At 61.6% G+C, this 57,671-nt stretch carries 48 protein-coding genes (2 of these 48 running past the window's edge); 17 read left to right on the plus strand and 31 right to left on the minus strand.

Going from position 1 to position 57,671, the window contains the following annotated elements; genetic code table 11:
- The 22 genes from PSUM_RS05090 to PSUM_RS05200 all read right to left on the minus strand — a co-directional run.
- Positions 1-56, minus strand: partial view of a nuclear transport factor 2 family protein gene (locus PSUM_RS05090; protein ID WP_020799493.1) — the start only. It extends 406 nt beyond the left edge of the window; only the first 56 of its 462 coding nucleotides appear in the window; it begins with the start codon at positions 54-56; its stop codon lies beyond the left edge, outside the window.
- Positions 57-102: 46 nt separating this feature from the next.
- Entirely contained in the window at positions 103-498 is a 396-nt protein-coding gene (locus tag PSUM_RS05095; protein ID WP_083349128.1) for a c-type cytochrome, read from the minus strand.
- Between the two features lie 32 nt (positions 499-530).
- Positions 531-2,258 carry an FAD-dependent oxidoreductase gene (locus PSUM_RS05100; RefSeq protein WP_083349129.1) on the minus strand — a complete coding sequence of 576 codons (1,728 nt, stop codon included), beginning with the start codon at positions 2,256-2,258 and terminating at the stop codon, positions 531-533.
- Positions 2,259-2,307: 49 nt separating this feature from the next.
- Positions 2,308-3,219 (minus strand): transporter, encoded by a 912-nt coding sequence (locus PSUM_RS05105; protein ID WP_020799490.1) that lies wholly within the window; start codon positions 3,217-3,219, stop codon positions 2,308-2,310.
- A 332-nt stretch (positions 3,220-3,551) separates the two neighbouring features.
- A complete protein-coding gene (locus PSUM_RS05110) occupies positions 3,552-4,274 on the minus strand; it encodes an NAD(P)H-dependent oxidoreductase (protein WP_083349130.1) in 723 nt (240 codons plus the stop codon).
- Between the two features lie 9 nt (positions 4,275-4,283).
- A complete protein-coding gene (locus PSUM_RS05115; protein WP_083349131.1) occupies positions 4,284-5,930 on the minus strand; it encodes an ABC transporter ATP-binding protein in 1,647 nt (548 codons plus the stop codon).
- Between the two features lie 2 nt (positions 5,931-5,932).
- A complete protein-coding gene (locus PSUM_RS05120) occupies positions 5,933-6,760 on the minus strand; it encodes an ABC transporter permease (RefSeq protein ID WP_020801311.1) in 828 nt (275 codons plus the stop codon).
- 3 nt (positions 6,761-6,763) lie between these two features.
- Positions 6,764-7,723: an ABC transporter permease gene (locus tag PSUM_RS05125; RefSeq protein WP_020801312.1), complete on the minus strand. Its 960-nt coding sequence runs from the start codon at positions 7,721-7,723 to the stop codon at positions 6,764-6,766.
- Positions 7,724-7,883: 160 nt separating this feature from the next.
- Positions 7,884-9,485 carry an ABC transporter substrate-binding protein gene (locus PSUM_RS05130; RefSeq protein ID WP_083349132.1) on the minus strand — a complete coding sequence of 534 codons (1,602 nt, stop codon included), beginning with the start codon at positions 9,483-9,485 and terminating at the stop codon, positions 7,884-7,886.
- 97 nt (positions 9,486-9,582) lie between these two features.
- Positions 9,583-10,998 carry an aldehyde dehydrogenase family protein gene (locus tag PSUM_RS05135; protein ID WP_083349133.1) on the minus strand — a complete coding sequence of 472 codons (1,416 nt, stop codon included), beginning with the start codon at positions 10,996-10,998 and terminating at the stop codon, positions 9,583-9,585.
- The gene (locus PSUM_RS05140; RefSeq protein WP_083349134.1) at positions 10,991-12,181 is read right to left on the minus strand and encodes a pyridoxal phosphate-dependent aminotransferase; all 1,191 of its coding nucleotides are present in this window, start codon (positions 12,179-12,181) and stop codon (positions 10,991-10,993) included. Before PSUM_RS05140 ends, PSUM_RS05135 begins: the two co-directional genes overlap by 8 nt.
- Before the next feature lie 24 nt (positions 12,182-12,205).
- A complete protein-coding gene (locus PSUM_RS05145) occupies positions 12,206-13,813 on the minus strand; it encodes a 5-guanidino-2-oxopentanoate decarboxylase (protein ID WP_020801316.1) in 1,608 nt (535 codons plus the stop codon).
- A gap of 10 nt (positions 13,814-13,823) precedes the next feature.
- Positions 13,824-15,923: an acetate--CoA ligase family protein gene (locus PSUM_RS05150; protein ID WP_083349135.1), complete on the minus strand. Its 2,100-nt coding sequence runs from the start codon at positions 15,921-15,923 to the stop codon at positions 13,824-13,826.
- Positions 15,924-15,940: 17 nt separating this feature from the next.
- A complete protein-coding gene (locus PSUM_RS05155) occupies positions 15,941-17,101 on the minus strand; it encodes an acyl-CoA dehydrogenase family protein (protein ID WP_020801318.1) in 1,161 nt (386 codons plus the stop codon).
- 44 nt (positions 17,102-17,145) lie between these two features.
- Positions 17,146-17,937 (minus strand): enoyl-CoA hydratase/isomerase family protein, encoded by a 792-nt coding sequence (locus PSUM_RS05160; protein ID WP_033044763.1) that lies wholly within the window; start codon positions 17,935-17,937, stop codon positions 17,146-17,148.
- 436 nt (positions 17,938-18,373) lie between these two features.
- The gene (locus tag PSUM_RS05170) at positions 18,374-19,786 is read right to left on the minus strand and encodes an amino acid permease (protein ID WP_083349137.1); all 1,413 of its coding nucleotides are present in this window, start codon (positions 19,784-19,786) and stop codon (positions 18,374-18,376) included.
- A gap of 204 nt (positions 19,787-19,990) precedes the next feature.
- The gene (locus tag PSUM_RS05175) at positions 19,991-22,252 is read right to left on the minus strand and encodes an ATP-binding protein (RefSeq protein ID WP_083349138.1); all 2,262 of its coding nucleotides are present in this window, start codon (positions 22,250-22,252) and stop codon (positions 19,991-19,993) included.
- The gene (locus PSUM_RS05180) at positions 22,249-22,995 is read right to left on the minus strand and encodes a substrate-binding periplasmic protein (RefSeq protein WP_020800503.1); all 747 of its coding nucleotides are present in this window, start codon (positions 22,993-22,995) and stop codon (positions 22,249-22,251) included. Before PSUM_RS05180 ends, PSUM_RS05175 begins: the two co-directional genes overlap by 4 nt.
- A 32-nt stretch (positions 22,996-23,027) precedes the next feature.
- Complete coding sequence (locus PSUM_RS05185; protein ID WP_020800504.1) at positions 23,028-23,744, minus strand: response regulator; 717 nt, start codon at positions 23,742-23,744, stop codon at positions 23,028-23,030.
- A gap of 74 nt (positions 23,745-23,818) precedes the next feature.
- Positions 23,819-24,478 carry a TetR family transcriptional regulator C-terminal domain-containing protein gene (locus PSUM_RS05190; protein ID WP_020800505.1) on the minus strand — a complete coding sequence of 220 codons (660 nt, stop codon included), beginning with the start codon at positions 24,476-24,478 and terminating at the stop codon, positions 23,819-23,821.
- A gap of 216 nt (positions 24,479-24,694) precedes the next feature.
- On the minus strand, positions 24,695-25,486 hold the full coding sequence (locus PSUM_RS05195; RefSeq protein WP_020800507.1) for a class II aldolase/adducin family protein: 792 nt from the start codon (positions 25,484-25,486) through the stop codon (positions 24,695-24,697).
- A 77-nt stretch (positions 25,487-25,563) separates the two neighbouring features.
- Positions 25,564-26,613 carry an ABC transporter substrate-binding protein gene (locus PSUM_RS05200; protein ID WP_020800508.1) on the minus strand — a complete coding sequence of 350 codons (1,050 nt, stop codon included), beginning with the start codon at positions 26,611-26,613 and terminating at the stop codon, positions 25,564-25,566.
- Positions 26,614-26,927: 314 nt separating this feature from the next.
- Here PSUM_RS05200 and PSUM_RS05205 point away from each other — a divergent pair, with 314 nt between their 5' ends.
- Positions 26,928-28,889, plus strand: coding sequence for an oxidoreductase (locus PSUM_RS05205; protein WP_083349139.1), 1,962 nt, complete (start codon positions 26,928-26,930; stop codon positions 28,887-28,889).
- A 151-nt stretch (positions 28,890-29,040) separates the two neighbouring features.
- Positions 29,041-29,622, plus strand: a complete 582-nt coding sequence (locus PSUM_RS05210) for a cupin domain-containing protein (RefSeq protein ID WP_020800511.1) — start codon at positions 29,041-29,043, stop codon at positions 29,620-29,622.
- Here the strand turns inward: PSUM_RS05210 and PSUM_RS05215 are convergent.
- A complete protein-coding gene (locus PSUM_RS05215) occupies positions 29,619-30,551 on the minus strand; it encodes a helix-turn-helix domain-containing protein (protein WP_083349140.1) in 933 nt (310 codons plus the stop codon). The two genes, PSUM_RS05210 and PSUM_RS05215, sit on opposite strands and share 4 nt — an antisense overlap.
- Positions 30,552-30,713: 162 nt before the next feature.
- Between PSUM_RS05215 and PSUM_RS05220 the strand changes: the two genes are divergently transcribed.
- The 10 genes from PSUM_RS05220 to PSUM_RS05270 all read left to right on the plus strand — a co-directional run bounded on the left by PSUM_RS05220 (position 30,714) and on the right by PSUM_RS05270 (position 42,357).
- Entirely contained in the window at positions 30,714-32,072 is a 1,359-nt protein-coding gene (locus PSUM_RS05220) for a glutamine synthetase family protein (RefSeq protein WP_033045488.1), read from the plus strand.
- 137 nt (positions 32,073-32,209) lie between these two features.
- On the plus strand, positions 32,210-33,298 hold the full coding sequence (locus tag PSUM_RS05225) for a polyamine ABC transporter substrate-binding protein (protein WP_020800514.1): 1,089 nt from the start codon (positions 32,210-32,212) through the stop codon (positions 33,296-33,298).
- A complete protein-coding gene (locus tag PSUM_RS05230) occupies positions 33,295-34,596 on the plus strand; it encodes an NAD(P)/FAD-dependent oxidoreductase (RefSeq protein ID WP_083349141.1) in 1,302 nt (433 codons plus the stop codon). The genes PSUM_RS05225 and PSUM_RS05230 overlap by 4 nt, the downstream gene beginning before the upstream one ends.
- 269 nt (positions 34,597-34,865) lie before the next feature.
- Positions 34,866-35,462, plus strand: coding sequence for a paraquat-inducible protein A (locus PSUM_RS05240; protein WP_020800516.1), 597 nt, complete (start codon positions 34,866-34,868; stop codon positions 35,460-35,462).
- Entirely contained in the window at positions 35,459-36,115 is a 657-nt protein-coding gene (locus PSUM_RS05245) for a paraquat-inducible protein A (RefSeq protein ID WP_020800517.1), read from the plus strand. Before PSUM_RS05240 ends, PSUM_RS05245 begins: the two co-directional genes overlap by 4 nt.
- Entirely contained in the window at positions 36,096-37,772 is a 1,677-nt protein-coding gene (locus PSUM_RS05250; protein ID WP_020800518.1) for a PqiB family protein, read from the plus strand. The genes PSUM_RS05245 and PSUM_RS05250 overlap by 20 nt, the downstream gene beginning before the upstream one ends.
- A 17-nt stretch (positions 37,773-37,789) precedes the next feature.
- The gene (locus PSUM_RS05255) at positions 37,790-38,356 is read left to right on the plus strand and encodes a PqiC family protein (RefSeq protein WP_020800519.1); all 567 of its coding nucleotides are present in this window, start codon (positions 37,790-37,792) and stop codon (positions 38,354-38,356) included.
- 318 nt (positions 38,357-38,674) lie between these two features.
- Positions 38,675-39,688: an iron ABC transporter substrate-binding protein gene (locus PSUM_RS05260; RefSeq protein WP_033042286.1), complete on the plus strand. Its 1,014-nt coding sequence runs from the start codon at positions 38,675-38,677 to the stop codon at positions 39,686-39,688.
- Between the two features lie 3 nt (positions 39,689-39,691).
- Entirely contained in the window at positions 39,692-41,290 is a 1,599-nt protein-coding gene (locus PSUM_RS05265) for an ABC transporter permease (RefSeq protein ID WP_020800521.1), read from the plus strand.
- Positions 41,287-42,357, plus strand: coding sequence for an ABC transporter ATP-binding protein (locus PSUM_RS05270; RefSeq protein ID WP_020800522.1), 1,071 nt, complete (start codon positions 41,287-41,289; stop codon positions 42,355-42,357). Before PSUM_RS05265 ends, PSUM_RS05270 begins: the two co-directional genes overlap by 4 nt.
- Positions 42,358-42,367: 10 nt before the next feature.
- Here the strand turns inward: PSUM_RS05270 and PSUM_RS05275 are convergent, their stop codons facing one another.
- On the minus strand, positions 42,368-43,306 hold the full coding sequence (locus PSUM_RS05275) for a site-specific integrase (RefSeq protein WP_020800523.1): 939 nt from the start codon (positions 43,304-43,306) through the stop codon (positions 42,368-42,370).
- Between the two features lie 189 nt (positions 43,307-43,495).
- Here PSUM_RS05275 and PSUM_RS05280 point away from each other — a divergent pair, with 189 nt between their 5' ends.
- A complete protein-coding gene (locus PSUM_RS05280) occupies positions 43,496-44,875 on the plus strand; it encodes a UDP-glucose dehydrogenase family protein (RefSeq protein WP_083349142.1) in 1,380 nt (459 codons plus the stop codon).
- Between the two features lie 209 nt (positions 44,876-45,084).
- Here the strand turns inward: PSUM_RS05280 and PSUM_RS31705 are convergent, their stop codons facing one another.
- Positions 45,085-45,228 (minus strand): hypothetical protein, encoded by a 144-nt coding sequence (locus PSUM_RS31705; protein WP_155943756.1) that lies wholly within the window; start codon positions 45,226-45,228, stop codon positions 45,085-45,087.
- Between PSUM_RS31705 and PSUM_RS05285 the strand changes: the two genes are divergently transcribed.
- The 3 genes from PSUM_RS05285 (at position 45,227) to PSUM_RS05295 (ending at position 48,343) form a co-directional block, all read left to right on the plus strand.
- Complete coding sequence (locus PSUM_RS05285; protein WP_033042314.1) at positions 45,227-45,934, plus strand: HPP family protein; 708 nt, start codon at positions 45,227-45,229, stop codon at positions 45,932-45,934. The genes PSUM_RS31705 and PSUM_RS05285 overlap by 2 nt on opposite strands.
- Positions 45,935-46,081: 147 nt before the next feature.
- Positions 46,082-47,188 carry an enoyl-CoA hydratase/isomerase family protein gene (locus PSUM_RS05290; protein ID WP_033042293.1) on the plus strand — a complete coding sequence of 369 codons (1,107 nt, stop codon included), beginning with the start codon at positions 46,082-46,084 and terminating at the stop codon, positions 47,186-47,188.
- A gap of 3 nt (positions 47,189-47,191) precedes the next feature.
- Positions 47,192-48,343, plus strand: a complete 1,152-nt coding sequence (locus tag PSUM_RS05295; RefSeq protein ID WP_033042308.1) for an acyl-CoA dehydrogenase family protein — start codon at positions 47,192-47,194, stop codon at positions 48,341-48,343.
- A 105-nt stretch (positions 48,344-48,448) separates the two neighbouring features.
- On the opposite strand, the gene PSUM_RS05300 is transcribed toward PSUM_RS05295, so the two are convergent.
- From PSUM_RS05300 to PSUM_RS05325, 6 genes are all read right to left on the minus strand, one after another.
- Positions 48,449-49,222, minus strand: a complete 774-nt coding sequence (locus PSUM_RS05300; RefSeq protein ID WP_083349143.1) for an enoyl-CoA hydratase — start codon at positions 49,220-49,222, stop codon at positions 48,449-48,451.
- A gap of 140 nt (positions 49,223-49,362) precedes the next feature.
- Positions 49,363-50,490 (minus strand): acyl-CoA dehydrogenase, encoded by a 1,128-nt coding sequence (locus PSUM_RS05305; RefSeq protein ID WP_033044721.1) that lies wholly within the window; start codon positions 50,488-50,490, stop codon positions 49,363-49,365.
- Between the two features lie 133 nt (positions 50,491-50,623).
- On the minus strand, positions 50,624-51,817 hold the full coding sequence (locus tag PSUM_RS05310; RefSeq protein WP_083349144.1) for an acetyl-CoA C-acyltransferase: 1,194 nt from the start codon (positions 51,815-51,817) through the stop codon (positions 50,624-50,626).
- A gap of 12 nt (positions 51,818-51,829) precedes the next feature.
- On the minus strand, positions 51,830-52,591 hold the full coding sequence (locus tag PSUM_RS05315; RefSeq protein WP_020800546.1) for an SDR family NAD(P)-dependent oxidoreductase: 762 nt from the start codon (positions 52,589-52,591) through the stop codon (positions 51,830-51,832).
- A 16-nt stretch (positions 52,592-52,607) separates the two neighbouring features.
- A complete protein-coding gene (locus PSUM_RS05320) occupies positions 52,608-54,272 on the minus strand; it encodes an AMP-binding protein (RefSeq protein WP_083349145.1) in 1,665 nt (554 codons plus the stop codon).
- Between the two features lie 246 nt (positions 54,273-54,518).
- Complete coding sequence (locus tag PSUM_RS05325) at positions 54,519-55,535, minus strand: AraC family transcriptional regulator (RefSeq protein ID WP_083349146.1); 1,017 nt, start codon at positions 55,533-55,535, stop codon at positions 54,519-54,521.
- Between the two features lie 1,602 nt (positions 55,536-57,137).
- Between PSUM_RS05325 and PSUM_RS05340 the strand changes: the two genes are divergently transcribed.
- Positions 57,138-57,671: the 5' portion of an SDR family oxidoreductase gene (locus tag PSUM_RS05340; protein WP_033044554.1), read on the plus strand. The gene runs 324 nt beyond the window's last position; only the first 534 of its 858 coding nucleotides appear in the window; it begins with the start codon at positions 57,138-57,140; the stop codon falls past the right edge of the window.

Below are 57,671 nucleotides of genomic sequence, written 5' to 3' on the forward strand. Positions count from 1 at the left end.
TATTCCAGGGCGACCGATTTGCGTTGCTCGTCGGTCATTGTAAGGGTGCTGATCATGGCTGTCTCCGTCGTTTCGATATTGGAGTGATAAGGCTGTTGGCCGTCAGTGCAGCGACTTGATGTAGCTGATGATCTTCTGCCGCTTGGCCGGGTCGTCCTGCGAATAGACCATGGCGCTGCCCGGCGCCACGCTCTGGGCATCGGTGAGCCAGGCGTCGAGCATCGGCTCGTCCCAGACCTTGCCGGCCATGGCTTTGGTGAAGCCGTCGCTGTAGGTGAAGTTGGTTTCGCTGGCCGCCTTGCGACCCAGCAGCCCGAACAGGTTCGGGCCCTGCCCCGGCGGGCCGCCCTTGTCGAAGGTGTGGCAGACCGCGCAGTGGTTGGTCGCCAGTTTCTGCGCCAGCGCCAGGTCATCGGCCAAAGCGCTGCCGGTCAAAGCAAAACTGGCCGCCATCGCCAACAGCGCCGGGGCTCGCAGGAAAAATTTCAAGTGCGTCATATCGTTGATCTCATGCAGTCACGGGGCTTGATTCAGCTTCGGCTCGGTTCTTTGTGCGCCTGGTTCGCCGCGCGATAGGCAAAGGCGATGATCGGGCCAAGCGTCGAACCACCGGCCCAGTAGGCACGACCGGAGGCCGACGCAACGCAGTTGCCGACGCCGTACAGGCCCGGGATCGGTGCATTGGCGTTGTTCAATACCTGGCCGACGGAGTTGGTTTTCGGACCACCCTTGGTGTCGAGGTTGCCGCCGGTGATCAACGCCGCGTAGTACGGCCCTTTCGCGGCCAACGGGTACATGGTCAGGTTGCCGGTGCGGTCGGACTTGACCGGGCCGGTAAACACGCCCTGGATCACCAGCTCGCCGCGATGGAAGTCCAGATCCTTGCCCGTCTTGGCCAACTCGTTGAAGCGCTTGAGGGTGGCTTTCAGGTTGAGAGTGAAATCGGCGCTGAGCTTCATCCCGCCGATATCGGCGGCGTGTTTATCCAGGCGCTCGGCGATGTTCTTCGCCAGCTCTTCCAGGGTTTCGCCCTTGACCACATGGCGGTCGTTGCCGCCCTTGGGCACGATCGGAGAGCCGTATTCGTCGCTGCTGCAGTAGTCCTGGGCGCGCTGGTCCCAGATCGAGAACATCACCAGGTTCGGGTATTCGGCCTTATCGCCGTCCCACTGGAAGAAGGTCGGGACCAGTTCGTTGTAGACGGTCTTTTCGTTGACGACGCGCTTGCCGTACTTGTTCACCATCAGCATCGAATCGCCGTTCATGGTGAAAATGCCGGACATCGAGCCGTCCTTGGCCAGGGCTTTTTCCAACAGGATCGGGCACGACCAGGCGTAGTTCATGTTGCGCAACTGCACCCCCAGCTCGCTGGAAATCCGGATGAAATCGCCTTCGTTGGTCAGGGCGGCGCAGCCGCCGTAGACGGGGGCGTTGAGGAAGTTGCGGCGCAGTTCCGGATCGTGGGTAAAACCACCCGTAGCGAAGATCACCGCTTTGCGCGCCTTGACCCGTTGCCGCGCACCCTCTTCGGTCTCGACTTCGACGCCGATCGCTTCGCCCGCGCCGTTGAGGATCACTTTCACCACGCGCTCGCCGGTACGAATCTGCACGCCGTCACGCTTGGCGGCGGCGGTCAGCGTACGAATCGCCACGCGACCGCCGTCGGACATGCTGGGCCGGGCTTCCTTGGGCACCAGTACGCGGCCTTTCTTGGCCTTGTCTTCGGACAGCTCTGCGAAATAGTCCGGTACGTCCGGGCAATGGCGATAAGGCAGTGCGTCGCGTTCGGCCAGCAGTTCGGCAGCGGGCGAGGCGCTCTCGTAGATCGCCTCGCACATCTCGTATTCCCAATCCGACAGGCCAAGTTTGGGCAACGAGGCGTCGTAGGATTGCGGACGTGTCAACCGGGCGACATAGCGCATGTAATCGGCTTTTTCATCGACGATGCCGGCGTCGCGCATCGGCTTGTTGTTCGGCACCCAGTACCAAAACGCCGCTTTCGCCGCGGTGCCCCCAGGGCTGCCGGCTTTTTCCAGGATAACCACGTCATTGCCCAGCCAGCGGGAAAACAACGCGGTAGGCAAACCGCTGCCACCACCGCCGACCACGACAATGTCGTGCTCTCGATCAAAGGGCAGCTCGTCGCTGGCCATCGCCCGTGCGGCCACCCCCGACAAGGCGGCGACAGCCGTACCAGCGGCGCCGGCCTTGATGAAGCTGCGGCGTGACAGGGCAAGTTTCTGGTTTTCTTCGTTCACTTTTTATTCTCCGGAATGAGTAGCGGCGACGCAGGCAGGCGTCGGTGATTCACCAGTAATGCCAGAGCTGCACAAACAGGCCGTCGGTGACGGTGGTGTTGCGCCCTTCCACGCCTTTGGAATAGTGGATGGACACCTGGTCCCACATTTTCTGGGCGAAGACCTTTTGCACGCCGGGCTTGAGCTGGAACAGCACGCCGGCGCCGAGCGCGGTTTCGTTGGATTCAGAGAATTCGATGGCGTTGTTGTTGCGATCATCGGAGCCGAAGGTTTTCTGGTAGTCGGCACTGAGGAAGGGCGTGACCTGGTAGGTCGGGCGGTCCACGATGTTGTAGCCCAGGCGCAGGTTGGCGTGGCCGGTATCGCCAGGTTCGGTGTGGTGCGGACCATCGCCGCGAAGGATCGCGCCGACCAGCAAATCGATGTTCACTTTGCCCAGCCATTCGTTGTAGAACAGCGACGGCCACAACGCGTAGGTGTCGCTGCTGACCGAGTCCGCACCGGTCGGCAGTTGCACATAGGCTTGCGCACCGATAGTGCGCAGCGGCGTCGGGTTGTACCAGACCAGGCCGCCGACCAACGGATCGCCGAGCCCGCTGACCCGCGTGCCGTTGCCGCGCACGGCAATCTCCGGGAGGGTGATACTGGCGATGAAGCCGGTATTGGGCAGGCCGTCCATCTTCCAGTAGTGCAACAACGACGTCAGGCCAACGTAGGTCTCGGTGTTGCTGCCGGCGACCTTGTTGCCGTGATCGTCAAAGCGTTTGCGGTCGTCGTTGTATTCAAATTCCTGACCCACCGAGTTGTAGGGCTCGGTGAAGTCCGAACTGAACTGAAAGCTTTGGGGCCGGTTGCTGGCATAGGGGATGCCGGATGCTTGCGCCATCGCGGGAAACAATAGGCCAGCCCCCAGAACGGGAGCGAACAGGGTCGCAGCGCAACCCCATGCACGAATACTCATACCTGCCTTCCTTATTTTTATTAGGCGCCAAACCCCCGAAGGGGCGTAAGGCCGAAAGCAAGGTGTGACGTCTTGACGAGCCCTGGCTGGAGCTCCACCGGATCGTTGACCAATCCCGGTGTTCGGCGAGATGGAGGCTACAAGCCGGCCACTGCACCAACAATTCCATTCTCGGCGACATCAGTGTTTGCGTATTCAGAACAATGGGGCGGAGGATCTGAGTAGGAGATCATTAACACCGTGGGAGCGAGCCTGCTCGCGAAAGCGTCGGGTCAGTCAACTTGATATTGAAGCTGATGGCCTCTTCGCGAGCAGGCTCGCTCCCACAGGGGTCAAGCATTCACAGCGTCGGATCGATGCAGTGGATAGAGCTGTTCGTCGAACTGCGACAGCTTGGGGAACACCAAGGGTTGATCATCACTCAGGTGTTGCAGGCGCTGATCGTAATCCAGCAAAAACGCCTGTCGCGCCTCATCGCTGATGTACGGCACATGCCAGGCCACGAACGGCTCCAGCACATCAAACCCAACATACGCCAACGTGCCGCGCAGGATCGGCCGCAGCATGTCCTGCAACGGCCCGTGGATCGCCTCCTCACCGAACATGTGTTCACGCCCCCCCAAAGTCACGGTAACCAACGCCTTTTTCCCGGCAAGCCCGCCCTGATCGTAGAAGCGCTTGCCGCCGTAGCAGATGCCCGAGACCAGCACCCGGTCGATCCAGCCCTTGAGCATGGCCGGGGTGGAGAACCAGAAGATCGGGAAATTGAGGATCAGCAGGTCGGCCCATAGCAATTTATCCAGTTCAGCCTGGATGTCCGCTGCCAGTGACTGGCTTTTCACACCGAGGCGTTGTTCCAGCGCATACACCAGGTACTCGGGATTTTCCCGCTTTGAGAAGTCATCGGCGCTGGCCACCGGGTTCCAGTTCATCTTATACAGGTCGCTGACCTGCACTTCATGGCCCTGGGCTTCAAGGGTCGCGACGGCCTGGTCGCGCAGGGCGGCGGTGAAGGATTGCGGCTCGGGGTGAGCATGGACGATCAGTACTTTCATGGGGATTCCTTAGACTTTTTCCAGCGTAGGGTTTGAATTCGCGGTAGCGCGACTGGCCAGCAAGCGGTCGAGCCAGTCGGGGTCCATTTGGGGTTCGGAGGAAAACAGCAGCCCGGTATAGTCTTGATGCGGCGGGGTGAAAATAGCACTGCGCGAGCCATGATCCACCACCCTGCCCCGTTGCATCACCAGCACTTCGTCGGCAATCGCGCGCACGGTGGCAACGTCATGGGTAATGAACAGGTAGGCGACGCCGAGCTGTTGCTGAATGCGGTTGAGCAACTTGAGCACACCTTCGGCCACCAGTTGGTCGAGGGCCGAGGTGACTTCGTCGCAGATGATCAGTTGCGGGTCGGCGGCCAGGGCTCGGGCGATGCAGATCCGCTGTTTCTGTCCACCAGATAATTCCCGGGGCTGACGCTCCATGAACGTTGCCGGGTCCAGTTCGATCATCTCCAGCAGCTCGGCCACTCGCGCGCGCATGGCCTTGCCCTTGAGCCCCAGATAGAACGTCAGTGGCCGGCCGATGATGTCGACGATGCGCTGGCGCGGGTTCAGCGCCGTATCCGGGATTTGATAAATCATCTGCACACGGCGCAGTTGCTCCTTGCTGCGCTGGCGGAAGTCCGCTGGCAGCGGATCGCCGTCATACAGCACTTGACCATGGGTCGGTGGCAACAAGCCGGTGATCAACCGCGCCGTGGAGCTTTTGCCGCTGCCCGATTCGCCGATGACCGCCAGGGTCTGGCCGCGATACAGCTTCAAGGAAACGTCATGCAGCACCGGTTGCCGCCCGTAGCTGGCGCAGCTGTTGCGCAGTTCCAGCAGCGGCTTTTCCTGTTGCGGGCAGGCTTTGGCTTCGGTGCGGAAACTGCGCACCGCCCACAGTGACTTGGTGTATTCCTCCTGCGGGTCACCGAGCATCTTGCGGGTCTCGGCCTCCTCCACCAGCTTGCCGTGGCGCAGCACCATGATGCGGTCGGCCATCTGCGCCACCACCGCGAGGTCGTGGCTGATGTAGATCGCCGCGCTGCCGTAGGTCTTCACCGCATCGCGAATCGCCGCCAGCACCTCGATCTGGGTGGTGACGTCCAGGGCGGTGGTCGGTTCGTCAAAGATGATCAAGTCCGGATGGCAGGCCATCGCCATGGCGGTCATGACCCGTTGCAGCTGGCCGCCGGAGACCTGGTGCGGGTAACGCTGGCCGATCTGTTCGGGGTTGGGCAAGCGCAGCACGCGATACAATTCCACCGCCTCGCGCATCGCCTGTTCACGGCTGATGCCACCGTTCTTCACCGCCGTTTCCACGTGCTGATCGATCAAGCGATGGGCGGGGTTGAACGAGGCTGCCGCACTTTGCGCGACGTAGGCGATGCGCAGGCCGCGCAATTTGCGCAAGGCTTCGGGTTTGGCCTTGAGCAGGTCGATGCCATCGAAATGCACCGTGCCGCCGGTAATTTTGCAGCCGTCACGGGTATAGCCCATGGCAGATAAGCCGAGGGTCGATTTGCCCGCCCCGGACTCACCGATCAGCCCCAGCACCTCACCGCGTTGCAGGGTCAGGTCGATGCCCTTGATCAGCGGATGCCAGGCATCCTCGTAGTGACCTTCGATGTGCAGGTTGCGGATTTCCAGCAACGGTTTGGATGTCGTCATGTTCAGCACTCCTTGAGGCCGCTGGACTTGTGCAGCATCCAGTCGACGACGAAGTTGACGCTGACCGTGATCAAGGCCACGGCCAGGGCGGGCAGTAAAGGACTGATGTCGCCAAAGGTGATCAGCACCGCGTTGTCGCGCACCATGCTGCCCCAGTCCGCGGTGGGCGGCTGGATGCCCAGGCCGAGGAATGACAACGCACTGATGAACAGGAACACGAAGCAGAACCGCAGGCCGAATTCGGCAATAAGCGGCGCCGCTGCATTGGGCAGTACCTCGCGGGTGACCAGCCAGCACAGGCCTTCACCGCGCAGGCGCGCGGCCTCGACGAAGTCCTGCACCACCACGTTCATCGCTACGGCGCGGGACAGGCGAAACACCCGGGTTGCATCCAGCAGCGCGATCACCAGCACCAGTGAGGTGGCCGTGGTGCCGACCACACTGAGAATCAGCAAGGCAAAGATCAATTGCGGAATGGCCATCAGGATGTCGACGACCCGCGACAGGCCCTGATCGACCCAACCGCCCTTGATCGCCGCGATCAGGCCGCAGGTGCCACCGAGCAGGAACGCCAGCACCGTGGTCAGGAACGCGATGCCCAGTGTGTTGCGCGCACCAAAGACCAGGCGGCTGAACATGTCGCGCCCCAGGTTATCGGTGCCCAACAGGAACTGCCCGCCCCACGGCGCGAAGCCCTCGCCCACCACCTGGGTTTCGCCAAACGGCGCCAGCACCGGGGCGAACAGCGCCACCAGGATATACACGACGATCACCAGTAATCCGAACTTCGCACTCAGCGGCGCCCGGAGCAATTCTTTAAGCAGGCTCATGGTCTACCCCTTTGGATGCATCAGGCGTGGGTTGCTGGCAATCGACAGCACGTCGGCACTGGTATTGAGCAGGATGTAGGTGGCGGCAAAGATCAGGCTGCAAGCCTGGACCACCGGGATATCGCGCTTGGCCACCGAGTCCACCAGCAACTGGCCGAGGCCCGGATAGACGAACACCACCTCGACCACCACCACGCCAACCACCAGGTACGCCAGGTTCAGCGCCACCACGTTGACGATCGGCGCCAGCGCGTTGGGCAAGGCATGACGGAAGATGATGCGCGACTGGCTGATGCCCTTGAGCCGGGCCATTTCGATGTAGGGGCTGGCCAGCAGGTTGATCAAGGAGGCGCGGGTCATGCGCATCATCTGCGCGATCACCACCAGGCTCAGGGTCGCCACCGGCAGCACCGAGCGCTCCAGTACCTCACCCAGACTGGCGTTTGGCGAGAGGTTGGAAATGCTCGGGAACCAATTGAGCTTCACCGCGAACACCAGGATCAGGATGTAGGCAACGAAGAACTCGGGGAACGACACCGCGCTCAGGGCCGAGGTGTTCAGCAGGCGGTCGAACCAGCTGTTGCGGTACAACGCCGCGAGCATGCCCAGCAACAATGCCAAAGGCACCGACACCAACGCGGCCAACAGCGCCAGGCTGAAGGTGTTGCCCAGGCGACTGCCGACCAGTTCGGCGATAGGCCGCTGGTTGGCCAGCGATACGCCGAGATCACCGTGCAGCAGTTGCCAGATCCACTGCCCGAAACGGGTCAGGGGTGGCAGGTCCAGGCCCAGTTGCGCGCGATAAGCCGCCACGGTTTCCGGGGTGGCGGACTGGCCGAGCATAGCCTGGGCGATATCGCCCGGGAGCAGGCCGACGGCGAGGAAGATGATGACGGATACCGCCAATAGCGAAAGCAGGCCTAAAGCCAGACGCTGCCCCAATAACTTGAAAATACTCTTCATCGTGCAGTCCTAGAAATGGGCACCTTTTTATGATCGTTCCCACACTGTGCGTGGGAACGATCACCGATTCACCGTGCGATTCCTTACGAAGATCACAATTTCCCCTGTAGAAGCGAGCATGCTCGCTCCTACAGGGGTTTTTCATTGGTTTGGCGAGCGCTTATGCCTGCCACCAGCGTTCGATCACGCGCAAGCCGTCGAGCTCTCCGTATGGCGCGGTCTGCCCGCCGTGGGCCACACGGTTGGAACGCGCCGCCACGGAGCTGGCGAACAGCGGCACGATCGCCCCGCCGTCGTCCCGGCACAGCGCCTGCATTTCGTTGTACATCTCACGGCGCAACGGCTCGTTCATCTCGCCCCGGGCCGCGTTAAGCAACTGGTTGAAACGCGGGTTGTCCCAATGGGTTTCGTTCCACGCCGCGCCCTTGGCGTAGCCAATGCTGAACATGCGGTCGGCCGTCAGGCTGCTGTACCAGAACGAGGTGGTGAAGGGTTGCTTCATCCAGACGTTGGAGAAGAAACCGTCGGCGGGCTCGCGCACCACGTCGATGTCGATCCCGGCCGCACGGGCTTGCTCCTTGAACAGCACCGAGGCATCGACGGCGCCGGTGTAGGCCGCGTCGGAGGCCTGCAGGCGCACCTTGAGCGAATCCAGACCGGCCTTTTTCAGGTGGAAACGCGACTTGTCCGGGTCATAGGTGCGCTGTTCCAGCGCGGTGTTGATGAAGCGGCTACCGGGCTGGATCGGATGATCGTTGCCCACCAGGCCATAGCCGTACAGCACTGAAGCCAGCAGGGTTTCGCGGTTGATTGCGTGCTTCATCGCCAGGCGCACGTCGTTGTTCTGGAACACCTGGCTGTCGGTGAGCATCGGGAAGGTGTAGTGCTGGGCACCCTTGGTCTCTTCGATGACCAGGTTCGGGTTGCGCTTGAGCAACGCTACGGTCTTGAGGTCGACCTTGTTGATCACGTCCACTTGCCCGGTGACCAGCGCGTTGACCCGCGCTGCGCCGTCGGCGATGGCGATCAACTCGGCACTGGCGAAATGCGCACGCCCGGCTTTCCAGTAATCGGGGTTGCGTTCCAGGGTCATGCGCACGCCCGGTTCGAAGTCCTTGAGGCGATAGCCACCGGTGCCGGCGCCAGCCTGCCAGTCCGCCACGCCGTCCTTGCTCGGCAGGATCGCCAGGTGATAATCGGCGACCACATAAGAGAAATCGGCGTTGCCCGAGTGCAGTTCGAACACCACGCTGTCGCTGCCATTGGCGCTGACCTTGGCCACATCGCCCAGCACGGTCTTGGCCGCCGAGGTGGATTTTTCGCCCAGGTGATGCTGGATCGACGCGACCACGTCATCGGCGGTCAGGCTCTTGCCGTTGTGGAAGGTCACGCCCTGGCGCAGCTTGAAGGTCCAGACACGCGCATCGGGGGTCGAGGTCCAGCTCTCGGCCAGTTCCGGAATCGCGGTGCCGTCGACGGCGATTTCAGTCAGGGTGTTATAGACCGCCGAGAAACCGACGAAGGTAAAGGTGTCCGCCCAGGACCCCGGGTCTTTGGAGTCGGTGGTACTGCCGCCGGCAAGGCCCAGGCGCAATATGCCGCCCGGCTTCGGCGTGGCTTCTGCAGCGAAGGCGCCTGACGGCAAGCCCATGGAGAACGCCCCGGCCACCGCCACGGCGGCGGCGCTGTACTTCAGGAAGTCCCTGCGCGGGAAACTGAATTCATTGTTCGCTTGAGTAATCTTGTTTTTGTTATCGCTCATTGCATTGCCCCTGATAAAAGCTAATGAAATACCCGTGCAAAACCACGCAAGACACCGGGCCTGGGCCCGGTGCATACAGTCTTTGAATCGTTGACGGTCACACCTGGATCGCCTTCACTTCGACGAATTCGCCCAGCCCCTCTTCCCCCCATTCACGCCCGTTACCGGATTGTTTGTAGCCGCCGAACGGCGCCTGATAGTTGAATGCCGCGCCATTGAGGAAGCATTGCCCTGCGCGCAACTGTCTGCCCAGTTGCAAGGCACGCTCGGCACTGCCGGCCCAGACTCCGCTGGACAGGCCAAACGGCGAGTCGTTGGCGATCTGGATCGCCTGCGCCTCATCCTCATAAGGGATCAGGCACAACACCGGGCCGAAGATTTCTTCCTGGGCGATGCGCATGCGGTTGTTAACGTCGGCGAAAAGCGTCGGGCTGACGTAGTAGCCACGCTCGAATTCCGGCGCCGCGTCGCCACCGCACAACAGGCGTGCACCCTCTTCCTGGCCGATCCTGATGTAGTCGAGCACGGTGCGACGTTGCCCGGCGGAGCACATCGGGCCAAGGAAGCTCTGCGGATCCAGCGGATCGCCCATCTTCAGGCTCAGGGTTTCCTCCAGCGCAATTTCCAGCGCCTCGGCATAACGACTGGCCGGCAACAGCATGCGGGTCAACGCGGTGCAGGTTTGGCCGGAATTAATCATCACGTCCTGGACGCCGTAGCGCACCGCCGCCTCCAGATCGGCATCCTCGGCAATCAGCAACGCCGACTTGCCGCCCAGCTCCAGGCACACGCGCTTCACCGAAGGCGCGGCGGCCTGAGAGACGCGAACGCCGGCGCCGGTGGAACCGGTGAACGACACCATGTCCACGTCCGGGTGTTTGGCCAAGGCTTCGCCGACCTTGGAGCCCGGTCCGCTGACCAGGTTGAACACCCCCGCCGGCAGGCCGATGTCCTCGATCATCTGGGCCAGCAAGAACGCGTGCAACGGGGTTTCCTGGCTTGGCTTGACCACCACCGTGCAACCCGCCGCGAGAGCCGGGGCGAGTTTGCCGATCAACTGGTGCAGCGGGTAGTTCCAGGGGTTGATGAACGCACAGACGCCCACCGCCTCGCGGTACACCCGCGAGTTGCCGACCTCGCGCACTTCGTCCATCAGGCCTGCGAGTTCTACGTATTGTTCAAGGCCAATGATCGGCCCGTCCACTTGCACCGAACGGCACCATTGCACCGGCATCCCCAGTTCAGTGGTGATCACCGAGGCCATTTCATCGGCGCGGGTCTTCAGTTGTTCCGCCAACGCACGGATGTAACCGGCACGCACGCTCGACGGAGTGCGCGACCATGGACCAAAGGCCCTGCGTGCAGCAGCCACGGCGTTGTCCACATCGCGTTCATCGCCCAACGGCACGCTGCCCGCCACTTCTTCGGTGGCCGGGTTGATCACTTGCGCGATGCCCTGGCCCGACGGGACTTGCCAGCGTCCATCGATAAACAGCGACTTGTGATTAAGCATGTAGCTGAGCCTCCATCAGTTCCTGGGCGCAACGGGCGATGCGCTGGCAGGCATCGCGCAAGGGTTCAGGGCCAACCACCAGGCCGAGGCGAATATGCCCGGCCGCGCTCGGGCCGAACGCTTCACCGGCGAGTACTGAAACCCCGTGGCGATCGAGCAGGCGATCAGCGAACGCCTGGGCGCTGAGCCCGGTTTCACGGATATCGAGCATCACGAACATCCCGCCATCGGGCTTCAGGGCACGCACGCCCGGGCAATCGGCCAGGTGCTCGCACACCAGGTCGCGACGCTGGCGATAGGCTTCGCGCATGGCGTCCAGTTCCGGCAGATCACTTTCCAATGCCACGACCGCCGCATCCTGAACGAAATCCGGCGAACCGTAGAGCATGCACAGCGCGAGGTTTTCCAGGTGCGCAGCCAGGGACGGCGGCGCCACCACCCAACCCACTCGCCAGCCGGTCATGGCGTGGGATTTCGACAGGCTGTTAAGGGTCGCGGTGCGCTCGGCCATGCCCGGCAGGCTCGCCGGGCTGACGTGTTCGCTGTCGAACAGCAGTTCGCTGTAGACCTCATCGGAAATCAGCCACAGGTCGTGGGCGATGCACAATTCGGCCAACGCTTGCCAGGTGCTGCGCGGCAGGCTTGCACCGGACGGGTTGTGCGGACTGTTCAGCGCCAGGGCACGGGTACGCGGGGTGATGCGCGCGGCGACGTCTTCGGGCAACACGCGAAAGCCGTTCTCCGAACGCACCGGCACCGGCACGACCTTGGCGCCGCAAGCGCCGAACACAGCTTCATAAGTGACGTACATCGGCTCGGCGACGATCACTTCATCGCCCGGATTGAGCACGCACTGGGCCACGCTGAACAGCGCGCACTGGGCGCCGGCCAGCACGGTGACTTCGTCCGCTGTCACCCGCTGCCCGCTGCGTTGATGGTGGCGCTTGGCGATGGCCTCCCGCAAGGCGCGCTTGCCGCGAACCTCGGCATAGTGGGTGTTACCGGCCAACAGACTGTCGATGGCGCCCTGCACGATGGGTTGCGGCGTGTCGAAATCCGGGTCGCCCACGGACAACAGCAGGATGTCCTTGCCCTGCTCCAGCATGGCCAGTGCACGGTAATGAATATCCCAGGCGGCAGCGCCGTCACCGGCGATACGTTGAGTCAGATCGGAAAAGCGCATGGCTTCATCCCCTTGAAATACAAATCAGTGTGCGCAGGCATGCTTGAGTTCGATCAGGGTCACGCCGTTGCGCTTGAAGCCGTGGCGCAGGTCCGTTTGCAACTCGGCCAGGCTTTGCGGTTGGTTCACCGTGCAACCGAACGCGCGCCCGAGGGCCGCGAAGTCGGGGTTGCGCGGCAGCACGCCGATGGGCTCGATATCCAGGCCAAGCATGTCGTCACGAATCTGCCCCAGCGCATCGTTGTTCCACAGCAACACCACCAGCGGGCTGTCCAGTTCCTCGACAGCGGTTGCCAGTTCCTGCGCGGTGTAGAGGAAACCGCCATCGCCGACCAGCACCAGGCCCGGGCGTTGCGGCGCACCGAACTTGGCGCCAATCCCGGCCGGCAGGCCGTAACCCAAGGTGCCGTAGCCGGTCGGGTGTAACCAGCTGCGGGTCGCGGCACTGTCGAACGCGTAGTTGCCGGTGTAGGCCAGTTGAGTCATGTCAGTACTGATGAAGGCGTTTTGCGGCAGCTCTGCGGCAATGCGCTCAAGAATCGACTGATGAATCGATTGCAACGGGCCATGGCTGGCCTTGACCGCTTCACGCAGTGCGCTGACCGAGGCAATCGCAGCGCTTGCATCACGTACCTCGGATGGCAGTCGCTCGAGCAGGCCACAGAGGGTTTGTTGCGCATCGCCATGCAAGGCCACGGCGCAAGGGTAGAAGTCGTTGAACTTGCGCGGGTCGATGTCCACTCGCAGCAGCTCAGCGTTGAGCGGCAGGCGCTCACGCCAGAAGTCGGTGTCGGCCATTTCGGTGCCGACCGCCAGCACCACGTCGGCCTCGGCGATCAGGTTCCAGCCCGGTTCCACACACAGTGAGGAACCGGCGTTGAGCGGCGCATCCGGTGGCAACAAGCCCTTGCCCGCGACACTGGTGAACAGCGGCGCAGCCAGTCGGGTGCTGATTTCCTGCAGCTGCGAGGCGGCATCAAGTGCACCGCCACCGGCGATGATCATGGGTCGTTTCGCACCGTTGAGCTTGGCCACGGCCTGATCGAGTGCAGTGGCGGATGCCGGACCACGCCCCGGACGGCGTACCACGTCGTTGCTCCAGTCACGGGCGATCGGCGCCGACAACACGTCCAGCGGCACCGAAATGTGCACCGGGCGCGGACGCTCGCTGTCGAACACCGCATAGGCGCGGGCGATCAGCTGCGGCAAGTCTTCGGCAGTCAGGGCCACCGCTGAGAATGCAGTGATCGGCGCCGTCATTGCGCGCTGATCCTGGCACTCGTGCAGGATGCCCCAGCCCTTGCCGAGGCTGGCCGTGTGGTTGACGCTGGATATCACCAGCATCGGAATCGAATCGGCGTAGGCCTGGCCGATGCCGGTGGCGGCGTTGGTCACACCGGGACCGGTGATCACGAAGCACACGCCGGGTTTACCGCTGACCCGGGCATAGCCGTCGGCCATGAAACTGGCGCCTTGTTCGTGGCGGGTCAGCACGTGGCGAATGCCGCTGCCGGGCAGTCCGCGATACAGCTCAAGGGTGTGTACACCGGGAATGCCGAACACGGTATCGACGCCGTAGTTGGCCAGCAGGCGCACCAGCGCCTGGCCACCGGTCAAGGTTTTGTCTTGCATATTCAGGTCCTCACGCATGAGCGATGCGAATCAACGCATCGACCGCGGTCGTGCCATCGGCACCGACCAACAATGGGTTCACATCGAGCTCCAGCAGTTGCCCGGCGTTTTCGCAGGCGTAGTCGGCCACGGCGCGGATCGCCGCTACCAGCGCTTCGAGATCCGCCGCCTGGCGACCGCGGAAACCTTGCAGCAACGGGGCGCTGCGCAGGCTCAGCAAGGCCTGGCGGATCGCGCCGTCCGTGGTCGGCAGCAACAGGCTGCGGCTGTCCTTGAGCAACTCCACCAGAATCCCGCCGGCGCCAATCACCAGCGCCAGGCCAAAATCGTTTTCGCGCTTGATGCCAACGATCAGCTCGGCCAATGGCGGCTTGGCCATGGGTTCCAGCAGCAGTTGATCGAAGGCCACCTGCGGCGCGTACGCTTTAATGCTGGCGCGCATCCTGTCCAACGCGGCGCTCAAAGCGGTGTCGTCCTTGAGATTCAGTGCCACTGCACCGGCTTCGGTCTTGTGCGGCAGTTGTGCGCTGACGGCTTTGACCACCAGCGGATAGCCCAGCGCCGCGGCGTCCTTCAGCGCATTGTCTGGTGTGCTCAACACGCCGTCGGGCGTCGGCAGGCCGAATGCACGCAAGGCCTGCTTGGAATCCCATTCGTTGAGCAGTTGCCCTTCGCCCGCCAGCGCTTGAGGGCACAGCGGCACCAGTGCCGACTCGCCCAGCGTCAACAATGCCTGGCGCTTGCGTGGGTATCCGGCGATACGCCCCCACGCCGCCAAGCCGTCTTCGACGCCCTGCAAGGCCGCCACACCCTGGGCATGCAAATGCTCACGGGCGTGAGGCGGCAGCAGTTCCGGGAAAGCCGAGGTGACGAAACCGGTCTTGCCGTGACGTTCCAGCGCCTTGCAGTAGAGGTCGAGCAACAGGTCGCATTCCTTGCGCTCGCCGGTAAATTGCGCCGGGTAGTCGAGCACCAGCATCGCTGCATCGGCTGGCGTGCGCAGGGCGCTGTCGAGCATGCGGTCCAGGGCTTCGCCGTCGCCCCAGATGGCGGTGGTGAAATCCAGTGGGTTGACCAGGTTAGCGTAGCTGGGCAGCACTTGTGCCAGTTCGCTGACTTGCCCGGCATCGAGCTTGGGCAAGCCCAAGTCGTTGCGTTCGGCGTAGTCGGCGATCAGGCCAGCATCGCCACCCGAGCAGGCTAGCGCGATCAGACTGTTGCCCGCCGGCAGGTTTCCGCAGGCCGCCGCTTTCAGGGTTTCGACGAAACTCACGGGGCCGCTGACGCGGATTACCCCGAGGCGATCGAACAGCGCGTCGTACAGTGCATCGGAACCAGATAGCGAACTGGTGTGACTGAGGGCCAGTTCGGCACCGATCTGCGACACGCCGGTTTTCAAGGCGATGATTGGAATGCCCTTCTCCAGCGCCTTGTGCGCGGCGCGGGCAAAACCCGGGACGTTCTTCAGGCCTTCCAGATGCAGGCCGATGGCGGTGACGCGCGGCTCGTCGAGCAGCACGTCCATCAGTTCGGCCACCCCCAGTTGCGCCTGGTTGCCGACCGAGGCCATGTAGGCCACCGGCAGCGAGCGGTCGCTCATGGACAGGTTGTAGGCGAAATTGCCGCTTTGGGTCAGCACCGCCACGCCCTTCTCCACCGCTTTGCCCCCATGGGCCACCGGCCACAGCGCGCTGCTGTGCAGGTAGTCGAGCAGGCCGTAGCAGTTGGGGCCGAGCAAGGCCATGTCGCCCGCGGCTTCAAGCAGCTGCTGTTGCAAGGCCTGGCCTTCGGTGCCGGTTTCGGCGAAACCAGAGGCATAGCAGATAGCGCCGCCGGTGCCGATGGCGGCCAGTTGTGAGACGCAGGTCAGGGTCAGCTCACGGTTGGTGGCGATGAACACTGCGTCCGGCCCGCACGGCAGGTCAGTAATGTTGCGCACGCAAGGCACGCCTTCGAGGCTGTCGTGCTGCGGGTTGACCAGCCACATTTGCCCTGGGTAGCCGCCCTCGGCGCAGCGCTTGAGGGCGCGGGCCATGCTGCGCCCGCCGACAAAGGCCACATGCCGTGGCGCGAGCATGCGCTTGAGGTTGTCACGAATAGTCTGGGACATGGCAATTCTCCGGGCGATCAGCGCAGCAGCGGCCGCAGCAGTTCGCGGGAAATGATGTGCCGCTGGATTTCCGAGGTGCCTTCCCAGATCCGTTCGATCCGCGCATTACGCCAGATACGTTCCACCGGACCTTCGTCCATCAGGCCCATGCCACCGAATATCTGCACCGCCTCGTCTGCCGCGCGACCGAGCACTTCACTGGCGAACAGCTTGGCCATGCCGGCCTCACCATCGGTCATGGTGCCCTGGTCCATTTTCCAGGCGGTGTGCAGGGTCAACAGTTCGGCGGCGCGGATTTGCGTGGCCATGTCGGCCAGCTTGAACGACACGCCTTGGTAGGTGCCGATGGCCTGGCCGAACTGTTTGCGATCGGCCGCCCATTGCAGCGACACGTCCAGCGCCCGTTGCGCCTGGCCTACGCAGTTGGCGGCGACCATCACCCGGCCGGCTGTGAGCCAGGCGTTGGCCACGTCCCACCCCTTGCCGACTTCGCCCAGGACCTTATTGGCCGGTACGCGGCAGTCGTCGAAGAACATTTCGAAGGTGTGGTAACCACGGTTGCTCACACACTTGGGCCCCCGGCGGATGGTCATGCCCGGGGTGTTGCGGTCGACCAGGAACGAGGTCACGGCGTTGCGCTTCTTGCCGTTGTGTTCGTAGGTGTCGGTGACGGCAAAGACGATGGCGAAATCGGCGTGCCCGGCGTGACTGATGAAGTGTTTGCTGCCGTTGAGGACAAAGTCGTCGCCCTCACGCACGGCGCGGGTCTTGATCGCGTTGGCGTCGGAGCCGGCACCTGGTTCGGTCAGGGCGAAGCAGTCGATTTTCTCGCCTTGGATGCACGGCAACAGGTAGTCGTTGATCTGCTCGCCGGTGCAGGCCATGAGGATCTTCGACGGCCGCGCGACAAACACGTGCAGCGCCCAGGAGACCTTGGACAGCTCACGTTCGATCAGTGCCTGGGACAAGTAATCGAGGCCACCACCGCCTACCTCCTCGGGCATGTTGAAGGCATAGAAACCGGCGGCGATCGCCTTGCCACGGATCTGCGCGGCCAATTGCGGGGAAACTTCGTCGGCGCGGTCGACCTCGGTTTCATAGGGCAGCAGTTCCTTCTCGACGAAGCTGCGTACCGAGTCCACCAACATTTCTTGTTCTTGGGTCAGTTGGAAATTCATGGGTGCTACCTGTTGTTCGAGTGCTGTTAAAGGTTTACCGAGGGTCAGCGACCGATAAAACGCGCCGGGCGTTTTTCCGTGGCGGCGCGCAACGCTTCGTTGCCGTCTTCGCTGCGACCGCACAACAGGCCGGCAGCCAGTTCCGCTTGCAGTTGCTCGGCCAGGCTGCGATCGGCGCCTTCGCGCATGAGCTTTTTGGTCTGGGCGAAGGCAAAGGTTGGCCCGGCGGCCAGGCGTGCGGCGAGCTCGCCAGCGACGCTCAATAGTTGATCGTCAGCGCAAACTTCGCCGACCAGGCCAGCGGCCAGGGCACGGTCGGCACCCCACAGTTCGTCGAGGAACAGCAGCCGTTTGGCTTGCTCGGTGCCGATCAACCGTGGCAGGTGCCAACTGGCGCCGGCGTCTGGCGAGTAGGCCATGCTGGTGTAGCCCGCCTTGAACCGGGCAGACTGCCCGGCGATGCGCAGGTCGCAGCACAGGGTCAAGTCCATCCCGGCCCCGACGGCGGTGCCGTTGATGGCGGCGATGGTCGGTTTATCCAGGCTGTGCAAACGGGTCATCAGGGCGTGGGCGGTTTCGGTCCAGCCGTAGGTTTCCAGTGCGCCACGCGCCTCGGCTTCGGCCCATTCAGCCAGGTCGGCGCCGGCGCAGAAACTGCGACCGCTACCCGTCAATACCACCACGCGCACCGCAGGATCAGCGTTGAAGGCGTCGAGCAAAGCGTGCAGGTTTTTTAGCGTCGGAATGTCCAGCGCATTGCGCTGGGCGGTGCGATTGAGGGTGATCCAGGCAACGCCGGCTTCGACCTGACTGAGCAGAGAATCGTGGGTAGTCATGCGAATCCTCGAATTATTGTGATTGGTCTGAGGTGATGCGACTTGAGGCCATACTAAACGAGTGTTCAGTAAGGCGGCAATTACTCGTGAGATTGGCTGTAACAAACCAAAATCCGCGTAAGCATCTGTTTTATCTGGATTATTTATCTAGATTCAGCACTGCGCGTTTGGCGCTGTTACAACTTCGAACAACTACCGACAGGCGGCTGTAGGAGCGAGCATGCTCGCCATGGTCACCAACGATTACGCGGGAAACCTGACACCCCGCGGCGTTCTCGGGTTCATCGCGAGCATGCTCGCTCCTACAGAGAGGCCCGAAACAACTGTGGGAGCGAGCCTGCTCGCGAAGGCGGCACCACACTCAACATCCCTGTTGACTGATGCACCGCTTTCGCGAGCAGGCTCGCTCCCACAAGGGGGGGGGTGAGACAGGGGTTTATGCGCTCGGCAGGCTCGGCGCCAACACCTCTTCACGCTTGCGATGGAACAGGAAATACGCGCCATAACACAGCGCAATAAATCCAAAGCCCCAATACAGTGATGGTCGCTGGGTTTCATCCAGTGCCAGGAACACGAAGAGCGAGCAGCACAGCGTGATGCACATCAGCGGCAACACCGGGAACCACGGCGCGCGGTACTTGAGGTCGCTGAGCTTGCCGCCGTCGCGCAGGTAGGCCTTGCGGAACTTGTACTGCGCCAGGGCGATGACAATCCAGGTCACGGTGCCGGACATCCCGCTCACCGCCATCAACACCATGAACAAGGTGTCGGCGGCAATAAAACTGGTCATCAGCGACACCAGGGCGAAACACAAGGTGATGCTCAACGCACGCAATGGCACGCCACGCTTGCTCAACGGCGCCAGGCTTTTTGGCGCCATGCCGGTTTTCGACATGGCCCACAGGATGCGCGTAGAGGCATACAGGCCGGAGTTGCCCACCGACAGGATCGCCGTGAGGATCACGAAGTTCATCAGGTCGGCGGCGTAGGGGATGCCGACCATGTCGAGCACTTGCACGAACGGACTTTCCATCAGCCCAGCCTGCTGCCACGGCACGATGGCCGACAGTACGACGATTGCCAGGACGTAGAAGATCAACACGCGAAACACCACGTTGCGCACGGCGCGGGGAATGCTTTTTTCCGGCTGGTCGGTTTCGCCCGCCGCCACACCCATGATCTCGCAGCCCTGGAAGGCGTAGACCACAGTCATCATCACCGCGAATACCGCGGACATTCCGTTAGGGAACAACGAATCGCCGATCAGGTTGGTCATCATGGGTGCAGGCGCGCCACTGGTCAGCGGGATTGCGCCGAAGATCACCAGCACACCGACCACAATGAACCCGAGAATCGCCGCCACCTTGATCCCGGAGAACCAGTATTCCGCCTCACCGAAGGCACGGGTTGCCATCGCGTTGATGCCGAACAGCACTACCACGAACAACGCTGACCAATACCAGATCGGCACCTCCGGGAACCAGCGCGTCATCAACATGCCAGCTGCGGTGAACTCAAGGCCTACGGTGGTGGCCCAGCTCATCCAGTACACCCAGCCGATCATGAAGCCGGTGGCCGGGCCGATGAACTTGGTCGCGTGGGTCTGGAACGAACCGGACACCGGCATCTGCACCGACAATTCGCCGAGGCAGACCATCACCAGGTACATCAGGAAGCCGGCGACCAGATAGGCCAGGATCGCTCCCACCGGCCCGCCCTGGTTGATGGTCACGCCGGAGCCCATGAATAGCCCGGTGCCGATCACGCCGCCCAGGGACAACATGAAAATGTGCCGACTTTTCAGGGCCCGAGTCAGCTGGATGCCTTTACGATCGGTGTTTTCGCTCATGCCCGGCACCCCGACTCGCTGAGGCGGGCAGCGCATGACGGGAAGTCAGGCAGGGAGGAAGCAGCTTTACGGCAATTCATTATTATTATCTCCAATAAGCTTCGAAGACCGCGCTGCGGCGGTTGCGTCGATTATTGGAAAGCCATGTAAGGCCCTGTTGTACGTAAAGATCGAAGTTGTAGAAAGTCGTAACAAATTTGTACGTCAGCTCTGCAACAGGCCTTTGAGCGTGTGCAGCGAACCTTGCAGTTGCGCTTCGACCAAGGGCACCAACGATCGAATCGCGGTTTGGTCATTGCCCAGCGCCGCGATTTCCAGACTCCGTAATGCCTCGGCCAAGGCACGAAACCCCAGGGAATCGCCGCTGCCGGCCAGGCGGTGCGCCAGTTGTGCGACTTCGGTGCAATCATCGGCCTCAATGGCTTCGCCCAGTGCCTCACGGTGTTGCACGATTGAGTCGCGCAATACGGTCAGCAAGCCCTGTACTTTCTGCTCGCCAAGCAAACTGCGATGGGTCTGCAGCAACGGCCAGTCCATCGCTGCGTCGTCAACCTCGGACAGGCCGGTAGTTGCCCGCCCCGCCAGCACCTGTCGCAGGTTGTCCAGCTTCAGGGGTTTGGCCAGGATGCCATCCATGCCCGCATCCAGATAACCGCGTACCAACGCCGGTTGCACGCTGGCGGTCAAGGCAAAGATGCGCGTCTCACGGTTAGGTCCGTCGTTGTCACGGATCTGTTTGCACAACTGGACGCCGCTCATGCCCGGCAGGTGCACGTCCAGCAAGATCAGATCGAAGCTGCGCGCCGAGCATTGCGCCCATGCCTGTTCAGCGTCGTTGGCCAGCCACACTTGATGCCCGTCCCGTTGCAACAGGCCCTCGGCCACTTCGCGGTTGAGCGCCACGTCCTCGACCACCAGGATGTCCAGCGCCGGGCCCGCCGCATAAGTGGGCGTCGAGGCAATGGCCTCGATGGCCGGCTGCAACGTCAACTCGAACCAGAAACAACTGCCGCGCTCGACTTCGCTGCTGACGCCGATGCAGCCCCCCATCTTCTCCACCAGATGCTTACAGATGGCCAGCCCCAGTCCCGTGCCGCCATAACGCTGTGCGACTTCTTCGCTGGCCTGGGTGAATCGCTCGAAAATCTTCGCCTGCATCGCCGGGGCTATACCGATGCCGTTGTCGGTGACACTCACCCGCAGACGCTGTCCGCCCAGATCTGGCGGCAATGCGAGCAATGCCACTTCGACACAGACGTCACCGTTTTCTGTGAACTTGATCGCGTTGGCCAACAGGTTACTCAGCACCTGGCGCAGGTATTGCTCGGCACCGTGGTGATGCTCGGCCACCCGTTGATCGACGCGGCAATGCAGGATCGTGTCATTGTCCAGCGCCTTGGGTTCCAGCAGCGTGAGGACTTCATCGAGCAATTGGCGCATCGAGAAATTCACCGGTTCCGGGAGGCTGGTGCCCTCCTCCAGCTTGGCGAAATACAGCACTTCATTGAGGATCGTCAGCAGCCCCTCGCCGGCCTTGTGCAGCGCATCCAGGCGTCTGCTGTCCTGCGGGTCGAGACGGGCACCGCTCAGCAGCTCGGCCATGCCAAGGATGCCATTGAGTGGCGTGCGCAGTTCGTGGCTCATGGTGGCCAGAAACCGTGATTTGGCGAGGTTGGCCGCTTCGGCGTCGTCCTTGGCGCGCATCAGGCTGGCCGTGCGCCGCTCGACCATGCGCAGTAATTCGTCGCGGTTGTCCTGCAGGGCCAGGCGGTCGGTTTCCCGGCGGTCGATGTCGCTGAGGATCGCCCTGCGCATGTCATCGAGGGCATGGGCCACGGTGTCGATTTCGTCGTTTTGCGCGCCAGGACGCTTGTCCAGGCGCAGCGGCTCGTGCCATTGCCCTGCGGCAATGCGCCGGGCAAATTCGGCCATGACTTTCAGATGCCGGGTCACCAGGCGATAAAACAGCCCCGACAACGCCACCGCCAGACCGCAGAAAAACACCGCCATCCACAACAGGTTGGTCAAGCCGGTGGCATACAGGCGTTGATACACCGCTCCCAGGTCGGTGCTGACTTCCAGCTCGCCGAGATGGCGCAAGGGACCGGCAGGTGGTTGGTAATCCAGGGCAAAGCGCTCGATGCGCAACGGCCCTGCCGGCGCGGGATTGCCTTGCACCAGGTCGAAATCGGGACCGGTCAAATGCACCCTGGCGACGTCGGAGAAATCCACCAGGCCGCGCAGTTGCACATTCAATTGCTCTTGGTTCAGGTCCCAGAGACTGCGCTCCAGGCTGGCCAGGTAACCGGCGCGGATCAGCTCCATGCGCGAGTCGATCTCGCGCATTTCCCGGCGATACTCGATATACAACTGCACGCTGCTGGCCAGCACGGTAAAACACAGGCTGAACAGCAGGATGAACCACAGCAGGCGCCGCAGCAGTCCACCGGCACGTGCGCGGATCATTGTGCGTTCGCCGGCAGGTTGATCATGTCGCGGTAGATGACCTCGCTTTCATTGAGAAGGCGCTGGATATCACCGGCATCCACCATGCGCTGCAACTGCGCATCAATCTGCGGCATGTGGGCGGACAACGGCGAACGGCGGGAAACGGCGACCCGCAAATAGTCCACGCTCAGGGCCTTGGGCAAGGCCACGATGTCCTGGGCGCCAGGCAGGGTTTCCACGTACAGCTCACCGGTGCGGCGCTCCTGGGTGATGAAATCGATGCGCCCGCGAATCAGCTTGCCGAAATTCTGGCGGCTGCTGGCGACCCATTCGATGTTGTTGTGTTGTGCGACCATGCGATCGAATGCCAGGCCGTAGCTTTCACCGAACAGCAAGCCGCCACGGTAGTGGGCCAGATCCTGCAGTTGTTCGAACTTCACCGGATGCTGGCGATTGATGAACAGCGCCACCTCTTCGCGCAGTACCGCAACGGTGGAAAACAACATGCTCTGTTCCCGTTGCGCGGTGCTGTAGGCGAGCACCACATCGACCCGGCCTTCGGCAACGTCCAGCAGGCAGCGTTTCCAGTTACCCAGCACCACAATCTCGACCTCATAGCCGAGTTGGCCGAATAACTGCCTGACCACACTGGGCGCCAGGCCACGCACTTGTTTGCCGTCGCTCCAGGAAATCGGCGGGTACACCGGGTAATCGCAATAGCGGATCTTGTCCGCCGCCTGCACGTTGCTCGCCAATAACATCAGTAACGCCCAGAGCAACCGTCCCACCGTCGTCACGCCGCCAGGCTGGCAGTGAACAGGTAGCCGGCGCCATGGATGGTGATGATCAGTTGCGGTTCGGCGGGATCGTCATGCAGTTTGCGGCGCAAGCGCCCCACCAGCACGTCGATCGAGCGGTCGTTGGGCACCCATTCGCGGTTGCGGATCTGGTCCATCAATTGATCGCGGCTAAGGGTGTGGCCGCTGTTGCGCAAAAATACACTGAGCAACTGGTACTCGCCGTGGGTCAGCAAGGTCTCGCTGCCGTCCGGATCGATCAAGCGCCGGCGGTCGGTGTCCAGCGCCCAGTCGGCGAATTGCTTGACCGGTTTGGCGACAGCGGCAACCGGCTGTGGCGCCTGCGCATGGCGTACCCGGCGAATGAGGTTTTTTGCCCGCGACACCAGTTCCCGTGGATTGAGAGGTTTGATCACGTAGTCATCGGCGCCGCATTCGAGGCCGACGATTCGGTCGATTTCGTCATTGCGCCCGGTGATCAGGATGATCCCGACTTCCGATCGCACGCGCAGTTCGCGGGTCAGGGTCAGGCCGTCCTTGCCTGGCAGGCGGATATCAAGCATGACCAGGTCGACAGCCTGGCTGGCCAGGAAGGTTTCGGCCAGTTCCGCCGTGGCGGCGCAGTGCACGTCGTAGCCTTCCTGTGACAGGTAGGCATGCAACAGTTCGCGAATCAGCGGATCGTCATCGACGATCAGTACCCGAGGAGTCATTGCTGGGTGTCCTGCTTGTTTCTTATTAGAGGGCTTGCATCAGTGCCAGAGAGTAGCCACTGCTGAACGGGCGATCAACAGCTACTCGTCTGCACGCAAAACCGCTGCCGGCCGCCGGCCTGCAAACCGTCGACCCAGGCTTCGCAAATCTGGATGCCCTGCTCGGGGGTAAAGGTCCCGGGATTGAGCCCGGACTCCAGCCACAGGCCATCGAGCAACGCGCTAAGGCTGATCGCGGCCAGGTCGGCGTCGAAGTGCTCTCCCCCTTCCTCCCACCCCTCCTCCTGCGCCAACTCCCTGAGCACCTTGCCCAGGATCGCGCGGTACTCGCCATAGGAATGCTCGTGGGCTTGATTGATCGCCTCGGCGGTTTTCACTGCGCCCCAGAAGGCGAGCCAGGCGTCGATCAGTTGCGGGTCGAGCAGTTCGGCGCAGAAGGACGCGCGAAAGAACGCCGACAAACGCTCCCGGCCAGTGGGTGCCGCTTGCTCCATGGCGTCGCGCAACAGCGTCATGACGCGCCCGGTGATCGCCATGTAGGCCTCGGCCACCAGTTCGTCCTTGCCCGAATAGTGATGGCTGATCAGCCCGACCGATACGCCCGCCTCAGCGGAAATCTTGCGGATCGACGCCCCCTGGAAACCATGGCGCTTGAGGCACACCAGTGTCGCCTCGATCAGATTGGCCTTGCGCAACTCCGGTTCCATGCGGGAAAAACGGGCTTCCTGATTCATGGGCGACTGCTCCTGGTTTGTCGATCGTTGGGGCTCGCGTTATGGCTTGCGAGTTGAACGAATGTACAGCAAGAGTATGCCCGCCTGAAAGATCGCCTTCGCGAGCAGGCTCGCTCCCACAGGTTTCTTGTCGTGCACGATATTTCCCAACGCCTTGACCAATTGTGGGAGCGAGCCTGCTCGCGAAGGCGTCAGTTCATTCACACATGATCCCGATCAGTCCCGATACCCCGGCGCCACCCGCTCCAACAATCGCAGTAACGCCGCCCAAGCCAATTGCATGGCATCAGGGTCGCTCAACTCACCCTCTTCCAGCGGCCGCCCCGGGTCATTGAACTGGCGCTCGGTATGCGCGCACACCTGCGCCGGTGGCAGGACCAACTCCCCGGCCGCCTGCGCCGCCAGCTGGATTTCGCAGGCCTTTTCCAGGTAATACATGCGCAAAAATGCCTGGCTCACGGTTTCGCCGACGGTCAGCAGGCCGTGGTTGCGCAGCATCAGCACCGGCTTGTCGCCCATGTCGGCCACCAGTCGCTGTTGCTCACTCATGTCCAGGGCCACGCCCTCGTAGTCGTGGTAGGCCACCCGGCCGTAGAACTCCATGGAAATCTGGTTCACCGGCAACAACCCGCACTTCAACGCCGCCACTGCACAACCGGATTTAGTGTGGGTGTGCAGCACGCACTGCGCATCTTCGCGGGCACCGTGGATGGCGCTGTGAATCACGAACCCGGCCGGATTGACCGGGTACGGCGACGGCTCCACCGCGTTGCCATCGAGGTCGATCTTCACCAGGTTGGACGCGGTGATCTCATCGAACATCAGCCCGTAGGGATTGATCAGGAAGTGATGCTCCGGCCCTGGAATACGCACCGAGATGTGAGTGAAGATCAGGTCGGTCATGCGAAAGTGTGCAATCAGGCGATAACAGGCCGCCAGCTCTTCTCGCAGGCGCTGTTCGGTCGCGCTGCGTTCAGGGGCGGTCAGGGCGGTTGCGATGTTACTCATCGTTCGGGGTCTCCAGGGTGTTCGGTTGGGCAGACAGTAAGGCTGGACGCTTCGACAGGTCCAGCCATCCCCTGTACTTATTTGCTGGCCCAGGCGTTGAAACGTTCTTCCAGTTCTTCGCCATGGTCGACCCAGAAGCCGACGTTCATCGACAACGCGCCCTTGAGGTTCTGCGGCGCCGTGGGCACCCATTGCGCCAGTTTGTCATCGAGCCGCGCGGCGGCCTGGGTATTGGTCGGACCGTAGGGGATTTGCTCGACGTATTTCACCTGTGCATCCGGCTGGTTGGCAAAGGCGATGAAGCGCTTGGCCTGGTCGACGTGCCTGGAGCCCTTGATGATTGCCCAGTAGTCCATGCCGTACAGGCTGCCGGGCCAGACCAGGCCCAGATGACTGCCTTTCTGCGCGGCGTCGGCGATGCGCCCACTGTAGGTCGAGGTCATCACCACGTCGCCAGCGGTCAGCCATTGCGGCGGTTGCGCCCCGGCCTCCCACCACTGGATGTAGGGCTTTAGCTCAGTGAGCTTGGCAAATGCACGGTCCACGCCTTGCGGGGTACCGAGTACCTTGTACACGTCTTCGGTTTTCACGCCGTCCGCCAGCAGGGCGAACTCCAGGTTGTACACCGCACGCTTGCGCAGCCCGCGCTTGCCGGGGATTTTCTGTACGTCCCAGAAATCTGCCCATGACGTCGGGGCCTGGGCCAGTTTGTCGCGATCGTAGGCAATCGCCACGCTCCACACCAACGCGGCGGACCCGCACTCTTGCGCCGCCTCGGGGATCAACTCTTCGCTGCCACCCAGGCGATTCCAGTCCAGTCGCTCATACATGCCCTCTTCGCAGCCACGCATCAGGTCCGGACCTTCGATCTGCACCACGTCCCAGTCGACGTTGCCGGTGTCGACCATCACTTTGATCCTGGCCATTTCACCGTTGTATTCGCTCTGGATCACCTTGCTTTGATCCACGGCGGCAAAAGGCTGGAAGAACGCCACGTCCTGGGCTTTTTGTCCGGCGCCGCCATAACCGACCACCACCATGTCCGACGCTGCCTGTGCGCTGCCAAGGCCCATGGCCAGGGTCAGCGCCAAGGGATAAAAACCGTGCTTGAGCGTATTCGATTTCATCAGTGGTTCCTCGTGCAGGTGCCAGGCGACCCAAGGTCGGCATGGCCCTTTTTTATTGTTGGTGAGGTTCGCCCCAGGAGCGGGCTCGACACGAAACTAATCAAGGCCAAGTAAAAAAACAAGTTGATTTTTTACTACGGGTAAATTTTTATAGACCCAACAAAAACAACGAATACCTGCTGCCTCTGTAGGAGCGAGCATGCTCGCGATGGGGGCCAACGATAACGCGGGCTGCCTGAATGCCCGCGTTATGGTTTACGTCCATCGCGAGCATGCTCGCTCCTACAGGTCAGCCCGCCCGGAGTATGCGCACCATGTCGAGCCCGACCCCAGCTTTTGCTCACCTGTTCGAACCCTTGCAGATCCGTGGCAAGCGCCTGAAAAACCGCATCATGTCCAGCGGTCACGACACCTCCATGCCCACTGACAACCTGGTGAACGAGCAGCTGATTGCCTATCACCGGGCACGTGCCGAAGGCGGCGTCGGGCTGATCGTGCTGCAGGTGGCCGGGGTGCATGACAGTGCGCGGTACACCTCCCACGTTCTGATGGCTACCGACGATGAATGCATCGAGGGCTACCGCAAGCTGGCGCAAACCTGCCACGCCCACGGCACGGTGGTGCTGTCGCAGGTGTTCCACCCGGGACGGGAAATCATGGAATCCAGCGATGGCCTGCTGGCCGTGGCTTACTCGGCATCGGCGGTGCCCAACGAGCGCTTCCGGGTTATGCCACGGGCGCTGGACCAGGCAATGATCGACGAGATTGTCGAGGGTTACGCGGCGGCGGCCCGACGCCTGCATCAAGCCGGCATCGATGGCGTGGAAGTGGTTGCCAGTCACGGTTACCTGCCGGCGCAGTTCATCAACCCGCGCGTCAACCGGCGCACCGACGGCTACAACGGCGAGCTGGAGCAGCGCCTGCGTTTCCTGCGTGAAGTCATCGCTGCGATTCGCGCTGCGACCGACGAGCACTTCATCATCGGCCTGCGCATCTCTGCCGATGAACGCGACCCCGAGGGGCTGACCGAAGACGAGTCCCTGGCTGCCGTGCAATCGCTGCAACCCCTGCTGGACTACGTTCACATTGTCGCCGGCACCTCGGCATCGCTCGGGGGGGCCGTGCACATCGTGCCGCCGATGGCGATCGAAGCGGCCTACCTGGCCAAGGAGGCTGGCACCTTCAAGGCTGGCTTGAGCATTCCGTTGTTCGTCACCGGGCGCATCAACCAGCCCCAGGAAGCCGAGCTGATTCTGGCGCGTGGCCAGGCCGATGTGTGCGGCATGACGCGGGCGTTAATCTGCGATCCGCAAATGCCCAACAAGACCGACGACGGCCGCGTGGAAGATGTGCGCGCGTGCATTGCCTGCAATCAGGCGTGCATCGGGCACTTCCACAAGGGCTTGCCGATTTCCTGCATCCAGCACCCGGAAACCGGTCGTGAATTGATATTTGGCCAGCGCCAAGCGACTGTAAAACGTAAGCGCATCATGGTCGTCGGCGGTGGGCCGGCCGGGATGAAAGCCGCTGCGGTGGCCGCCCAGCGCGGGCATGAGGTGACCCTGTACGAAGCCAGCGCGCAACTGGGCGGCCAGGTGTTGCTCGCGCAACTGCTGCCACGGCGCAGTGAATTCGGGGGTGCCAGCACCAACCTGCAGCGGGAAATGCAATTGGCCGGGGTGCGTGTGGTGCGCAATACCCGGGTCGACCGCGCTCTGGTGGAGCAGGAAAAGCCGGACACGGTGATCGTCGCCACCGGTGCTGAACCCTATTGGCCGCCCTTCGAGCGCGGTGGCGAGCTGCACGTGGTGGATGCCTGGCAAGTGCTGCGTGAGGAGGTAAAAATCGGCCGCTCGGTGGTGGTGGTCGATTGGCGCTGCGACTGGATCGGCCCCGGTATCGCCGAGCGCCTGACCCGTGCCGGACATCAAGTGCAACTGGCGGTCAACGGCACCCATTGCGGGGAAAACCTGCCGCTGTACGTGCGCGATCAATTGGCTGGCGAGTTGCACAAGCTCGCCATTCCCGTCATCCCTTACGCCCGGTTGTACGGTTGTGACGACAACACGGTCTACCTGCAACACACCGCCAGCGGCGAGCCGATGCTGATGGAGAACGTCGATACGCTGGTGCTTTGCCAGGGCCATCAGCCAGTGGATACCCTGGGCGCGCAACTGCAAGGCCTGGTGGAATTTCGGCGTATCGGCGACTGCCTGGCGCCGCGTACCGCCGAAGAAGCGATTTATGAGGGACTTAAAGTCGCGTGGGAGCTTTAAGCCTGTTTATACTCCGGGGCTTTAGCGCCAACCTTTGTAGGAGCTGCCGCAGGCTGCGATCTTTTGACCTGCTTTCAAAATACAAGATCAAAAGATCGCAGCCTGCGGCAGCTCCTACAGTGGGCCGTAGCTTACCGGTTTGGAACTCAGTATGAGCAATGACAGCAAGACCCAGGCCGAACCGCATTTTCTCGGCACGCGGATTCGCGGCCTGCGTAAACGCCGGGGCATGACCCTGGCGGAACTGGCCCGACAGAGCGAGCTGACCGCTGGCTACATCAGCCAACTGGAACGCAATCTCGCCTATCCGTCGATCCCGGCGCTGTTCAACATTGCCCGCAGTCTCGGCGTGACCATCCAATGGTTTTTCGCCAGCGAGGCGGTCACCGACCCTGAAGACGACGGCATTGTCGTGCGCAAGCACAGCCGCCTGAACGTGCATTACGAAGACGGCATCGTCGACCAGTTGTTGACCCCGCAAGCCAACCGTCAGCTGGAAATGCTCCACTCGCGTTTCCCGCCCGGCACCTACAGCCAGCAAAGCTATAGCCACGACGGCGAAGAAGCCGGCTATCTGCTGTCAGGCAGCTTTGAGTTGTGGGTCGGCGAGCGCTACTTTCAACTCAATGAAGGTGACAGCTTCAGTTTCTCCAGCCAGGAACCGCATCGTTATGGCAATCCCGGCGACGTGGATGCCGTGGTGATCTGGGTGATTACCCCACCGACTTTCTAGCGCCGGCCACGCCCGGCTGCCTGGACCACGCTTGCACGCTTGAGGGTGTCGCTCGGCAGTTCCTTGAACAACGCGCGATAGCTGCTGGAAAACCGCCCCAGGTGCCAGAACGACCAGTGCATCGCCACTTCGGCCACGGTGGTTTGTGCCGGCGTGCGGCTGAGCAGCTCGCGACGGGCGCTGTTCAGGCGGCGCAGGCGCAGCCATTGGGTTGGCGCCATGCCGGTGAAGGTCTTGAAGGCATGCTGCAGCTGGCGCAATGAAACCCCGGCGACCTCGGACAACGCCAACAGGTTGAGCTGTTCCTCCGGGCTCTCCGCCGCCCATTCCCCTACCCGCTTCATGATCGCCCGCTCCCCTGCCCGGCGCTGCAATGCTCCCGGGTCGAGGCAGGTACAGGCGTTGTCGAGGATGAACAGGCAATCCTCCAGCAGTTGCTGGGTCAAGGCTTCGCGGCTTGGCGGGTCGTAGGTCTGCGACAGCTGGGTCAGGGTTGCGCTGAGCCAACGGCTGAACAATGCATTTTGATGCGAATTGAGCGGCGCCATGAACAACCCCTCCAGCCGCGCGACATCCAGGGCGTGACGCTGGACAAACTCGGGCCCGAACACCACGGCGATTTCCTGGTAGTTCTCCGGGGTGATCCAGATATTGCGGCTTTCGCCGTTCAACACGTACAGCGCGTTGTCGCTACGGTCGAAACAGAACGCGAGCGCGCCTTGTGGCGCGCTGAAATTCTGCTCGACCCGGGTGTTCATGTGCTCCTCGTAAATCTCTACGCCCTGTAGATCCAGATAGCGCACCCTGCCGGCAAAATGCCCCGGCGACATCTGTTGGTAATGCTGGACCCAGCCCGGTGTGGCACGGATTTGCTCGGCGATATCACAGGTATTGAACGCTTGAACGTGTAGTGAATTGCAGACTGTCATTGGGTGACCTTACGCACTCTTTTGGTGCGCTTTGTCCTGCTTAAAGTGGATAGATGGAACCGCAAGGCTCGCCCAAGATAGACGTCAACGCGCTACAGGGGAAGTGTCCGGCGGATGAAACCGGCCTCTCCTGGCGTTAATAAAACCAATAACGAGGTCTTTATGAATGTCCCTTTCGATCAGCTGTTCACTTGGCTGAAAGATCACAAGATTACCGAAGTCGAGTGCGTCGTCAGCGACCTGACCGGCATTGCACGCGGCAAAATCGCACCCACCAACAAGTTCCTGCATGAGCGAGGCATGCGCCTGCCGGAAAGTGTGCTGTTGCAAACGGTAACCGGGGACTTTGTCGACGACGACATCTACTACGACCTGCTTGACCCGGCGGATATCGACATGGTCTGCAAGCCGGTATCCGATGCAGTGTACGTCGTGCCTTGGGCGATCGAGCCGACCGCCATCGTGATTCACGACACCTTCGACAAGTTCGGCAACCCGATTGAACTGTCGCCGCGCAACGTGCTCAAGAAAGTCCTGCAGCTGTACACCGATAAAGGCTGGCGGCCGATTGTCGCGCCGGAAATGGAGTTCTACCTGACCCAGCGTTGCGAAGACCCGGATTTGCCACTCAAGGCCCCGATGGGCCGCTCCGGGCGCGCCGAAAGCGGTCGCCAGTCGTTCTCCATCGACGCCGCCAACGAATTCGACCCACTGTTCGAAGACGTCTACGACTGGTGCGAACTCCAGGGCCTGGACCTCGACACACTGATCCACGAAGACGGCCCGGCGCAGATGGAAATCAACTTCCGCCACGGCGACGCCCTGGACCTGGCCGACCAGATCACCGTGTTCAAGCGCACCATGCGCGAGGCGGCGCTCAAGCACAATGTCGCGGCGACGTTCATGGCCAAGCCGGTCGGCGATGAGCCGGGCAGCGCCATGCATATCCACCAGAGCGTGGTGGACATTGCCACCGGCCAGCCGATCTTCGCCGACGCCGACGGCAACATGAGCGAGTTGTTCCTGCACCACATCGGTGGCTTGCAGAAGTACATCCCCAAAGTCCTGCCGATGTTCGCGCCGAACGTCAACTCGTTCCGCCGCTTCCTGCCGGACACTTCGGCACCGGTGAACGTCGAATGGGGCGAAGAAAACCGCACCGTCGGCCTGCGCGTACCGACCTCGAGCCCCGACGCCATGCGTGTGGAAAACCGCTTGCCCGGGGCCGATGCCAACCCTTACCTGGCCATCGCCGCCAGCCTGCTGTGCGGTTTCCTGGGCATGGTCGAGCGCATTGAACCGAGCGCCGCGGTGCAGGGCCGGGCCTATGAGCGGCGCAACCTGCGCCTGCCGATCACCATCGAAGACGCGCTGACGCAGATGGAGGAATGCGCCACCGTCAGCCGCTACCTGGGCGACAAGTTCGTGCGCGGCTACGTCGCGGTCAAGCGCGCCGAGCATGAGAACTTCAAGCGCGTGATCAGCTCGTGGGAGCGCGAGTTCCTGTTGCTCAGCGTCTGACTCGAAGACCTCTTCGCGAGCAGGCTCGCTCCCACATTTGAAATGCATTCCCCTGTGGGAGCGAGCCTGCTCGCGAAAGCGGCCGCCAGAACACCAAAAATCACCTGAAAAAACCAATAATTCCAAGAGGTGTCGATATGCGTCTATTGAAATCCATGGTTCCGCTCGCGCTGACTGCAATGTTCAGCGCCGTCGCCCAGGCTCAGCCTCAGGTCAGTGTCTACAACTGGACCGACTACATCGGCGAGACCACCCTCGCCGACTTCCAGGCAAAAACCTCGATCAAAGTGATCTACGACGTTTTCGACTCCAATGAAACCCTGGAAGGCAAGTTGCTCGCCGGGCGTACCGGGTACGACGTGGTCGTGCCCTCCAACCACTTCCTCGCCCGCCAGGTGAAGGCCGGCGCGTTCCTCAAGCTGGACCGCGAGCAACTGCCGAACTTCAAGAACCTGGACCCGAAGCTGCTGGCCTTGCTGGAGAAAAACGATCCGGGCAATGCGCACTCGGTGCCGTACCTGTGGGGCACCAACGGCATCGGCTACAACGTCGACAAGGTCAAGCAGGTGCTGGGCATCGACCGCATCGATTCCTGGGCCGTACTGTTCGAGCCGGAAAACATCAAGAAACTCAGCCAGTGCGGCGTATCGATGATGGACTCGGCCGATGAAGTGTTTCCCGCAGTCCTCAACTACATGGGCATGGACCCGCGCAGCGAGAACCCCGAAGACTTCAAGAAAGCCGAAGCCAAGCTGCTGGGCATCCGTCCGTACATCACCTATTTCCATTCGTCCAAGTACGTCTCGGACCTGGCCAATGGCGACATCTGCGTGGCATTCGGTTACTCCGGCGATGTGTTCCAGGCCGCCAACCGGGCCAAGGAAGCCAATAACGGCGTGAACATCGCCTACGCCATTCCCAAGGAAGGCAGCAACCTGTGGTTCGACCTGCTGGCCATTCCCGCCGACGCCAGCAACCCGAAAGAGGCACACGCGTTCATCAATTACCTCCTCGACCCGCAAGTGATCGCCAAGGTCAGCGCCTCGGTCGGCTATGCCAACCCCAATCCGGCGGCAAAGCAGTACATGGACCCTGGATTGGTGAACAACCCCGAGGTTTACCCGCCGCAGGAAGTGCTCGACAAGCTCTATATCTCCACCACCCCGCCGCAGTCGATCATGCGCCTGATGACCCGCTCGTGGAGCAAAGTGAAGTCCAACCAATGAACCAGTACACACAGGAACATGCTCGCTCGTATTACGCCGCGTCGGCCCATGGCATGGCGCAATTTCCAGGGCTGACAGCGGACCTTGAGGCCGATGTCTGCGTGATTGGCGGTGGTTTCACCGGCATCAACACCGCCATCGAACTGGCCCAGTGCGGGCTCTCGGTGATCCTGCTGGAAGGCCGGCGGATCGGCTGGGGTGCCAGCGGGCGCAACGGCGGACAACTGATACGCGGCATTGGTCATGACGTCAGTGGTTTCGCCAAACATATCGGTGCCGAAGGTGTGCGCTATCTGGAGCGCGCCGGTATCGAATCGGTCGAGCTGGTGGGCCGGCGAATCCGCGAACACGGCATCGATTGTGACTTGCGCTGGGGCTTTTGCGAATTGGCCAACACCCCGGCGCAGTTTGCCGGACTTGCGTCTGAATACGCAGCGCTCAAGGAATCGGGGTACGCCCACGAAACCCGCCTGGTCGAGCCCGGACAGGTTCGCACGCACGTGGTCAATTCAGGCGTATATGCCGGCGGTCTGGTCGACATGGGGTCCGGTCACCTGCACCCCTTGAACCTGGTCCTGGGCGAAGCGCGGCTTGCGTCGTCCCTTGGCGTGCAGATCTTCGAGCAGAGTCCGGTGCTGGAGTTGATCCATGGTGACACCGTGCAGGTTCGTTGTGCTGGCGGCACGGTTCGCGCGGGTAGCCTGGTGCTTGCCTGTAACGCCCACCTGGAAGAACTCGAACCGAAACTCAGCGGCAAGGTGCTCCCGGCCGGAAGCTACATCATTGCCACCGAACCCTTGTCGGCAGACGTTGCCGCGCAGCTGATCCCGCATAACCTGGCGCTGTGCGACCAGAAAGTCGGCCTGGACTACTACCGGCTCTCGGCAGACCGGCGCCTGTTGTTCGGCGGTGCCTGCCATTATTCCGGGCGCGATCCACGGGACATCACGGCCTACATGCGCCCGCAGATGCTCAAGGTCTTTCCGCAGCTGGCGAATGTGCGCATCGACTATCAATGGGGCGGCAAGATCGGCATCACAGCCAATCGATTCCCACAGGTCGGGCGCCTGCGCCAACACCCGAATGTGTTCTACGCCCAGGGTTACTCAGGCCATGGCCTCAACGTGACCCACTGGTGCGCAAAACTGCTGGGCGAAGCGATCCAGGCCGGACATAGCAAAGGCTTCGATGTGTTCAGCGCCGTTCCGCACATGACCTTCCCGGGCGGCCGCGCCCTGCGCTCGCCGCTGCTGGCGCTCGGCATGCTGTGGTACCGGATGCGCGAAGTGCTCGGTTAACCCCCGTGCCCCTCTTGCGGCACGCGGCGGTCTCTGTAGGAGCGAGCATGCTCGCGAAAAACCTGAGAGCACCGCGGGGTGCCAGGCTCCCCTCGTTATCGTTAACGACCATCGCGAGCATGCTCGCTCCTACAGTAAATCGGGTGCATCTGGTCGACTGCCAGGCCCATGCGCCAACCCCATAACCTTTATTTCGATTTGCTCAATCGCGAGTCACTTCTATATTGAGGGGGTGCTCTGAACTTCGTGCCTCTTGTTGAGCCTGGCCCATGGCAACTACTGATCAACTGATCATCTGCGAGCACTGCGACTGCGTGTATCAAAAAGTCACACTCGCCAAACATCAGAAAACCCTGTGTACACGCTGCGGCGGCGTGCTTCAGCGCTATAACGGCCTGACGGTGGAGCAACGCCTGGCGTTGACCTTCACCGCATTGATGCTGTGGATTTTCGCCAACTTCTATCCGGTCATGAGCATCAGCCTCAAAGGCCTGAAAAATAGCGCAACACTTTGGGATTCGGTGCTGGCGTTGAGCCTGGGCCCCATCACCTTCATCGCCATGGTGGCGGCGATCGCCATGATCATCGCGCCGATTTTCCAGTTGGTGCTCTTGATCTGGGTCCTGGGTTTCGCCCTCACCCACAGGCGTTCACCTGGTTTCAGATTCTGCATGCGCTGGCTGGAAACCCTCAGGCCGTGGAGCATGCTGGAAGTCTGCCTGCTGGGAGCAATGGTCGCCGTGATCAAGCTCGCCGGGTTACTGGATGTGCTGCCCGGCATCGGTCTGTTCGCCTTGGCCATCCTCAGCCTGATGATGATCCGCATTGCCGGCCGCGATATCCGTGAACTATGGGACATCGTATGACAACACCTCCTGTCGCCAGTGATCTCAACCTGTGCCTGTGCCACAGCTGCGGCCTGGCCTGTGACATGACCTTCGAACCCCATGAATGCGAGCGCTGTGGCGCTCCCCTGCATCGACGTAAACCCAACTCGTTGACCCGGACCTGGGCGTATATGTTCACCGCACTGGTGTTTTACATCCCGGCCAATTTGCTGCCTGTGATGAACACCAAGATGGTCGGCAATGGCGCCGACAGCACGATCATGAGCGGCGTGATTGAGTTCTGGCAGCACGGAGCCTGGGATATAGCCCTGATCATCTTCATCGCCAGCATCGCGGTGCCTGGCGTCAAGTTCGTCGCACTGACGCTGCTGCTGGTGACCGTTCAGCGCGATAGCCAGTGGGCACTGCGCGAGCGTTCGCAAATGTACCGTTTTGTCGAGCTCATCGGTTATTGGTCGATGCTTGACGTCATCGTAGTGGCCCTGGTGGCCTCCCTGGTCAAGTTCCAGGCCCTGGCCGATATCGAACCGCGCCCGGGCATTTTGTTCTTTGGCCTGGTGGTGGTGTTCACCATGCTCTCCGCGATGAGTTTCGATCCGCGACTGATCTGGGATAAAGAGCGGCAAAAACCATTAAATGAGGAGGTCACGGATGAAGTCACAAGCCACTGACGGGCCGTTGGTCCCGGGCCAAGCTCCGATCAAGACCCGCCGCTTCAGCTTTTCGCTCGTGTGGATCGTACCGATCGTTGCGGTGCTGGTGGGGATATCGCTGGTGGTCCACAGCATCTTGCAGGAAGGTCCCACCATCACCGTCACCTTCAAGACTGGTGACGGCCTGACCGCCAACAAGACCGAAGTCAAATACCGCAACGTGGTAATCGGTCATGTCTCGGACGTAGAACTGGCCAACGACCAGAAGAGCGTGAACGCCACCATCAAACTGGCCAAACAGGCCGAAAGCTTCACCCGCAAAGACTCGCAGTTTTGGGTGGTTAGGCCGCGGATCGGCGCTGGCGGGGTGTCGGGTATCGATACGCTGTTGTCCGGGGATTACATCGGCGCCGATATCGGCCAGGACAATGCACGGGCGAAGACCTTCAAAGGCCTGGAAAACCCGCCAGCCATCACCTATGGCGAGCCGGGCAAGCGTTTCACCCTGCACACCCAGGACCTGGGGTCACTGGATATTGGCTCGCCGGTCTACTACCGCAAGATTCCGGTCGGCCAGGTCGTGGCCTACGCCCTGGACCCCGATGGCAAAGGGGTGAACATAGAACTGTTCATCCACGCCCCCAATGATCAGTACGTCACTGAGAACACCCGATTCTGGAACGCCAGCGGTGTGGACGTGAGCGTCGGTGCCAACGGTTTTGCGGTCAAGACCGAGTCCCTGTCTTCCTTGCTGGTGGGTGGGATTGCGTTCCGTGCGCCGGAATACAGCCCCGACGACAAACCGGCCCCGGAAGAATATGCCTACGAACTGTTCGAGGACCAGCAAACCGCCCTCGCCCCGCCCTACGGCAAGGCGCAATACCTGAGTTTACGTTTCGATCAGGCGCTGCGCGGGCTCAAGGTCGATGCACCGGTGGAATTCCTGGGTGTGGAATTCGGGCGAGTTGTCTCGATCAATCTGGATTTCGACGCGAAGAAACGCACGTTCCCGGTCAATGTCGGCATCGTGATTTATCCGCAACGACTCGGCCAGGCCCACGCAAAAATGCTCAAGGCCTTGAATCATGACCCCAATGACGAAGCCGCGGGCGTCCGCCTGATGGGCTCTTTCGTCGAAAACGGCCTGCGTGCGCAGGCCCGTAGCGGCAATCTGTTGACCGGTCAGCTATACATTGCACTCGATTTTTACCCCAAGGCCGAGAAAGTCGTTTTCGATCCCACCGCCCGCCCCGTTTCCATTCCAACGATTCCGGGCAGCCTCGAACAATTGCAGGAAAAGCTCGAGGCCATGGTCACCAAGATCAATCAACTGCCCATCGAACGGATCGCCGGCAATCTGGACAGCAACCTCGTCGAATTGCGCAAGGGTTTGTCGCAATTCAATGCCAAGACCTTGCCTAGCGTACAAAGCACCCTGGGGGACGTGAGCAAAACCCTGCAATCGGCCAGCACCACCTTGCAATCGGCCAATTCGACGCTTGCCGATGACTCGCCGCAACGGGAAAAACTCAGCCAGACGATGGATGAGCTCGGACGCACCTCGCGCGCCTTGCGTGATCTGGCCGATTATCTGGGCCGGCATCCGGAATCCTTGATTCGCGGCCGTCCAAACAATGCCGCGCCGATCGATATGCAAGGGCCGCCGAGCAAATGACCACAGGAGCAACATTCATGGCTTTTTCACTGAAAATCACCTTGTTCGCCGCGTTGTCGTTGCTCGCCGCCTGCCGCAGCGATCCGATTCAGTTTCACACCCTGACCCCAGCCCAACTGACGGGCACTTCACGCAATGGCGCGCAAATCGAGATTGAATTGCTCAGCGTCCCGCCGCAGGTCGATCGCCCGCAGATCGTCGTACGCCAGGGCAATACCGGCATGGCGATCCTGGAAACCGACTGGTGGGGTGCCAGCCTGGTGGATGAGTTGCGCAGCGCCTTGCTCGACCAGATGATCAACAATAATCCGCAACGCAGGCTGTTGGTGCGCCTGGAGGTACAGCGCTTCGATTCGATTCCCGGCCAGTATGGATTGCTCGACGTAAGATGGCGCCTGCGCAGCAGCAATGGCCATGAAGACGTCATCGGAAATTGCCGCAGCACCCTGCAGACCCCATCAGGACCCTCGATCGAGGAGCTGGTAGCTGCGCAGCAGAACAACGTCAGGCGCCTGGCCGCGCTGATCAGCCAGGCAGCGGCTGGCACGCAAAAAGGTTGTCCATCCGCCAATGCCAACCAATGATGCAATCCCCCTGTCCAAGCGAGGCTTTGTGGCGAGGGGATTTATCCCCGCTGGGTCGCGCAGCGGCCCCAAAACCTGCAAATCGGTGTATCTGATTCCGTGTGCATTAGCGTTGCGACTGCTTCGCAGCCGAACGGGGATAAATCCCCTCGCTACAAAGGTTCGCCCACAGGATTTGACGATTTTTTCTCATTCGAGGCTCTACATTAGCCGGCGTTGAATCTGCAAATGATTCGTATTGATCTAGAATAATTGACGTCGTTCTTTTTCTCGATTGAATCAGCTTGCATGACCCAAAATAACAGGAGCCGGCGCCGCATGAAGTCCCCAATCCCTTCGTTCCTCAAAAAGGCCCTGCTGGCCACCGCTTTGCTGAGCGCTGGTCACGCGTACGCCGCCGATACCGCTGGTATCGTGGTCTACAACGCACAGCATGAAAGCCTGACCAAATCCTGGGTCGAAGGTTTTACGCAGGAAACCGGTATTCCGGTGACCTTGCGCAACGGCGACGATACCGAAATGGGCAACCAGATCGTGCAGGAAGGCGCCGACTCGCCGGCCGATGTATTCCTCACCGAGAACTCCCCGGCGATGGTGTTGGTCGACAACGCCGGTTTGTTCGCGCCCGTGGACAAAACCACCCTGGAACAGGTCGATTCAGCCTACCGCCCGGCCCACGGCAAATGGCTGGGCATCGCTGCACGCTCCACGGTGTTCGTCTACAACCCGAGCAAATTGTCCGAAGCCCAGTTGCCCAAGTCGATCATGGACCTTGCCGCGCCGAACTGGAAAGGCCGCTGGGGCGCATCCCCGGGCGGCGCCGACTTCCAGGCGATCGTTGCCGCCATGATCGAACAAAAAGGCGAAGCCGCCACCCTGGAGTGGCTCAAGGCGATGAAAACCAACTTCAGCGCGTACCGGGGCAACAGTTCGGTGCTCAAGGCGGTGAATGCCGGGCAGATCGACAGCGGCGTGATATACCACTATTACAGCTTCGTCGATCAGGCAAAGACCGGCGAGAACAGCAAGAACACTGCCTTGCACTACTTCAAACACAAGGACCCGGGAGCGTTTGTCAGCATTTCCGGAGGTGGCGTCCTGGCCTCCAGCAAACACAAGGAACAAGCCCAGGCGTTCCTCAAGTGGATCACTGGCAAGGACGGCCAGGCCATCCTCAAGGACGGCAAGTCGTTTGAATACGCCGTGGGCAAGAACGCCGAATCCAACCCTAAACTGGTGCCTTTGCAGCAGCTCGACGCGCCGTCCGTGGACGCCTCGAAACTCGACAGTAGAAAAGCCGTGGAGCTGATGACTCAGGCGGGACTGCTCTAATTGATGCCTGAAATCCTGCCGGTGGATACCGCCCAAGCGCTACCCGCCAATTTACGTAGACGGTCACGCGGCATGTTCGCGAGCCGCGGTGGCGCGTGGGTGGTCGGGTTGTCGGTGCTGGTGTCGTTGCTGGCACTGCTGCCGATTGCCTACGTCATCGGCGTGTCCTTGCAAACCGGCTGGTCCACGGTGGTGACCTTGGTGTTCCGCCCACGGGTGGGCGAGTTGCTGACCAACACCGTGTTGCTGGTGGTACTGACCATTCCCCTTTGCGTGGCGCTGGGTGTGGCACTGGCCTGGCTGACCGAACGCACGGATCTGCCGGGGCGGCGCTGGTGGTCGTTACTGGCCACGGCCCCCCTGGCGGTGCCAGCCTTTGTCCACAGCTATGCCTGGGTCAGCCTGGTGCCGCCGATCCACGGCTTGTTTGCCGGGGTGCTGGTGTCGGTCATTGCCTACTTCCCGTTTCTCTACCTGCCGATTGCCGCAACGCTGCGGCGCCTCGACCCGGCCATTGAAGATGTCGGCGAATCCCTTGGGCTCAAGCCGTGGGCGGTATTTTTTCGCGTCGTGCTCCCGCAGTTGCGCCTGGCCATCTGCGGTGGCGCGTTGCTGGTCGGCCTGCATCTGCTGGCCGAGTACGGTCTGTACGCGATGATCCGCTTCGACACCTTCACCACCGCGATCTTCGATCAGTTCAAGTCCACCTTCAACGGGCCTGCCGCCCACATGCTGGCCAGCGTGCTTGCCTTGTGTTGCCTGGTGATGCTGACCGTGGAATCCGCCGCTCGGGGCCATGCGCGCTACGCCCGCGTGGGCACCGGTAGTGCCCGTGAGCAACGGGTGGTGCGCCTGAAAACCCCGGCCAGGGTGCTCGCATTGACCTTGCAGGGCGTCACATGTGCCCTGGCGCTGGGTGTGCCCCTGATCACCCTTGGCGGATGGTTGATCGCCGGCGGCGTGCAAGCCTGGGACCTGGATGAGCTCCTGCCGGCCCTGCAACAGACCCTGCTGCTGGGTGTCGCGGGCGCGGCCCTGACCACCTGCGCGGCCATTCCCATCGCCTGGTTGTCAATCCGCTATCCAGGACGGATGCAACGGATACTGGAAAGCTGCAACTACATCACCAGCTCATTGCCGGGCATCGTCGTGGCGTTGGCCCTGGTGACCGTGACCATTCACTTTGCCCGGCCGATCTACCAGACCACCATCACCGTGCTCTTGGCTTATCTGCTGATGTTCTTGCCCCGGGCCCTGGTGAGCTTGCGCGCCGGCATCGCCCAGGCACCCGTGGAACTGGAAAACATCGCCCGCAGCCTGGGCCGCTCCCCTGCCCGCGCGTTGTGGCTGATCACCCTGCGCCTGGCCGCTCCGGGGGCGGCTGCCGGCGCGGCCCTGGTGTTCCTGGCGATCACCAATGAACTGACCGCCACCCTGTTGCTCGCGCCGAACGGCACGCGGACCCTCGCTACCGGGTTCTGGGCCATGACCAGCGAAATCGACTATGTCGCGGCAGCGCCCTATGCCCTGCTGATGATCCTGTTGTCGCTGCCGCTGACCGGGCTCCTTTATCACCAATCGAAAAAAACGGCTGGCCGATGAACACTCTTGAACTGCATTCACTGAACAAGTCCTACGGCGCCCACAAAGCCCTGGATAACGTCAGCCTGTCGGTACCCAGCGGCAGCCGTACGGTCATCGTCGGCCCCTCGGGCTCGGGCAAGACCACCTTGCTGCGCATGATTGCCGGCTTCGAGTTCCCTGACTCCGGCCGCTTGTCGCTCAATGGTCAAACCCTGGTCGACAGCACCCATGAAGTACCGGCACACCAACGCCTGATTGGCTATGTCCCGCAGGACGGCGCTTTGTTTCCGCACATGACCGTGGCCGCCAACATCGGCTTCGGCTTGTCGATCAAAGGCCAAGAAAAGCACGAGCGTGTCGCCCAGTTGATGGACAGCGTAGCCCTCGACTCGACCATGGCCGCGCGCTGGCCCCACGAGTTGTCCGGCGGACAGCAGCAGCGTGTAGCGCTGGCACGGGCACTGGCGCAGCGGCCGCGCCTGATGTTGCTGGACGAGCCGTTTTCGGCACTCGATACCGGTTTGCGCGCGGTCATGCGCAAGATGGTCGCCCGCCTGCTGGAAGACGCAGGGGTCACCACCATCCTGGTCACCCACGACCAGAGCGAAGCCTTGTCCTTCGCCGATCAACTGGCCGTGATGCGCCATGGCCGGCTGGTGCAGTCAGGCCATCCGCTGGACCTCTACCGCTACCCCGAAGACGAACAGACCGCGCTGTTCCTTGGCGACGCCGTGGTCATGCCGGCCCGGATCGAGGCGGGCTGGGCGCATTGCGACCTGGGCCGGATACCGGTCAACAATCATCGCAACAACCACTCGGCGCAGATCATGCTCCGGCCCGAACAGTTGCAACTGGCCAGCGTCTTGCCAGACGACACCGGTGTCGCTGGCTGCCGGGCAAAGGTCATCGACCGCGACTTCAGCGGAAACACCTGCACCTTGACCGTGGAGTTACAGCCTCGCGCCCCCGACCAGCCGATTGGCCGATCCTTGCTGGTGCGCAGCTCCGGCATGTATGCGCCGCCGGCGGGCAGCGCCGTGCAGGTCTCGACGATTGGCCACGCGCACGTGCTGAGCGAACCTTGAGCCAAGGCCCTCAAAGGTCGAAGCGATCTACCGCCCGACGCCGCTCGTTGTCATCGCGCACATCGTAGTTGGCCGTGGTCTGGATATTGCTGTGATGCGCCAGTTTTTGCGCGATGGACAGATCGTGTTCTTCAATCACCCGGGTGATGAACGAACGGCGAAAATCATGCGGCATGATTTTCACCCCCACCTGTGTGCCCCGCTGCCGGGCGATGTAATAGATCGCGTGCTTGGTAATGCGCTCACGGGTGATGTGACTGCCGCGCCGGATTCGGTTGAACAGGAACGGATCGTCCTCTTCGCCTTCCTTGAGCATCGAGCGGCGCAGTTCCAGCCAGGCATCGAGCTTGGCGAAAGCCCAGGCCGGGGCGTACTTGATCAACTGTTTGTTGCCCTTGGCCGTGACGCGCAGGCTGCGCTCATTGAAGTCGACCTGATTGAGGTCGAGGTTCACCGACTCCGATTTGCGCATGCCAGAACCGTACAGGATCGCAATGATGGCGGCGTCGCGCAGGCCTTGTGGCCGAGGATCGGCGGCGCAGACCTCCATCAATTCCTGGATCAATGAGCGCCGCAGGTTGCGCCCCTGGGACAGACGCGTGCCGGCGATACCCTTGACCGAGCGCATTTTCAACAAGTGTTCCTGGCTGATCAGGCTCATGCGCCACGCTTCGTTCATCACTCCGCGCACCGCATTGACGTACAGCGACGACGTGTTGGGCGCATAACCGTCGGTGCGCAAGGTCGCGACCAGGGCGATGACGTCTTCAGGTTGCAGGTCGTGCCAGGCAATCTCCTCGACATTCATGTCTTCGAAGCCCAGGCGGTCGGCGGCGTCCTGCAAGACGTAACGCATGGTCAGTTGGCTGGAGGGGGCCAGTCGGGCCAGATACAGGGTCAGGGGATTGGGTTTGGCGGCTTTTGGATCAGCAGCAGGTAAGTCAGTCAAACGAAACGGCCTTGAATAAAGAGGAAGCAGAAAACGCTGTAAGACAGGGATGGCCGCTACGCTGCCGGTCGTGGCCTTGAAAGTCAAACACTCTGCCGGCAAACACCGTTTTGGCCGACGAACCGATAGACGAACTGAAACATGGCAATGCTAAACCTTGATCGGACTCGATCGGGGCAGGAGCAAGCCATGAGAATCAGTGTTTTGGGTAGCGGCTACGTTGGCCTGGTGCAAGCGGCCGTCCTGGCTGAAGTCGGCCACGACGTGGTCTGCATGGACGTCGACGAGAAAAAAGTCGAGTTGTTGCAACAGGGCCACGTGAGCATTTTCGAACCGGGGCTGGCCAGCCTGGTACGCGAAGGCCTGGACACCCGTCGTTTGCAATTCACCAGCGATGAAAAACTCGCGGTGCAACATGGCCAGGTGCTGTTTATTGCTGTCGGTACGCCGTCGCGTGACGATGGTTCGGCAGACCTGAGTCAGGTGATGGCGGTCGGCGAGGCGGTGGCGCGGCACCGTGAGCAACCGCTGATCCTGGTGGAAAAATCCACTGTGCCGGTGGGAACTGGCGATGCGTTGCGGGCGCATATCGACAAGTGCCTGATCAAGGTCGGGCGCCTGTTGCAGTTCGATATCGTGTCAAATCCCGAATTTCTCAAGGAAGGCTCGGCCGTGTCCGACTGCCGGCGCCCGGACCGTATCGTCATTGGCTGCGAACGCGAAGACGTGCGCGAGGTGATGCGTGACCTGTACGCCCCCTTCAACCGCAACCATGAACGCGTCATGTTCATGGACCTGCGCAGTGCCGAACTGACCAAATACGCCGCCAACTGCATGCTGGCGACCAAGATCAGCTTCATTAACCAGATCGCCGAACTGGCCGAACACCTGGGTGCCGATATCGAATCGGTGCGCCTGGGCATCGGCGCCGATTCGCGTATCGGCTACCACTTCATCTACCCCGGCTGCGGTTATGGTGGCTCGTGCTTCCCCAAGGACATGCGTGCCCTGATCCACAGCGCCGAAGAGGCCAATTGCACAAGCGACCTGCTGCAAGCGGTGGAAGCCATCAACCAGCGCCAGAAACACAAGCTGTTCGAGCGCCTCAAGGCCTTCTACAAAGGCGATCTGCGCGGTAAGACCTTTGCCGTCTGGGGCCTGGCATTCAAACCCAACACCGACGACATGCGCGATGCACCGAGCCGGCCATTGCTGGAGTCGCTGTGGGCCGCTGGCGCCAATGTCCGCGCATTCGACCCCGAAGCCATGCAGCAAACCCAGCAACTGTACCCCGATGAAAGCAGGCTGATGCTGATGGGCACGCCGGAATCGGTACTCAACGGTGCGGACGCGCTGATCATCTGCACCGAATGGCAACAATTCAAGGCACCGGATTTTGATCTGATCCGCCAGCGCCTCAATGCACCGGTGATCTTCGATGGCCGCAACCTGTACGATGCCGAGCGCCTGGCGCGCAATGGTTTCCTGTACTTCCCGATGGGCCGCGGCGAGTCGCGCAAGTTGCCCATTCCCTATCAGCAATGGCCGGCGGCTCAAGTGGTCGCATAACACCGTCGCGATGGTCGCCAACGATGACGCTGGCTGCTTGATACCCCGCGGCGCCGGGAAATCCATCGCGAGCATGCTCGCTCCTACAGAAAACGTGCGAAGAAACAGCCATTAGCCAGACACAAGCAGAGCAACTCCAGGCGGAGCGCAAACTGGCGGAACATCAAATGCGATTCCCGATACATCAGAATTTATGAACTGAAGCTTCATTAATATGAATTTGTCAGCATCGGAAAGGCGCGGCACACTGTTGCCGTTCCTCCCCCAACAGTTGGAACAACTTCAAGGGCTTTCCGGGTTTCCCAGGCAAGCCCTTTTTTTTCCTCGGTTTTTAATGGAACGATGTTCATCATGCTTGCTCGCTGGTTGCCCGCCGCTATCAACACCCGCCCTTCGGAATGGAGTCGCGCTGCCATCGGCATGGCGCTGGGAACAATGTTCAGCGTCTGGCTGTGCGCTCAGGTATTCGGCATGCAAGTGGCGCAGCACTTGGTCGGTCCGCTGGGTGCCTCGGCGGTCTTGCTGTTTGCCGTGTCGTCCGGCGCGCTCGCGCAACCCTGGTCGATTCTCGGCGGCTATTTGAGTGCCGCGGTGGTAGCGCTGCTGGTGGCCCACGTGCTGGGTCGGACCCTGGGCAGCGCGTGTCTGGCGGCGGGCATGGCGCTGATCCTGATGTGCTGGCTGCGTTGCCTGCACCCGCCGGCCGGGGCACTGGCATTGCTGATGGTGCTGGCGGACCCCGCGACCATTGCCATGGACTGGAAAGCCCTGGGCCCGGTGATGCTCGCCGCATCGACCATGCTGTTCAGCGCCTTGGCCTACAACAACTTGACGCGCATCCGCTACCCAAAACGCGCCAGCGAACCGGTGGCCGTCGTTCCCGCCGACCACCCTCCTGTCGACAGCCAGGCGATCACCGCCCAGGACCTGAAACTGGCCCTGGCGCAGATGGAGGCCTTCATTGACGTTACCCCTGAAGACCTTGAACAGCTGATCCATGCCACTGAGTTGCAGGCCAGGCGGCGCAGTATTGGCGAGGTGCTAAGCCGTAGCGCCTGAACCGGACTGTTTTTCGTTTGCTTCTGCAAAAATGCAGAAAGCACCTGCACATTTTCCGGTTGTACGAGGCAAATTTGCACTGTTACGATCCTGCATCGCTCGCGCGCGAGCTTGTCTATAAAGAACAATAAAAGCAGGGAGTTAGTGATGACTGCTGAGGTTTTATCGAAAGGGACTTCGTCCATGGTTGCCACGCAAAATGAAGTGCTGGCCGAGGTCCGCAACCACATCGGTCACCTGACCCTCAACCGCCCCGCCGGTCTCAACGCCATTACCCTGGAAATGGTGCGCGACCTGCAACGTCAGCTTGACGCCTGGGCACAGGATGAACAGGTGCATGCGGTGGTACTGCGTGGCGCCGGCGAAAAAGCCTTCTGTGCCGGTGGCGACATTCGCTCGCTCTACGACAGTTTCAAGAGCGGCGACACCCTGCACCAAGACTTCTTCGTCGAGGAATACGCCCTCGACCTCGCGATTCATCATTACCGCAAACCGGTGCTGGCCTTGATGGACGGCTTCGTGCTGGGCGGCGGCATGGGCCTGGTGCAAGGCGCCGACCTGCGGGTGGTCACCGAGAAAAGTCGACTGGCGATGCCTGAAGTCGGCATCGGTTATTTCCCGGACGTCGGCGGCAGTTACTTCCTGCCGCGCATCCCCGGGGAACTGGGGATTTACCTGGGCGTCAGCGGCGTGCAGATCCGCGCGGCCGATGCGCTGTACTGCGGTCTGGCCGATTGGTATCTGGACAGCAGCAAGCTGGCCACGCTGGATGACAGACTCGATCAACTGCAATGGCACGACACGCCATTGAAGGACCTTCAGGGCCTGCTGGCGAAGCTCGGGGTGCAACAGTTGCCCGATGCGCCGCTGGCCGCCTTGCGCCCGGCTATCGACCATTTCTTCGCCTTGCCCGATGTGCCGAGTATTGTGGAGCAAATGCGTGAGGTAACGGTCGCCGACAGCCATGAGTGGGCGACGACCACCGCCGACCTGCTGCAGACCCGCTCGCCCCTGGCGATGGGCGTGACCCTGGAAATGCTCCGGCGCGGCCGGCACCTGAGCCTTGAACAGTGCTTCGCCCTTGAACTGCACCTGGACCGCCAGTGGTTCGAGCGCGGCGACCTGATCGAAGGCGTGCGCGCCCTGCTGATCGACAAAGACAAGAATCCGCGCTGGAACCCACCCACCCTCCAGGCGCTGGACGCCGAACATGTAGCGAGTTTCTTCAACGGTTTCGATGAGAGCGGGAGCTGAATCATGCACGACCTCGAATTGACTGAAGAACAAGTCATGATCCGCGACATGGCCCGGGACTTTGCCCGGGGCGAAATCGCGCCCCACGCCCAGGCCTGGGAAAAAGCCGGCTGGATCGACGATGCCCTGGTGGCGAAGATGGGTGAGTTGGGCCTGTTGGGCATGGTGGTGCCCGAGGAATGGGGCGGCACCTATGTCGACTATGTTGCCTACGCCTTGGCGGTGGAAGAAATCTCTGCTGGCGATGGTGCCACCGGCGCGTTCATGAGCATCCACAACTCGGTGGGCTGCGGGCCGGTGCTCAACTATGGCAGCGAAGAGCAGAAACAAACCTGGCTGGCCGATCTTGCCAGCGGCCAGGTCATTGGGTGCTTCTGCCTGACCGAACCCCAAGCCGGTTCCGAGGCGCACAACCTGCGCACCCGCGCCGAATTGCGCGATGGCCAGTGGGTGCTCAACGGCGCCAAGCAGTTTGTCAGCAACGGCAAACGGGCCAAGTTGGCCATCGTGTTTGCCGTGACCGACCCGGAGCTTGGCAAGCGCGGCATTTCGGCGTTCCTGGTACCGACCGATACCCCTGGCTTTATCGTCGATCGCACCGAACACAAAATGGGCATCCGTGCCTCCGATACCTGTGCGGTCACTCTGGACAACTGCACCATTGCCGAGGCCAATCTGCTGGGTGAACGCGGCAAGGGCCTGGCCATTGCCCTGTCCAACCTCGAAGGCGGCCGCATCGGCATCGCCGCCCAGGCGCTGGGCATTGCCCGCGCGGCATTCGAAGCGGCGCTGACCTATTCCCGCGAGCGCGTGCAGTTCGGCAAAACGATTAATGAACACCAGAGTATCGCCAACCTGCTGGCCGACATGCACATGCAACTGAACGCAGCGCGGCTGATGATCCTGCACGCGGCACGCCTGCGCACGGCCGGCAAGCCATGCCTGTCAGAGGCCTCGCAGGCCAAGCTGTTTGCTTCGGAAATGGCCGAGAAAGTCTGCTCGTCAGCGATTCAGATTCACGGCGGGTATGGGTATCTGGAAGATTACCCGGTCGAGAAGTATTACCGGGATGCGCGGATCACGCAGATCTATGAAGGGTCGAGCGAGATTCAGCGGATGGTGATTGCCCGCGAATTGAAGAATTACCCACTTTAAAGCTTGAGAGCTTCGCGAGCAGGCTCGCTCCCACATGGGACCTCAGCGTGAATGAGATCCCTGTGGGAGCGAGCCTGCTCGCGAAGAGGCCCGCAGGCCATTACATCACTTGCCCTGGAACTCGGCCTCACGCTTGGCAATAAACGCCGCCATCCCTTCCTTCTGATCCTGCGTCGCAAACGCCGCATGGAACACCCGACGTTCAAAGCGCACGCCTTCGGACAAGCTCACTTCAAAGGCACGGTTCACGCTTTCCTTGACCATCATCGCAATCGGCAGCGACTTCTTGGCAATCAACGCCGCGACTTTCAGCGCTTCATCCAGCAATTCATCGCTCGGCACGATGCGCGCCACGATGCCGCAACGCTCCGCTTCCACGGCATCGATCAAACGCCCGCTCAAGCACATCTCCATGGCCTTGGCCTTGCCCACGGCACGGGTCAGGCGCTGGGTGCCGCCCATGCCCGGCAATACGCCAAGGTTGATTTCCGGCTGGCCGAATTTGGCGTTATCGCCGGCCAGGATGAAATCGCACATCAGTGCCAGCTCACAGCCGCCGCCCAGGGCGAAGCCGTTGACGGCGGCGATGATCGGCTTGCGACGGTTGGCCACGCGGTCGCTGTCGCTGAACAGGTCGTCGATATAGATCTGCGGATAGGTCAGCTCGGCCATTTCCTTGATGTCAGCACCGGCGGCAAAGGCCTTTTTCGAACCGGTCAGGACGATGCAACCGATGTTCGAGTCGGCCTCTAAGCCGTCGAGGGCCTGGTTCAGTTCGCTGACGATCTGCGCGTTCAACGCGTTCAGCGCCTGCGGGCGGTTGAGGGTAATCAGGCCGACCCGGCCATGGGTTTCCAGCAAAATCGTTTCGTAGTTCATTAATTGACTCCTGTTAAGCACTCGGTCCCTGTGGGAGCGAGCATGCTCGCGATGAACCAGAGAACGCTGTGGGGTATCAGGCACCCAGCGTCATCGTTGACCACCATCGCGAGCATGTTCGCTCCTACAGGGGTTCCTTTTCAAAGATTGCGTGAAATGACCATGCGTTGAATATCGCTGGTGCCTTCATAGATCTGGCAGACCCGCACGTCGCGGTAGATCCGCTCCAGCGGGAAGTCGTTCAAGTAGCCATAGCCACCCAATGTTTGCAGCGCCGACGAGCATACCTTCTCGGCCATTTCGGATGCGAACAGCTTGGCCATCGACGCTTCCACCAACGCCGGCTTGCCGCTGTCGCGCAGCGCCGCCGCGTAATGCACCATCTGCCGCGCCACGGCGATCTGGGTCGCCATGTCCGCCAGGCGGAAGGCCACGGCCTGGTGTTCGATGATTGGCTTGCCGAAGCTCTCGCGCTCACGGGCATAGTCGCGGGCCGCTTCGAACGCGGCGCGGGCCATGCCGACCGATTGCGAGGCAATGCCGACACGCCCGCCTTCGAGGTTGGCCAGGGCGATCCGGTAGCCTTCGCCCTCTTCACCCAGGCGATTGGCCACTGGCACTTTCACCTCTTCGAACAGAATCTGGCAGGTGTCCGAGGCATGCTGGCCGAGCTTGTCCTCGACCCGGGCGACTTTGTAGCCCGGCGAATCGGTGGGCACGATGAACGCCGTGATGCCGCGCTTGCCGGCCGACGGGTCGGTCACGGCGAACACGATTACAACCCCGGCGTTCTGCCCGGAGGTGATGAACTGTTTGCAGCCGTTGAGCACGTAGTGATCGCCTTCCAGGCGCGCGCGGGTTTTCAGGCCGCTGGCGTCGGAGCCGGCCTGGGGTTCGGTGAGGGCAAAAGCCCCGAGCATCGCGCCGCTGGCCAGGGGTTTGAGGAAGCGCTCTTTCTGATCGTCGTTGCCGTAGTTGAGGATCGGCACGCAACCTACCGAGTTGTGCACGCTCATGATGGTCGAGCAGGCACCGTCGCCCGCGGCGATTTCCTCCAGGGCCATGGCGTAGGCCAGGTAACCGGTATCGCAACCGCCCCACTGCTCCGGCACCAGCATGCCGAAGAAGCCCAGTTCGCCCATCTCGGTGATGGCTTCCTTGGGAAAGCGGTGTTCACGGTCCCATTCGGCGGCGAAGGGTTTCAGCCGTTCCTGGGCAAAGTCCCGGGCCGCGTCGCGTATTTGCTGTTGTTCGTCATTGGGGATCATGACCATTCCTTGAAAAGGTAATCGCCCCCTGTGTAGGAGCTGACGAGTGAAACGAGGCTGCGATCTTTTGATGTTGCTTTTAAAGATCAAGATCAAAAGATCGCAGCCTGCGGCAGCTCCTACAGGGGTCGTGTTAGTAGAGGCATTCCACGGCCATGGCCGTCGCTTCGCCGCCACCGATGCAAATCGCTGCAACGCCGCGCTTCAGGCCTTTCTGGCGCAGGGCCGAGAGCAAGGTCACCAGGATCCGTGCGCCAGAGGCGCCAATGGGGTGGCCGAGGGCGCAGGCGCCGCCGTGCACGTTGAGTTTTTCGTGAGGGATTTCCAGCTTGGTCATGGTCACCAGGCTGACCACGGCGAAGGCTTCGTTGACTTCCACCAGATCGACGTCGTCCAGCGACCAACCGGTTTTCTTCATCAATTTCTCGATCGCGCCCACCGGTGCAACCGGGAACAGGCTCGGCGTATCGGCGAATGCCGCATGACCGTGGATCACCGCCAGTGGCTTGAGGCCACGCTTGCCGGCTTCGGAACGGCGCATCAGCACCAGTGCCGCCGCGCCGTCGGAGATGGAGCTGGAGTTGGCCGCCGTCACGGTACCGCCATCGCGAAACGCCGGTTTCAGCGAGGCAATCTTGTCCAGTCGGGCTTTCGGTGGCTGCTCGTCGTTGCTGATCGTCACCTGTTCCTTGCCGACGGTGACGGTCAACGGCACGATCTCGTCCTTGAAGCTGCCATCCTTGATGGCCTGCTGGGCGCGGGTGGTCGAGGCCACCGCAAACGCATCCTGGGCTTCGCGGCTGAAACCATTGGTTTCGGCGCAGTCTTCGGCGAAGGTTCCCATCAGGCGTCCCTTGTCGTAGGCGTCTTCCAGGCCGTCGAGGAACATTGAATCCAGCACCCGCCCATGCCCCATGCGATAGCCACTGCGTGCACGGTCCAACAGGTACGGCGCGTTGGACATGCTTTCCATGCCACCGGCGACTACCACCTCGGCGCTGCCGGCCACCAGCATGTCATGGGCCAGGATGGCCGCTTCCATGCCCGAGCCGCACATCTTGTTGAGGGTGGTGCAACGGGTCGATTTATCCAGGCCGGCGCCCAGTGCCGCCTGACGCGCAGGCGCCTGGCCCTGGCCGGCAGGCAATACGCAGCCGAACAGCACTTCGTCGACGGCATCGCTGGCAACGCCAGCACGTTCCACCGCGGCCTTGATGGCGGCGGCACCGAGTTGCGGCGCCGTGAGGCTTTTCAGTTCGCCCTGGAAGCCGCCCATCGGGGTGCGCACGGCGCTGACGATAACAATTGGATCGTTGGCAATAGTCATGACAAATCCTCCTTATTTGGCCGCCATGCGCAAGGCACCGTCGAGACGGATCACCTCGCCATTGAGCATGCTGTTTTCAATGATATGCCGGACCAGCGAAGCGTACTCGGCGGGTTTGCCCAGGCGCGGTGGAAACGGCACGCCGGCAGCCAGGGAGTCGCGCACTTCCTGGGTCATGCCGGCCATCATCGGCGTTTCGAAAATGCCCGGGGCGATGGTCATCACGCGGATACCGAAGCGCGCCAGTTCACGGGCGGCCGGCAAGGTCAGGCTGACGATCGCCCCCTTGGACGCCGAGTACGCCGCCTGGCCGATCTGGCCGTCGTAAGCCGCCGCAGAGGCGGTGTTGATGATCACGCCGCGCTCGCCATCGGCGTCCGCTTCGGTTTCGGCAATCGCCGCCGAGGCCAGGCGCAACATGTTGAAGCTGCCGATCAGGTTGACGTTGATCACCTGGCTGAAGCTTGCCAGCGCATGCGGACCGTTCTTGCCCAGGATCTTTTCGCCACGCACGATGCCGGCACAGTTGACCAGGCCATTGAGGCCACCGAAGGCCTTGACCGTTGCCTGCACCGCGGCCTCGGCCGCTGCTTCGCTGCTGATGTCCGCCACCACGCTTTGCGCGCCCAGGCGCTGGGCCTGCGCCGCGACAGCCTCGGCATTCATGTCCACCAGCATCACCTTGGCGCCGGCCGCGACCAGCATTTCAGCGGTGGCCGCACCAAGGCCGGAAGCACCGCCGGTGACGAGAAAAACCTTGTTTTCGATCTGCATGATTGTTTCCTTGGATTCAAGCTGGAACGTTCTTCGCCGCGGCCTCTTGAGCCTTGGCGACTTCCTGGTTGCGCAAGATAAAGCGCTGCAATTTGCCGCTTGGGGTTTTCGGCAACTCGCTGACAAATTCGATTTCGCGGGGATACGAGTGCGCCGCCAGGCGCTTGCGCACGTATTGGCGCAACTCTTCGGCCAGCTCCGGGGTTGCGCGGTATTGCGAGCAGATCACGACGAAGGCCTTGACCAGCTCGGTGCGCTCCGGATCGGGCTTGCCGACCACTGCGGCTTCCACCACCGCCGGGTGCTCGATCAATGCGCTTTCCACATCGAACGGGCCGACGCGGTAGCCGGAGGTGGTGATCACGTCGTCGCTACGGCCGACGAAGCTGATGCTGCCGTCCGGGTTCCACTCGACCGTGTCGCCGCTCAAGTAGTAATTGCCGACGAAGGCCTTGGTCGGCGCGCCTTCGTAGCCAGCGAACCAGCACATCGGCGATTGGGTACGGTCGATGGCGAGAATCCCCGGCTGGCCGACGCCCAGTTCCCGGTAGGCATCGTCCAGCACCACGATGCGGTGGCCGGGCGAGGCAAAACCGGCGGCGCCCATATGGATCGGGTGCTCCAGGCCATGGTGGTTACACAGCACCATGCCCAGTTCGGTCTGGCCGTAATGGTCATGGATGACCACGTCCAGGTTATCGGCGAACCAACGGATCACTTCCGGGTTCAGCGGCTCGCCGGCGCTGCTGACAATGCGCAGCTTGCCCTTGATCGACCTGGCGAATTCCTCGCCACCGGCGATCAACAGGCGATAAGCCGTCGGTGAGCCGGTGAGGTTGGTGATCCCGTACTTGTTGATCACCCGGCAGGTGCTTTCCAGGGTGAACGGACCATCGTAGAAAGTAATCGGATGCCCCATGGACAGCGGACCTGTCACGCCGAAATAGATGCCATAGGCCCAGCCCGGGTCGGCCAGGTTCCAGAAGGCGTCTTCGGGGCGCAGATCCACTGCGTCAAGGGTGTAGCCCTTGAAGGCGGCGATGGCCTTGAGCGGCACCGACAGCGCTTTTGAAGGGCCAGTGGTGCCCGAGGTAAACATCAGCAGGAACGGGTCTTCGCCGGTCAGCAGCACCGGTTCGCAATCATTGCCGTAGTTGGCCAGTTCGGCCCAGAAGCTGTAGTCACCACGGACAATGCCCTGCCCTTTGGCACCTGCGACGGTGACGATGGTTGGGCAGTCGGCGATTTCCGCGAGTTTCGAGCGATTGACCGCGTCGGTCACCACTACTTTGGCTCCGGAACTACCCAGGCGATGCTCGATGGCCTTGGGGCCGAAAGCGGTGAACAACGGTTGATACACCGCGCCGATGCGCCAGGTGGCAAACACGGTGATCAGCAATTCGATATTGCGTGGCAGGAGCCCGGCGACTTTGTCGCCTTTCTTCACGCCTTGGGCCAGCAGGAAGTTGGCGAAACGCGCGGCTTTGTCCTGCAGGTCGGTGAAAGTGTAGGTCGCGCTGGTGCCGTCACGTCCCTCCCAGAACAACGCGATACGCCCAGGGAGCGCATGCCGGTCGCAACATTCGATACAGGCGTTGAGAGCGGTCAGATTGCCTGCGAGTGCGGCATCGACGGTGTGCTGGTAGTTGAACTGTGAAACAGCAGACAAGTAATCGCGCATTGCCAGAGTCCCTGTATTTTTTGTTAGGTGGGGGAACCGTAACCAACAGGGAAATACTCGCTCCAGGCGGGGTGTGGGGCAATGGTCAAAGTTATCAAGTTGCTTGACTGGTTTGGCCAAAAACCAACCTGGGAACGCGATCCCTGTAGGAGCTGCCGCAGGCTGCGATCTTTTGATCTGTTTTTCAGCGGCCCCGAAAAGATCAGGATCAAAAGATCGCAGCCTGCGGCAGCTCCTACAGGGGGGTTAGGGAGATTCGTTGAGAATCAAACTGCGGTAATGCCCGGGGTTGGACCCCGACCATTTGCGAAATGCCTTGTAGAACGAACTTGTATCGGCAAACCCCAGCCGGGCGGCGATGTCGGCGAAGCTGATGGCTGGTTCCGCCAGCCAGGCGATGGCCAGTTCCTTGCGCACGCTGTCCTTGAGCCCCTGATACGTCTGGCCTTCCTCGGCAAGGCGACGGCGCAGGGTCGAGGCCGACATGCACAGGCGTTGCGCCAGGGTTTCGGTCTCCGGCCACTGCTCGGCGGGTAGTTGCCGCAGGTCCTGCTTGATCCGGCTGGCCAGGCTTTGCGGGTCGCGGTACTTGACCAGGATGTTGGCCGGCGCATGGGCCAGGAAGCGCCGCAGCTCCTCAAGGCTGCGCTTGATCGGCAGGCCCAGGCAGTCAGCGGAAAAGATCATCCGTGTACGTGGTCGGTCGAAACGCAGGTTCTCGGAGAACATCACCTGATAGTCATGGCAGAAATCCGGCTGCGCACAGCGCAGCTCGATCGCCAGGATCGGAATTCGGCGTCCGGCCAGCCAACAGGCCACGCCGTGCACGATCATCCAATAGGTAAAGTAAGTGAAGGCCCGACGCGGTTCATGGTCGTCCTCGAGCAACACGATTTCCGCCAGGCTTTGCTGATGAACCAGCTCGGCAGGCATGCGCTCAAGCATCAACGAAAGGAAACTCAAACCCGTGGTGAGCCCGGCGGCCAGGCTGGGCTGGACCATGGCGCAGCGACAGAGGAACTCCAGGCTGCCGGATTTGAGCTTGCGCGGGTCCATGCCGAAAAACTCGTCATCCCCACGCCGCGCCAGCAAGCGCCACAAGCGCGCATAAGCGCTGGCCGCAACACGGGCGTCGCTGCTGGCGAGCAATGCCGGATCAATGCCGACCTTGTGCAATACCTCATCGGTGGCTGCGCCCGGCTCGCAACTTTGCAGCAGCGCTTCACGCACCAACTGAATGGAAATGGTGTCTTTTTCCGACATTACGCGAGGCGAGCCCTGTTCTGGTTCGAGGAGGTGGGCATATTAACGCAGCCGCCTGCCTGGCGCAGATCCCTGTAGCAGGTGGCTTATCGGTGAAGGTGGCTGGTAGCCTATCTTTTGTTGACTGCGTACATATCCGTTCCTGCGGTAACGGCCGCTTATCTTTTGTTGACTGCGTACATATCCATTCCTGCGGTAACGGCCGCTTATGGTTTCGCTTTTACAGCGACTCCCTTTTTCAAACGCCAAAAAGGAAGCAAAAGGCTGTGCCCCACCACTCGGTGCCTCGCTAGGGCTCGGCATGCCAGAACGAAGGCATTGCTCCGTGGGTCGCCGCGATGGGCCGTCCCTGGCCCAGCGCGGCTAAACCGGCGTCCTGCCGGTTTACCCACTGCGCAATGCCTGCGTTCGGCCATCGTGGTTAACGGGGCGCCCGCGATCAAAAGCAAAGCGAGGCGGCCTGAAAGCCGACCTGCTTTTGGTGATGCCTGTGCTTTGATCGTTCCCACGCTCTGCGTGGGAATGCCGCCAGGGACGCTCCGCGTTCCGCTGACGACGCATTAATTGAGCCGTGCGCAACGGTGATGCGGGGCGTCACAGGAAGCCCTATGTGAAATCGGTTGTCGGAGTACATATCCATTCCTGCGGTAACGGCCACTTAGGGTTTCGCCCTTACGGCGACTCCCTTTTTCAAACGCCAAAAAGGAAGCAATAGGCTTTTGCCCCACCACTCGGTGCCTCGCTTAGGCTCGGCATGCCCTCTCTCCGGCATTGCTCCGTGGGTCGCCGCGCTGGGCCATCCCTGGCCCAGCGCGGCTAAACCGGCGTCCTGCCGGTTTACCCACTGCGCAATGCCTGCGTTCGGCCATAGTGGTTAACGGGGCGCCCGCGATCAACAGCAAGGCGAGGCGGCCTTAAAGCCGACCTGACTTTGACGGATGCACCTGGATCCCCTGTAGGAGCGAGCATGCTCCGGGCGGCGTTCCGACGATGGTCATTAACGATGACGCTGGGCACCTGTCAGCCCGCGGCGCTCTCAGGTTCATCGCGAGCATGCTCGCTCCTACAGAGGGATGAGTACATCCGCGAAATCAGGTCGGCTGTCAGGCCGCCTCGCTGTCGCTTTGGCTTTTGATTTTCTTGCCCCATCGAGAGGCCGAGTGGAGGTTCTGCGCAGTGGGTAAACCGGCATGGATGCCGGTTTAGCCGCGCTGGGCCAGGGATGGCCCATCGCGGCGACCCACGGAGCAGGACCGGAGCGAGGGCATGCCGAGCATTAGCGAGGCACCGAACGCCAGGGGCAAGAGCCCTTGGTTACTTGGGGCTCTTCCAAGTGACTCGCTGTAAAAGCGAAACCCTAAGTGGCCGTTACCGCAGGAATGGATATGTACTCAGTCCCCCCCCCCATTGGCCGCCAGGACGCCTTCGCCGGCAAGCCTGGCTCCTACAGTAAAAGCGAAACCCTAAGCGGCCGTTACCGCAGCAACGAATAAGTACTCTATCAACAAACAACGATTCCAATGGTTCTTCATCCAACCGAACTCCACCCAAAAGGCCAAGGTCAACCCTTTGACCGCCCAACCTTTAACCCGGAGATCAATGATGAACGACTACCCAAAACCACCCTTCCCCAAACAACACCAACCCGTCCCCGGCTCCCAACGCAAAATGGACCCGTACCCCGATTGCGGCGAGCAGAGCTACAAGGGTTCGGGTCGACTGACCGGCAAGATTGCCCTGATTACCGGGGGCGATAGCGGCATAGGCCGCGCGGTAGCCATTGCCTTCGCCCGTGAAGGTGCCGACGTGGCCGTGGCGTATCTTGATGAGCAGGAAGATGCGCAGGAAACCGCGCGCTGGGTTGAACAGGCTGGCCGCCAATGCCTGCTGCTGCCCGGCGACCTGGCGCACAAGGTGCATTGCCGGGCATTGGTGGAGAAAACGGTCGAGCGCTTCGGCCGCATCGACATCCTGGTCAACAACGCGGCGTTCCAGATGACCCACGAAAACCTAGAGGACATTCCTGACGAAGAATGGGTGATGACCTTCGACGTCAACATCACCGCCATTTTCAGGATCTGCCAGGCGGCCCTCAAGCACATGCAGCCCGGCAGTTCGATTATCAACACCAGCTCG

It is taken from the genome of Pseudomonas umsongensis, assembly GCF_002236105.1.
In the GTDB taxonomy this organism is placed as follows: domain Bacteria; phylum Pseudomonadota; class Gammaproteobacteria; order Pseudomonadales; family Pseudomonadaceae; genus Aquipseudomonas; species Aquipseudomonas umsongensis.

Excerpts from the sequence above, each read along its gene's own strand:
- PSUM_RS05095 (WP_083349128.1), bottom strand. The coding sequence starts at position 498 with ATGACGCACTTGAAATTTTTCCTGCGAGCCCCGGCGCTGTTGGCGATG.
- PSUM_RS05105 (WP_020799490.1), bottom strand. The coding sequence starts at position 3,219 with ATGAGTATTCGTGCATGGGGTTGCGCTGCGACCCTGTTCGCTCCCGTT.
- PSUM_RS05110 (WP_083349130.1), bottom strand. The coding sequence starts at position 4,274 with ATGAAAGTACTGATCGTCCATGCTCACCCCGAGCCGCAATCCTTCACC.
- PSUM_RS05115 (WP_083349131.1), bottom strand. The coding sequence starts at position 5,930 with ATGACGACATCCAAACCGTTGCTGGAAATCCGCAACCTGCACATCGAA.
- PSUM_RS05120 (WP_020801311.1), bottom strand. The coding sequence starts at position 6,760 with ATGAGCCTGCTTAAAGAATTGCTCCGGGCGCCGCTGAGTGCGAAGTTC.
- PSUM_RS05125 (WP_020801312.1), bottom strand. The coding sequence starts at position 7,723 with ATGAAGAGTATTTTCAAGTTATTGGGGCAGCGTCTGGCTTTAGGCCTG.
- PSUM_RS05130 (WP_083349132.1), bottom strand. The coding sequence starts at position 9,485 with ATGAGCGATAACAAAAACAAGATTACTCAAGCGAACAATGAATTCAGT.
- PSUM_RS05135 (WP_083349133.1), bottom strand. The coding sequence starts at position 10,998 with ATGCTTAATCACAAGTCGCTGTTTATCGATGGACGCTGGCAAGTCCCG.
- PSUM_RS05140 (WP_083349134.1), bottom strand. The coding sequence starts at position 12,181 with ATGCGCTTTTCCGATCTGACTCAACGTATCGCCGGTGACGGCGCTGCC.
- PSUM_RS05145 (WP_020801316.1), bottom strand. The coding sequence starts at position 13,813 with ATGCAAGACAAAACCTTGACCGGTGGCCAGGCGCTGGTGCGCCTGCTG.
- PSUM_RS05150 (WP_083349135.1), bottom strand. The coding sequence starts at position 15,923 with ATGTCCCAGACTATTCGTGACAACCTCAAGCGCATGCTCGCGCCACGG.
- PSUM_RS05155 (WP_020801318.1), bottom strand. The coding sequence starts at position 17,101 with ATGAATTTCCAACTGACCCAAGAACAAGAAATGTTGGTGGACTCGGTA.
- PSUM_RS05160 (WP_033044763.1), bottom strand. The coding sequence starts at position 17,937 with ATGACTACCCACGATTCTCTGCTCAGTCAGGTCGAAGCCGGCGTTGCC.
- PSUM_RS05170 (WP_083349137.1), bottom strand. The coding sequence starts at position 19,786 with ATGAGCGAAAACACCGATCGTAAAGGCATCCAGCTGACTCGGGCCCTG.
- PSUM_RS05175 (WP_083349138.1), bottom strand. The coding sequence starts at position 22,252 with ATGATCCGCGCACGTGCCGGTGGACTGCTGCGGCGCCTGCTGTGGTTC.
- PSUM_RS05180 (WP_020800503.1), bottom strand. The coding sequence starts at position 22,995 with ATGTTATTGGCGAGCAACGTGCAGGCGGCGGACAAGATCCGCTATTGC.
- PSUM_RS05185 (WP_020800504.1), bottom strand. The coding sequence starts at position 23,744 with ATGACTCCTCGGGTACTGATCGTCGATGACGATCCGCTGATTCGCGAA.
- PSUM_RS05190 (WP_020800505.1), bottom strand. The coding sequence starts at position 24,478 with ATGAATCAGGAAGCCCGTTTTTCCCGCATGGAACCGGAGTTGCGCAAG.
- PSUM_RS05195 (WP_020800507.1), bottom strand. The coding sequence starts at position 25,486 with ATGAGTAACATCGCAACCGCCCTGACCGCCCCTGAACGCAGCGCGACC.
- PSUM_RS05200 (WP_020800508.1), bottom strand. The coding sequence starts at position 26,613 with ATGAAATCGAATACGCTCAAGCACGGTTTTTATCCCTTGGCGCTGACC.
- PSUM_RS05205 (WP_083349139.1), top strand. The coding sequence starts at position 26,928 with ATGTCGAGCCCGACCCCAGCTTTTGCTCACCTGTTCGAACCCTTGCAG.
- PSUM_RS05210 (WP_020800511.1), top strand. The coding sequence starts at position 29,041 with ATGAGCAATGACAGCAAGACCCAGGCCGAACCGCATTTTCTCGGCACG.
- PSUM_RS05215 (WP_083349140.1), bottom strand. The coding sequence starts at position 30,551 with ATGACAGTCTGCAATTCACTACACGTTCAAGCGTTCAATACCTGTGAT.
- PSUM_RS05220 (WP_033045488.1), top strand. The coding sequence starts at position 30,714 with ATGAATGTCCCTTTCGATCAGCTGTTCACTTGGCTGAAAGATCACAAG.
- PSUM_RS05225 (WP_020800514.1), top strand. The coding sequence starts at position 32,210 with ATGCGTCTATTGAAATCCATGGTTCCGCTCGCGCTGACTGCAATGTTC.
- PSUM_RS05230 (WP_083349141.1), top strand. The coding sequence starts at position 33,295 with ATGAACCAGTACACACAGGAACATGCTCGCTCGTATTACGCCGCGTCG.
- PSUM_RS05240 (WP_020800516.1), top strand. The coding sequence starts at position 34,866 with ATGGCAACTACTGATCAACTGATCATCTGCGAGCACTGCGACTGCGTG.
- PSUM_RS05245 (WP_020800517.1), top strand. The coding sequence starts at position 35,459 with ATGACAACACCTCCTGTCGCCAGTGATCTCAACCTGTGCCTGTGCCAC.
- PSUM_RS05250 (WP_020800518.1), top strand. The coding sequence starts at position 36,096 with ATGAAGTCACAAGCCACTGACGGGCCGTTGGTCCCGGGCCAAGCTCCG.
- PSUM_RS05255 (WP_020800519.1), top strand. The coding sequence starts at position 37,790 with ATGGCTTTTTCACTGAAAATCACCTTGTTCGCCGCGTTGTCGTTGCTC.
- PSUM_RS05260 (WP_033042286.1), top strand. The coding sequence starts at position 38,675 with ATGAAGTCCCCAATCCCTTCGTTCCTCAAAAAGGCCCTGCTGGCCACC.
- PSUM_RS05265 (WP_020800521.1), top strand. The coding sequence starts at position 39,692 with ATGCCTGAAATCCTGCCGGTGGATACCGCCCAAGCGCTACCCGCCAAT.
- PSUM_RS05270 (WP_020800522.1), top strand. The coding sequence starts at position 41,287 with ATGAACACTCTTGAACTGCATTCACTGAACAAGTCCTACGGCGCCCAC.
- PSUM_RS05280 (WP_083349142.1), top strand. The coding sequence starts at position 43,496 with ATGAGAATCAGTGTTTTGGGTAGCGGCTACGTTGGCCTGGTGCAAGCG.
- PSUM_RS05285 (WP_033042314.1), top strand. The coding sequence starts at position 45,227 with ATGCTTGCTCGCTGGTTGCCCGCCGCTATCAACACCCGCCCTTCGGAA.
- PSUM_RS31705 (WP_155943756.1), bottom strand. The coding sequence starts at position 45,228 with ATGATGAACATCGTTCCATTAAAAACCGAGGAAAAAAAAGGGCTTGCC.
- PSUM_RS05290 (WP_033042293.1), top strand. The coding sequence starts at position 46,082 with ATGACTGCTGAGGTTTTATCGAAAGGGACTTCGTCCATGGTTGCCACG.
- PSUM_RS05295 (WP_033042308.1), top strand. The coding sequence starts at position 47,192 with ATGCACGACCTCGAATTGACTGAAGAACAAGTCATGATCCGCGACATG.
- PSUM_RS05300 (WP_083349143.1), bottom strand. The coding sequence starts at position 49,222 with ATGAACTACGAAACGATTTTGCTGGAAACCCATGGCCGGGTCGGCCTG.
- PSUM_RS05305 (WP_033044721.1), bottom strand. The coding sequence starts at position 50,490 with ATGATCCCCAATGACGAACAACAGCAAATACGCGACGCGGCCCGGGAC.
- PSUM_RS05310 (WP_083349144.1), bottom strand. The coding sequence starts at position 51,817 with ATGACTATTGCCAACGATCCAATTGTTATCGTCAGCGCCGTGCGCACC.
- PSUM_RS05315 (WP_020800546.1), bottom strand. The coding sequence starts at position 52,591 with ATGCAGATCGAAAACAAGGTTTTTCTCGTCACCGGCGGTGCTTCCGGC.
- PSUM_RS05320 (WP_083349145.1), bottom strand. The coding sequence starts at position 54,272 with ATGCGCGATTACTTGTCTGCTGTTTCACAGTTCAACTACCAGCACACC.
- PSUM_RS05325 (WP_083349146.1), bottom strand. The coding sequence starts at position 55,535 with ATGTCGGAAAAAGACACCATTTCCATTCAGTTGGTGCGTGAAGCGCTG.